47 protein-coding genes and 1 pseudogene (1 of these 48 running past the window's edge) are annotated in these 57,671 nt (G+C 37.6%); 25 read left to right on the top strand and 23 right to left on the bottom strand.

The genetic code is table 11. The features are described from left to right. A pseudogene (locus ACFIMC_RS05780) lies at positions 1–658 on the bottom strand (type ISP restriction/modification enzyme) (its annotated part extends 11 nt beyond the left edge of the window); the annotation flags it as partial. Positions 659–1,001: 343 nt separating this feature from the next. Here ACFIMC_RS05780 and ACFIMC_RS05775 point away from each other — a divergent pair. Then, positions 1,002–1,178: a hypothetical protein gene (locus ACFIMC_RS05775; protein WP_375668232.1), complete on the top strand. Its 177-nt coding sequence runs from the start codon at positions 1,002–1,004 to the stop codon at positions 1,176–1,178. A 163-nt stretch (positions 1,179–1,341) separates the two neighbouring features. Here ACFIMC_RS05775 and ACFIMC_RS05770 read toward each other — a convergent pair whose 3' ends face one another. The 3 genes from ACFIMC_RS05770 to ACFIMC_RS05760 are packed head-to-tail and all read right to left on the bottom strand — an operon-like array spanning position 1,342 to position 4,795. Continuing rightward, complete coding sequence (locus ACFIMC_RS05770) at positions 1,342–1,806, bottom strand: toxin-activating lysine-acyltransferase (protein ID WP_375634273.1); 465 nt, start codon at positions 1,804–1,806, stop codon at positions 1,342–1,344. A 6-nt stretch (positions 1,807–1,812) separates the two neighbouring features. After that, on the bottom strand, positions 1,813–3,138 hold the full coding sequence (locus tag ACFIMC_RS05765; protein ID WP_375668231.1) for an HlyD family type I secretion periplasmic adaptor subunit: 1,326 nt from the start codon (positions 3,136–3,138) through the stop codon (positions 1,813–1,815). After that, positions 3,128–4,795: a peptidase domain-containing ABC transporter gene (locus ACFIMC_RS05760; protein WP_375680893.1), complete on the bottom strand. Its 1,668-nt coding sequence runs from the start codon at positions 4,793–4,795 to the stop codon at positions 3,128–3,130. Before ACFIMC_RS05760 ends, ACFIMC_RS05765 begins: the two co-directional genes overlap by 11 nt. A gap of 254 nt (positions 4,796–5,049) precedes the next feature. Between ACFIMC_RS05760 and ACFIMC_RS05755 the strand changes: the two genes are divergently transcribed. Both ACFIMC_RS05755 and ACFIMC_RS05750 read left to right on the top strand, forming a co-directional pair. Beyond that, complete coding sequence (locus ACFIMC_RS05755; protein ID WP_375671845.1) at positions 5,050–5,862, top strand: hypothetical protein; 813 nt, start codon at positions 5,050–5,052, stop codon at positions 5,860–5,862. Positions 5,863–7,001: 1,139 nt separating this feature from the next. After that, positions 7,002–7,172, top strand: a complete 171-nt coding sequence (locus ACFIMC_RS05750) for a hypothetical protein (RefSeq protein ID WP_375671844.1) — start codon at positions 7,002–7,004, stop codon at positions 7,170–7,172. A 979-nt stretch (positions 7,173–8,151) separates the two neighbouring features. Here ACFIMC_RS05750 and ACFIMC_RS05745 read toward each other — a convergent pair. The 4 genes from ACFIMC_RS05745 to ACFIMC_RS05730 form a co-directional block, all read right to left on the bottom strand. Continuing rightward, on the bottom strand, positions 8,152–8,937 hold the full coding sequence (locus ACFIMC_RS05745) for a DUF1499 domain-containing protein (protein ID WP_375620675.1): 786 nt from the start codon (positions 8,935–8,937) through the stop codon (positions 8,152–8,154). A gap of 531 nt (positions 8,938–9,468) precedes the next feature. Continuing rightward, complete coding sequence (locus ACFIMC_RS05740; protein WP_375680892.1) at positions 9,469–10,008, bottom strand: hypothetical protein; 540 nt, start codon at positions 10,006–10,008, stop codon at positions 9,469–9,471. Then, positions 10,001–10,597: a DUF1214 domain-containing protein gene (locus ACFIMC_RS05735; protein ID WP_375680891.1), complete on the bottom strand. Its 597-nt coding sequence runs from the start codon at positions 10,595–10,597 to the stop codon at positions 10,001–10,003. The genes ACFIMC_RS05740 and ACFIMC_RS05735 overlap by 8 nt, the downstream gene beginning before the upstream one ends. 17 nt (positions 10,598–10,614) lie before the next feature. Beyond that, on the bottom strand, positions 10,615–12,765 hold the full coding sequence (locus ACFIMC_RS05730) for a transglycosylase domain-containing protein (RefSeq protein ID WP_375680890.1): 2,151 nt from the start codon (positions 12,763–12,765) through the stop codon (positions 10,615–10,617). A 346-nt stretch (positions 12,766–13,111) separates the two neighbouring features. On the opposite strand from ACFIMC_RS05730, the gene ACFIMC_RS05725 reads away from it, so the two are divergent. The 12 genes from ACFIMC_RS05725 to ACFIMC_RS05670 all read left to right on the top strand — a co-directional run bounded on the left by ACFIMC_RS05725 (position 13,112) and on the right by ACFIMC_RS05670 (position 27,573). Then, entirely contained in the window at positions 13,112–13,348 is a 237-nt protein-coding gene (locus ACFIMC_RS05725) for a hypothetical protein (RefSeq protein ID WP_375611157.1), read from the top strand. Between the two features lie 21 nt (positions 13,349–13,369). After that, on the top strand, positions 13,370–14,035 hold the full coding sequence (locus tag ACFIMC_RS05720; RefSeq protein ID WP_375612999.1) for a response regulator transcription factor: 666 nt from the start codon (positions 13,370–13,372) through the stop codon (positions 14,033–14,035). Then, positions 14,035–15,453, top strand: a complete 1,419-nt coding sequence (locus ACFIMC_RS05715; RefSeq protein WP_375612998.1) for an ATP-binding protein — start codon at positions 14,035–14,037, stop codon at positions 15,451–15,453. Before ACFIMC_RS05720 ends, ACFIMC_RS05715 begins: the two co-directional genes overlap by 1 nt. A gap of 234 nt (positions 15,454–15,687) precedes the next feature. After that, positions 15,688–16,458 carry a tetratricopeptide repeat protein gene (locus ACFIMC_RS05710; RefSeq protein ID WP_375640259.1) on the top strand — a complete coding sequence of 257 codons (771 nt, stop codon included), beginning with the start codon at positions 15,688–15,690 and terminating at the stop codon, positions 16,456–16,458. 77 nt (positions 16,459–16,535) lie between these two features. Continuing rightward, positions 16,536–17,015, top strand: coding sequence for a cytochrome c maturation protein CcmE (ccmE, locus tag ACFIMC_RS05705; protein ID WP_375611160.1), 480 nt, complete (start codon positions 16,536–16,538; stop codon positions 17,013–17,015). Positions 17,016–17,022: 7 nt separating this feature from the next. Continuing rightward, the gene (locus ACFIMC_RS05700; RefSeq protein WP_375640254.1) at positions 17,023–19,002 is read left to right on the top strand and encodes a heme lyase CcmF/NrfE family subunit; all 1,980 of its coding nucleotides are present in this window, start codon (positions 17,023–17,025) and stop codon (positions 19,000–19,002) included. A gap of 1 nt (position 19,003) precedes the next feature. Continuing rightward, positions 19,004–19,414, top strand: coding sequence for a cytochrome c-type biogenesis protein CcmH (locus tag ACFIMC_RS05695; RefSeq protein ID WP_375628209.1), 411 nt, complete (start codon positions 19,004–19,006; stop codon positions 19,412–19,414). A gap of 218 nt (positions 19,415–19,632) precedes the next feature. Then, the gene (locus ACFIMC_RS05690; RefSeq protein WP_375671842.1) at positions 19,633–21,144 is read left to right on the top strand and encodes a Do family serine endopeptidase; all 1,512 of its coding nucleotides are present in this window, start codon (positions 19,633–19,635) and stop codon (positions 21,142–21,144) included. 72 nt (positions 21,145–21,216) lie between these two features. After that, complete coding sequence (locus ACFIMC_RS05685) at positions 21,217–21,903, top strand: response regulator transcription factor (protein ID WP_273791552.1); 687 nt, start codon at positions 21,217–21,219, stop codon at positions 21,901–21,903. After that, on the top strand, positions 21,900–23,282 hold the full coding sequence (locus tag ACFIMC_RS05680) for an ATP-binding protein (RefSeq protein WP_375610111.1): 1,383 nt from the start codon (positions 21,900–21,902) through the stop codon (positions 23,280–23,282). Before ACFIMC_RS05685 ends, ACFIMC_RS05680 begins: the two co-directional genes overlap by 4 nt. A gap of 90 nt (positions 23,283–23,372) precedes the next feature. Continuing rightward, positions 23,373–26,297 (top strand): bifunctional [glutamine synthetase] adenylyltransferase/[glutamine synthetase]-adenylyl-L-tyrosine phosphorylase, encoded by a 2,925-nt coding sequence (locus tag ACFIMC_RS05675; protein ID WP_375671841.1) that lies wholly within the window; start codon positions 23,373–23,375, stop codon positions 26,295–26,297. A 451-nt stretch (positions 26,298–26,748) separates the two neighbouring features. Continuing rightward, complete coding sequence (locus ACFIMC_RS05670) at positions 26,749–27,573, top strand: outer membrane protein (RefSeq protein WP_375612993.1); 825 nt, start codon at positions 26,749–26,751, stop codon at positions 27,571–27,573. Between the two features lie 1,364 nt (positions 27,574–28,937). Here ACFIMC_RS05670 and ACFIMC_RS05665 read toward each other — a convergent pair. The 5 genes from ACFIMC_RS05665 to ACFIMC_RS05645 all read right to left on the bottom strand — a co-directional run bounded on the left by ACFIMC_RS05665 (position 28,938) and on the right by ACFIMC_RS05645 (position 37,251). Beyond that, positions 28,938–29,822, bottom strand: coding sequence for a metallophosphoesterase family protein (locus tag ACFIMC_RS05665; protein WP_375611167.1), 885 nt, complete (start codon positions 29,820–29,822; stop codon positions 28,938–28,940). Positions 29,823–30,419: 597 nt separating this feature from the next. Next, complete coding sequence (locus tag ACFIMC_RS05660; protein WP_375612991.1) at positions 30,420–32,516, bottom strand: glutamine amidotransferase; 2,097 nt, start codon at positions 32,514–32,516, stop codon at positions 30,420–30,422. Beyond that, positions 32,513–35,311: a DUF4159 domain-containing protein gene (locus ACFIMC_RS05655; RefSeq protein ID WP_375671840.1), complete on the bottom strand. Its 2,799-nt coding sequence runs from the start codon at positions 35,309–35,311 to the stop codon at positions 32,513–32,515. The genes ACFIMC_RS05660 and ACFIMC_RS05655 overlap by 4 nt, the downstream gene beginning before the upstream one ends. After that, complete coding sequence (locus tag ACFIMC_RS05650) at positions 35,308–36,219, bottom strand: DUF58 domain-containing protein (protein WP_375612989.1); 912 nt, start codon at positions 36,217–36,219, stop codon at positions 35,308–35,310. Before ACFIMC_RS05650 ends, ACFIMC_RS05655 begins: the two co-directional genes overlap by 4 nt. Next, the gene (locus ACFIMC_RS05645) at positions 36,220–37,251 is read right to left on the bottom strand and encodes an AAA family ATPase (protein ID WP_375612988.1); all 1,032 of its coding nucleotides are present in this window, start codon (positions 37,249–37,251) and stop codon (positions 36,220–36,222) included. It lies immediately after the preceding gene. A 245-nt stretch (positions 37,252–37,496) separates the two neighbouring features. Between ACFIMC_RS05645 and ACFIMC_RS05640 the strand changes: the two genes are divergently transcribed. Further along, positions 37,497–38,750 (top strand): CCA tRNA nucleotidyltransferase, encoded by a 1,254-nt coding sequence (locus ACFIMC_RS05640; protein WP_375612987.1) that lies wholly within the window; start codon positions 37,497–37,499, stop codon positions 38,748–38,750. 485 nt (positions 38,751–39,235) lie between these two features. On the opposite strand, the gene ACFIMC_RS05635 is transcribed toward ACFIMC_RS05640, so the two are convergent. After that, positions 39,236–39,712 carry a tRNA (cytidine(34)-2'-O)-methyltransferase gene (locus ACFIMC_RS05635; RefSeq protein WP_375612986.1) on the bottom strand — a complete coding sequence of 159 codons (477 nt, stop codon included), beginning with the start codon at positions 39,710–39,712 and terminating at the stop codon, positions 39,236–39,238. A gap of 726 nt (positions 39,713–40,438) precedes the next feature. Between ACFIMC_RS05635 and petA the strand changes: the two genes are divergently transcribed. From petA to ACFIMC_RS05615, 4 genes are all read left to right on the top strand, one after another. Then, positions 40,439–40,987: a ubiquinol-cytochrome c reductase iron-sulfur subunit gene (petA, locus tag ACFIMC_RS05630; RefSeq protein ID WP_375611173.1), complete on the top strand. Its 549-nt coding sequence runs from the start codon at positions 40,439–40,441 to the stop codon at positions 40,985–40,987. A 4-nt stretch (positions 40,988–40,991) separates the two neighbouring features. Next, the gene (locus ACFIMC_RS05625) at positions 40,992–42,248 is read left to right on the top strand and encodes a cytochrome bc complex cytochrome b subunit (RefSeq protein ID WP_375636225.1); all 1,257 of its coding nucleotides are present in this window, start codon (positions 40,992–40,994) and stop codon (positions 42,246–42,248) included. Continuing rightward, positions 42,242–43,138: a cytochrome c1 gene (locus ACFIMC_RS05620; RefSeq protein WP_375636227.1), complete on the top strand. Its 897-nt coding sequence runs from the start codon at positions 42,242–42,244 to the stop codon at positions 43,136–43,138. Before ACFIMC_RS05625 ends, ACFIMC_RS05620 begins: the two co-directional genes overlap by 7 nt. A gap of 110 nt (positions 43,139–43,248) precedes the next feature. After that, a complete protein-coding gene (locus ACFIMC_RS05615; protein ID WP_375611176.1) occupies positions 43,249–43,689 on the top strand; it encodes a PRC-barrel domain-containing protein in 441 nt (146 codons plus the stop codon). Between the two features lie 159 nt (positions 43,690–43,848). Here ACFIMC_RS05615 and ychF read toward each other — a convergent pair whose 3' ends face one another. After that, on the bottom strand, positions 43,849–44,952 hold the full coding sequence (gene ychF, locus ACFIMC_RS05610) for a redox-regulated ATPase YchF (protein WP_375636229.1): 1,104 nt from the start codon (positions 44,950–44,952) through the stop codon (positions 43,849–43,851). A gap of 265 nt (positions 44,953–45,217) precedes the next feature. On the opposite strand from ychF, the gene ACFIMC_RS05605 reads away from it, so the two are divergent. After that, positions 45,218–45,961 (top strand): L,D-transpeptidase, encoded by a 744-nt coding sequence (locus tag ACFIMC_RS05605; protein WP_375611178.1) that lies wholly within the window; start codon positions 45,218–45,220, stop codon positions 45,959–45,961. Positions 45,962–46,182: 221 nt separating this feature from the next. Here the strand turns inward: ACFIMC_RS05605 and pth are convergent, their stop codons facing one another. Then, positions 46,183–46,764 (bottom strand): aminoacyl-tRNA hydrolase, encoded by a 582-nt coding sequence (gene pth / locus ACFIMC_RS05600; protein ID WP_375680889.1) that lies wholly within the window; start codon positions 46,762–46,764, stop codon positions 46,183–46,185. A gap of 75 nt (positions 46,765–46,839) precedes the next feature. Next, positions 46,840–47,469, bottom strand: coding sequence for a 50S ribosomal protein L25/general stress protein Ctc (locus ACFIMC_RS05595; protein ID WP_375611180.1), 630 nt, complete (start codon positions 47,467–47,469; stop codon positions 46,840–46,842). A gap of 292 nt (positions 47,470–47,761) precedes the next feature. On the opposite strand from ACFIMC_RS05595, the gene ACFIMC_RS05590 reads away from it, so the two are divergent. Next, a complete protein-coding gene (locus ACFIMC_RS05590; RefSeq protein WP_375612981.1) occupies positions 47,762–49,261 on the top strand; it encodes a helicase HerA domain-containing protein in 1,500 nt (499 codons plus the stop codon). Here the strand turns inward: ACFIMC_RS05590 and ACFIMC_RS05585 are convergent. The 4 genes from ACFIMC_RS05585 to lgt form a co-directional block, all read right to left on the bottom strand. Next, entirely contained in the window at positions 49,258–50,190 is a 933-nt protein-coding gene (locus ACFIMC_RS05585; RefSeq protein WP_375606345.1) for a ribose-phosphate pyrophosphokinase, read from the bottom strand. The genes ACFIMC_RS05590 and ACFIMC_RS05585 overlap by 4 nt on opposite strands. 472 nt (positions 50,191–50,662) lie before the next feature. After that, positions 50,663–51,454 carry a peptidoglycan editing factor PgeF gene (pgeF, locus tag ACFIMC_RS05580; RefSeq protein WP_375612980.1) on the bottom strand — a complete coding sequence of 264 codons (792 nt, stop codon included), beginning with the start codon at positions 51,452–51,454 and terminating at the stop codon, positions 50,663–50,665. 102 nt (positions 51,455–51,556) lie between these two features. Further along, a complete protein-coding gene (locus tag ACFIMC_RS05575; RefSeq protein ID WP_375671838.1) occupies positions 51,557–52,636 on the bottom strand; it encodes a class I SAM-dependent methyltransferase in 1,080 nt (359 codons plus the stop codon). Next, entirely contained in the window at positions 52,611–53,489 is an 879-nt protein-coding gene (lgt, locus tag ACFIMC_RS05570) for a prolipoprotein diacylglyceryl transferase (RefSeq protein ID WP_375628181.1), read from the bottom strand. Before lgt ends, ACFIMC_RS05575 begins: the two co-directional genes overlap by 26 nt. A 305-nt stretch (positions 53,490–53,794) precedes the next feature. Between lgt and ACFIMC_RS05565 the strand changes: the two genes are divergently transcribed. Further along, entirely contained in the window at positions 53,795–54,040 is a 246-nt protein-coding gene (locus tag ACFIMC_RS05565) for an accessory factor UbiK family protein (protein WP_273791228.1), read from the top strand. A gap of 404 nt (positions 54,041–54,444) precedes the next feature. Continuing rightward, positions 54,445–54,945: a YbjN domain-containing protein gene (locus tag ACFIMC_RS05560; protein WP_273724125.1), complete on the top strand. Its 501-nt coding sequence runs from the start codon at positions 54,445–54,447 to the stop codon at positions 54,943–54,945. A gap of 45 nt (positions 54,946–54,990) precedes the next feature. Here ACFIMC_RS05560 and ACFIMC_RS05555 read toward each other — a convergent pair whose 3' ends face one another. Both ACFIMC_RS05555 and ACFIMC_RS05550 read right to left on the bottom strand, forming a co-directional pair. Then, positions 54,991–56,331, bottom strand: a complete 1,341-nt coding sequence (locus ACFIMC_RS05555) for an ATP-binding protein (protein ID WP_375617608.1) — start codon at positions 56,329–56,331, stop codon at positions 54,991–54,993. 8 nt (positions 56,332–56,339) lie between these two features. Beyond that, the gene (locus tag ACFIMC_RS05550) at positions 56,340–57,044 is read right to left on the bottom strand and encodes a response regulator (protein WP_375612976.1); all 705 of its coding nucleotides are present in this window, start codon (positions 57,042–57,044) and stop codon (positions 56,340–56,342) included. 144 nt (positions 57,045–57,188) lie between these two features. Between ACFIMC_RS05550 and ACFIMC_RS05545 the strand changes: the two genes are divergently transcribed. After that, positions 57,189–57,671: MBL fold metallo-hydrolase (locus tag ACFIMC_RS05545; protein WP_375680888.1), on the top strand; the 483-nt coding region annotated here is incomplete at its 3' end.

Genomic DNA, 57,671 nt, shown 5'->3' with positions numbered 1-57,671 from the left:
CTCTTAATACCAAATTTGGTAAGTTTTTTACGATTTTCATTGTCTCTAAACTTACGGTAATAACCCTCTGAAATAACTCTAGAGGGTAGGCAGGGTTGCCAACGGTTTCAACAGCATAGCGATTGGCATCATTAACAATGCCACTCTTTTTATCAGTCTTTACACATTGACGCCCCATAACCCATTCAAGAGCGGGTTTACCATTGACGATATACTCATAAGCTTCAAGAGGGATATCTGTTATTGTGATATTGCTATTGTAAATAACTGTTGATTTATCCTTTTCGGATTTTCCTTTCTCTTTAGCTGCTTTTGCGAATTTCATTTCAGTTACATAATAAAACTTTTCGGGATTAGAGATCTCTGTCTGTTTTGGATTACCCTTTTTAAAGGTCACTGGATAAGGCTCTACATCTTCATAATTTACGTGCAAATGACCGAGTTCACGTCCTGCTGTTACAAACTTCCAAAAATCATCGGCACTCTTTACACAAGGAATACGAGGCAATTCTTTGCATAAATTATGTGCATAACGTGTACGATAATCTTTTGAATGGAAAATCCCATAAACGTAATAGAATAAATCATCTTTCGTGATTTTTTCATTAGGATAAGCCGCTTTAAAATGTGCTAATCCTTCATCCGTAATGGTATAACGATAAAGCCATTGAGCACCCCCATCTTTACGCTTATGAAGTAACAAGCCGGCACCATCATTATATTTGCCAGCCCCCAATGTTGCGACAGCCCTTGCATTAAGACGATTCATAAGAGGCATTTTTACTCCTTTCTTTCCTCATTTGTACCCACACACCAGCCCCGCTTTTGACGTGCAAGCAAGTGGTTTTGATTGATTCAAGATAAACAGATTTGAAATGAGAGAATCCTACGTTATTCGGGGGTCTAATTCAATATGAACAGAGCTAGATTATCATTATAAATCAATACTTTGCCTTGTTGATACTTACGTTTATGAAGATAATCACAGCAAAGCAAAGCTTTTGCATACAGATCCTCTTGTTATTGAGAATCTTGAGGATGATTGTAGCCATGGCATGCCTACACGCTATGCTTATTTTGAACAAAAGCTTATCTTGTATCCAACACCAGAGCGAGTTTATTCTATCAGGCTTATTCTTGACTCTATAAGAATAAAAGATAAAGAACGAGTGGATTAAACCTCTTAACTATCTGTAGTCATTCATATTGAATTTGATAAGATGGGAAATACGCGTCTGTAGGGGGGCTCTTACTATAACATAGTTAAAATAGTTATTTTTAGAGGTTTTTCTTTATAAGAGGCGAGGGGTAAATGATTTATGCGCACTTGCTTTAGAAAAACTATTTGGCTGGATTTTGCGCTCTATAGCAACACCAGCGTGCAATTTTTCGTATTCCACCATCTTCATTACGTCGTACAGCATAACAATAACGCTGATCAGGAAATATATTTCGTTGCATATCGCGTACAATATGAGCAGTATGTCCATAAGGTGCTACACAATCAATAAACCATACGTATTTTCCATTCTGCCAATTGACATCGGGTAAAAATTCTCCCTTTTTAAGCATAGATTGATGATTTTTCTCATCTAAAAAAGCCCAAGTGATAAAGGCACAAAATTCTCCACGTTCATTTTTATAGAGTTTATATTGCCCAGTCTGTAAGGCGGGTCCTATGTTGCGTTCGATATCCCAAATTCGCCAGCGGCGGTATAAGGGAGATGTAAGCATTAAAACCATCATAGCTCCTAACGCTGTAAGAGGGTCTATGAATGATGATGAAGGATTTTCATGCACACACATTAATCTTTATCTTTCCTTTAGAGATTGTTCTAAAATTTTGGTGATAGGTTCAAAGAAATAAGAAATGAGACGTCGTTTTGAGGTAATGACATCCGTTGTCACAGTCATGCCAGGGATAAATTTAAGATATTTGTTATTCAAAGTGATATGATCTTGGTCAATTTTGATTAAAACAGCGTAGACACCATTAATTTCTTTATTATAGCGCGCTGTAGCGCCTACATTAACGACGGTACCGTGGATAACACCGAAACGTTCAGGTGGAAAGGCAGAAAACTTGATGTAAGCACGTTGGCCCTTTTCTAAAAAACCAATATCTCGATTATCAAAAAACGCTTCAACAATGAGACCGCCCGCATCAGGGACAATACGCATGAGCGTTTTACCAGCTTCTACAAAGCCGCCCAAAGTATGGATACTTAAATCATCGATACGTCCATCAACAGGTGCATAAAGTGATAAGTGGTCAAGATGGTATTGAGTGCTATCAAGCTTTGCTTTTAATCCTTGAAGATTCAGTTCTGTTTCACGCGAAAGTTGCCGATAGCGGGCAATTTCATCGGAAATGAGACTTTTCCGTTGTTGGCGTAGGGTGTTTATTTCGGCGGCATTTTCTTCCAAACGCCTTTGATTGGTTAAAATTTCATGCTCGACATTTTTAAAGTCATGTAAACGCTCTAAATAAACGGCTTGGCTAATGACTTTTGTTTCCATCAGGCTTTTTGCAGCTTTTAATTTTCCTTGGCTTAATTGACGATCATCTTCCAACCTATCTAATTGCGCATGTTGTGTTGCACCGCTGCGCTCGACGCGGTCCGCTTGTGCTTTTAGCGCTCTTAATTTATCTTGGAGAGATTGAAGGGTAGCGCTAATGAGTTTTTCCCCTTCTATTCTTGCAGTTTTATTGCCAGAAGGAGGAGCTGGCAGATAGGCAAGCCCTTTGGTTACAAAATCTTTATCCAAAGGATCACTTTCATGCAAAGCTGTTAAAATAGCTGTTGCGATTTGTGCTTGAAGGGTTTGTTGCGCGATATCTGCTTGAACACGTGCGCACTCATTGAGGGCTTCACGGGGATCTAATTGAATAAGGAGATCGCCTTGATGAACAAATTGCCCTTCTTTTACAAGAATCTTCTCAATGCGTCCTGTATTTTGCGCTTGGACCAGCTGAACGTAAGCGGTGGGAATAACACTTCCTTGCCCCCGTGCAACAATCTCTGTTTTTGCGATAAAGCTGCCGATCACAATAAAGAGAAATAAGGTGACCAAAACAGCAACCACCATATGAAGCGTTGGTGACAAAGGGCGCAAATAGGGAGCTTTATCTGCCATTTTTTGCCTCCAAATCAGTAAAGTTTAAGACGGTTGCATGCTGAGGAAAGAGGTCACTTTTGTGGGTAATAACAAGAACAATACGATCTTGTGAAAGTTTATATAAATGCTCAACAATTTGTGCACTGACAGTGTCATCCAATGCGGAAGTAGGTTCATCCAAAATAAGAAGGCTTGGATTTATCAGAAAGAAACAAGCCAAAGCCAAGCGTTGGCGCTGACCACCTGATAAAAAACCACCTTGCTCTCCTACTTGAGTATTGAGTCCTAAAGGCAACTGAGCAATCAAATCATGGCAAGCACTAACATATAGTGCAGCGTCGATTTCATCTTTAGTGGCATCTGGTTTAGCAAGAAGCATATTCTCAAGAATGGTTCCGGAAAAAAGGCAAGGATTTTGGGGAAAATACGCGATTGTGTCACGCACGCTACGGACATCAAAATTCTGTAAAGGTTGGGCGTTAATCAATATCTTTCCGCTTGTTGGGGGGTAGAGTCCACAAAGGAGCTTCGCCAAGGTTGTTTTTCCGCACCCTGAAGGACCAAGTAACATAATTGGTTGCCCAGGTTGTAAACAGACATCAAGATGATTGATAATGGATTTATCTCCATAAGAAAAACAGAGATCGTTGGCTTCAAGATGAGGAGGAGCGCTGAGTTGAAGAGGCGGCTTTTCTTCTTCCCATTCTGAAGGGGAGTTAAGAATATCGCCCAAACGAAGACGAGAGATTTTCAAATGCTGCCATTCTTCCCATAGGGATGCAAGGCTTAAGATAGGACCAGAAACATTTCCAGCGAGGAGATGAAAGGCAATAAGTTGCCCTAGCGTAATCTGGTTTTGAAGAACTGCCTGAGCACCAAAAAAGATAATAAAAATAGTGAAAAGATCACCAAAAATATGGCTCATGGCTCCATTGAGAAGATGCAATTTACTGGTTGTAAGGCTTTGATCTAAACTACGAGCTAAAGTTTCTTGCATGCGTATTGTATGAGCAGATTCTTTTACGTGTGCTTTAATGGCTTCAAGATTGGTAAAACTTTCAATAAGGCGCGATTTATGGACAGCTTGCAGAGTGAAAGCACGGCGTAATTGGCGGCGCAAGAAGGGACCGACCAACGCTAAAGACCCCATTTGTAAAGGTAAAATGATAAGGACAATGAAGGTAAGTTTCGGACTAATGGAAAAGAGTGCAACAATATAAATAATGGCAAACAGAACATTTAGCACAGTTGTGGCGATGGTTCCTGTTAAAAAACCGCGAATTGTATCAACTTCTCCAATACGTGAAAACAATTCTCCTACTTGCCAACGGCGTAAAGTGGGCAAGGAGAGACTTAAAAGATGGGTGTAAATGCGCCGTCCAAATTCTAGTGTAAGCCGATTGGCTAAATAAGCACCTAAGTAGCCTGATAGAGTGCTAAGAGCTGTGCTAAACAGCATGATAGCAACCATCAAGACAACGATAGCATAGAGACTTTCAATACGCTGAAAAGGGAGAATACGGTCGATAATCGCTTGAAAAATAAAAGGATTCACCAAGCCCAGCAAACGCAAAACAACAGCAACGCAACTGAGTTCGATGACATAATAGATATATTTCTTTGTTGTTCTTGTAAACCAAGAGAATGATACTGGTTTTTCTTGTGAATGACTCATTTGAATTTATGATTTTATTTAATAGAAAGAGCGATTGATGTCGCATATTTAAACAGTATTGTAAATAGTATTATATTTATACAAAATATACATTTTGTGTGAATATAATATAAACATAATGTATTTATTATTTATACAGTATTTTTATTGTTATTTATACAAATTATATTTGACATTTGCTAAAATGAACAATAATGAAATTCCCACTGTATCGTTGTGATACAGTTATTTTTAATAATAAAAGGAGGATTTAAATGGGTAGTTCAAGCTCATCAAATGATTCAAGTAGTAACTCACATCCAAAAAGTTGGCTTTTTCCAGAAGATGATTATAGTACAGACGCTTATGCCCAAGCAGCAGGTACAGGTGGCATTGTAGGAGCAATATTAGGAGGTGGTGCTGGTGCAGCTGGAGGTTCTATTGCTGGACCAGGAGGTGCAGTTGCTGGCTTACTCGGTGGAGCAGTAAGCGGCGGAATAGGAGGAGCTGGTGATTCAAGTAGTAACTCACATCCAAAAAGTTGGCTTTTTCCAGAAGAAGATGATTGTAGTGCAGGCGCTCATGCCCAAGCAGCAGGTGCAGGCGGCATCGTAGGAGAAATAATAGGAAGTGTTGCTGGTGCAGTCGGAGGTCTTTTTTCTGGACCGGGAGGTGTCGGTTCTGGCTTTGTCAGTGGAGCAGTAGGAGGCGGGCTAGCCGGAGCTGGTGATGCCTTGGCAGATAAATACAATCAATGCCATTCGGCACCAAGTTGTGAAACAAGCGATTATGTTGAAGCAGCTGCCATACACGGCGGTATAGGAGCAGCAGCTGGTTTAGTAACTGGTGCAGGTGTAGTAGTAAGCGGATTAGGAGGAGCTGCTAACGGTTTGATAAATAAGTACAATGAATGCCATCCGAATCCAAATCCAAGTTGTGAAACAAGCGATTATGTTGAAGCAGCTGTTATAAAGGGAGGCGTAGGAGCATTAATTGGTGTATTAAGGGGGCCAAGTGGAATAGCCGCAGGCGGATTAGGAGGAGTTGCTACAGGTTTAATAGATAAGTACAATGAATGCCATCCGTAAAGTGGAAGAACACTGTTTCTAATTTATTTAGAAAATAACAATAAAGATATTTCTGAGATCAGTGATATTATAAACATACTTTAAAGCTATGGCTAAACTGATTTCAGGGATATTTTTGTATATGATAATAGATATTTTATTTTGGATTTTTTTGTTATGAATACTTTTACTAGCTCCTTAATGGCAACGTTTATATACGAATTTTTAATGATTCTTTATAATATGCTTAAAGGTGGGAATTGGAGTATAAAAATGGAAATATTAGCAACAATTAGGTTTTTTATACTATATTATGCTGCAAATTTATTAATTGAATATACGGGAATTTTAAAATAATATAGAATTACGTTATTATCAGCATTTTATTATTTATCATAATTTATACATTTTACAAATTATATTTGATTTTTTTGCTAAATAGCATGCATCATCAGATGATTAAAGTAGTAACTCACATCCCAAAAGTTGGCTTTTTCCAGAATAAGATGGTTGTAGCGCAGGCTCTTATGCTCAAACAGTAGGCACAGGCGGTCTCGTGGGAGCCTTATTAGGAGGGGGGGCTGGGTGCAGTAGCTGGTCTACCTAGAGTAGTAGGAGGCGGATTATTAGGAGCTGCTACAGGTTTAATAGATAAGTACAATGAATGCCATCCGTAAAGTGGAAGAACACTGTTTCTAATTTATTTAGAAAATAACAATAAAGATATTTCTGAGATCAGTGATATTATAAACATACTTTAAAGCTATGGCTAAACTGATTTCAGGAATATTTTTGTTTAAGACAATAGATATTTTATTTTGGATTTTTTTGTTATGAATAATTTTACTGGCGCCTTATTGGTAACGTTTATATATGGATTTTCAATTTTTTTTTACAATAGATCTAAAGGTAAGAACTGGAGTATAAAAAGAAAAATATTATCAACAATTACGTTTTTTATATTATATTATTTTGGAATTTTATTAGTTAAATATATAGGAATTTTAAAATAATATAGAATTACGTTATTATCATTATTTTATTATTTATTATGAGTTATATATTTTTACAAATTATATTTGATTTTTTGCTAAATAGCATGCTTATCAAATGATTAAAGTAGTAACTCACATCCAAACAGTTGGCTTTTCCAGAAGAAGATGATTGTAGCGCAGGCTCTTATGCTCAACAGTAGGCACAGACGGTCTCGTGGGAGCCGTATTAGGAGGAGGGGCTGGTGTGCAGTAGCTGGTCTACCTAGAGCAGTAGGAGGCGGATTAGGAGGAACTGCTAACGGTTTGATAGATAAGTACAATCAATGCTATCCATAAAGTGGAAGAACACTGTTTCTAATTTATTTAGAAAATAATGATAAAGATATTTCTGAGATCAGTAATACCGTAAACACACTTTAAAGCTATGGTAATTGATTTCAGGGATATTTTTGTTTAAGACAATAGATATTTAATTTGGATTTTTTTGTTATGAATAATTTTACTGGCGCCTTATTGGTAACGTTTATATATGGATTTTCAATTTTTTTTACAATAGATCTAAAGGTAAGAACTGGAGTATAAAAAGGAAAATATTATCAACAATTATGTTTTTTATATTATATTATTTTGGAATTTTATTAGTTAAATATATGGGAATTTTATAAAGATTGTTTATATATAAAATTATATTTAATTAAGTTAAGTTTATTATTTGAATTATACTCTATTGCTCTCTCTCTTAAATCATTCATAAAGTAGATGAAATTTCAGTCTGGATTTTTTGTTATGCATACTTTTACTAGCTCCTTAATGACAGCAATTGGATTTGGACTTTGCATGTTTTTTTACAATAGATTTAAAGGTAAGAACTGGAGTATAAAAAGGACAATATTAACAACAATTAGGTTTTTTATATTATATTATGCTGCAAATTTATTAATTGAATATATGGGAATTTTAAAATAATATAAAATCAAGTTGTTATATTATTTTAAAAATATAATTATAAGGTGTTATTTGTAGAGTTATTTATAAAAAATAAGTTATTATTTTTATATAATATTAAACTTTAAAAAATATTTACTGATTACAGTTAGACAGAGACTTTAATATTATTATCAATATTTCTGTTTTTTATTTCCTATTTTTTTAATCTTTTTCATTATTTCAAGCATGGGTTGTTTTGAGATTATTATCTTTTGTATAAGGATTATCAATTTATAGTTTTTGAAAAGTGATTGTTTGCTTATGTATCATGATTTATTGAAAAATAGGCAACTTTTATGAAATAAAATGCCTTATTTCTCTTAGATTGTTATTCATCGTCTTGTGAGAGAGGAAGTGAGGCGATTTCTGTATCAAGGGCATCCATAAAATCGATAATAAAAGCAGCATTCGTTCCCAAATCTCTTAGCAAATAACGAGAAGCAGAACGCATATCAACAAAAGTTGTATCCCCTTCATTGGTTAAGCGTATCACAATGTCTGAAATAAAACCAAGGTAAAAAGTTTTTGCCATTGTTTCAATATAAAGCGCATTTTCTTCACCTTTAAACTCTCGTTGAGCCACAACAGGCCAATCATAGGCTGCTAAAACATTAAGAACGGATTCGCGAATACGGTCAGGTGAGCCATCATAACGGCGCCCCGATATTTCTGGCCATTGTGACATCTGTATTGCTGCTTGTTCAGTCAAAACACTTTTGAGTGGTAAAGCATCGCTGGGACGTATTGTGCGAAAAAAAGCCGGTGGTCTTTGTGTATCGGTAGAAACGTCGTAAAGAGCCGGTAAGGTAAACCAAAGTCCAAAAAAGAGCATCAATGGTGTGGCTGTTATCAACGAATAAATGATCCCTTTTAAAGCTTTCATTCCCCCTAGAGCACCATAGACCCACAAACTATGAAGTGCTTTAATAGCCAGAAAAAGAGAAATAATTACACAGCCAGTAGAGATTCCGATCAAAATTATGAAGTCAGTTACGTTAATGACGGAAAAACGTTGTAAAATGACTGAAAATAATAAAATAAAGAACGACAATCCACCAAATCGAGGGGACCATACTGCTGCTCTTGAAACGAACCGAACATATCTCTTCTTCATGAAGTTTTTCCCCTCGATTGTAAACTATAAGCCAAGTTTTTTCAGAGTGCTATCTTACAAAAAGCTTCTGCTCATAAACCAAAAATAAAGCACTTATTTTTGAGGTCAAGGATGCATAATGTCTTATAAGTTTCCAGTGGTTATTTTAGCACTTCATTGAAGGTAATCAGTATTTCTTCTATAGTTTATCATGTTATTGATGCGAATTTTATGGGAATGTTTGTAAATAAAAAGAAATAAACTCAAATAACAAGTTCTACGGTTGTTAGCAGCATATATTTTTAGAACTTTACTCTTGATTTTTCTCTTCTAATGGCGGGGAGTTTTTTCTGTCAGATAATGCGTATCAAATAGGATATGATGATGTGCAATAGAGATTTCATTCTATCTCAATAAAAAATTTAGGGATCTACAATCAGATAAATCTGAATTCGAATATTTGATTAATAGAGAAAAAAGATAACCATTTTGATAGGCTTCATGTATTTTATAGAAAGGAAGGTGTTGTACAAATGAGAGTTTAGTCCGTTTTTATTCATAAAATATGCGGCAGGTTGCAGATGAAAGAAAAGCTTCACTTTCTTTTTTTGCAAGGGAAGAAGGGACAAAAATACGTAAAATAACAAACCCTTCATTCAAATTTTTAGCAACCAAAACTGAATTGGCATTTTTTTTAGGTTTTGATTTTTTGAGTTCTATGATTTGTATTGGTTTTCCAATAATAAGATCGAGTGTCGCATCAGGGGCGGTTCGGTCATTAAGGCTATAGAAAATAATTCCGTTGTGTGTGTAGGCTGCTAGTGACCAAAATTGTCGTGTTTTCAAAGCTTTTAAATGAACAGGTCCATTTTCAAGATTAAATCTGCAGGCTTTAAGAAGAAAGAGTGGATCAGCAGATTGTTGAATAGGATTATCGGGAGTAAAAGCAACAAATTGATAAGGGGCTCCGGATTTTTTAAGTGTTGTCCATATATTATCTTGTGCCCAATAGGGGATCAGAAAGAGAACGCAAATATGAACAATAATAGCGCCAATGATTGCAAGAAGTGCGATATAAATAAATCTAGTCACAATTTATTTGTCCTGATGGGATTTGTTCTATTGATGGCATTGTGAGCTTTTGTAATGCCGTTGCAGAGATGATTGAGGTATCATATAAAGTAAGAATAAGCCCGAATTCTTTTTGACTAACTGTTGCAAGCCAATTGCCTGTTTGCGGTGTGGGTGAAATATTAATGCGCAATGAGCCATCATGCTCATAGATAATATTGTCAGTGTGGAGTTCAAAAGGTATTTCTTTGGATGAAGTATAGGGTTTTAGGGATTTGTCAGCTGTATAAAGGGTAAAAAGACGGGTTTCAGGGATGGTGCCTTTGAGCAAATAATGACAGTGATGATGAAGTGGACGCCCTTGGTTATCTTGCCAAATCTGGAATTGAATACCTTCAGTTCGTCCGAGTGAAACAATGCCTTGTTTAGCGGTGCGGGCGCGGGTATAAGGATCCATATTGGCTGTTCCCATTTGTGGATAAGCACTCCATTTTCCAATTCTAAAGAGTCCAAAATAAGGAAAGGAATTGAGCACATAATCGACACTCAGTGTTCCACATAAAATGGAAAAAGCGAAGATAAAAAAGAAAATGGTGATATTAAAAAACATCAGTGAATATCTTGAATTCAAAATGTTGAATCTCCAGTTGTTTTCATTTTCAAAGAAATTGCAGATGTTTTTTTCAGATCTTTGTTAATCAATCGCACGATATTTAATGTTTCAGGAGAAAGCGTAGAGGGTATTGGAGGAGGAACTTCAGAATCTGCATGGGAAGAAAGTACTGGGGGCTGATAAGGAAGGAGAGAATCTTTAACACCATAGAGCTGTTTGAGCATGATATTTTGATGTGCAGCAAGCATGATGCTATGCCATATCATGGCAGGAACGCCCCCCCCAAAAGCACGATTCATCGGTGAAAAGTTATCATTTCCCATCCATACCGCTCCTGTATAATTGCCTGTAAAGCCAACAAACCAAGCATCACGATAAGATTGTGATGTTCCAGTTTTCCCAGCGACGAGAGTCATGGGTAGAGCAGCACGCTTACCAGATCCTCGTGTCGTGACACCCACCATCATTTGGTTCATATAAGCTGTTGATTGTTCACTCAGAACTCGGTGTAGTTTTTTTCCGTTATGTTCGAAATCCCACACGACACGACCATCAATTGTTTTGATTTGCGTAAACCCATGACGATTACCAGCTATCCCGCCATTCGCAAAGACATTAAAGCCAGTTGCTTGATCCATGGGGGTCATGTTGGAAGTGCCCAGAACCATCGTTTTGTGTGATAAAATATGCGCATTAATCCCCATATTCTTGATGAGATCTATGATAGGTTGGGTATCGCGGTGAAGATATTGATAGGTGAGATACACAGGGACTGTATTAATAGAAAAAGCTAAAGCTGTTGCTAAATCAATTTTTCCCAAATAACGACCAGAATTATTTTTTGGTGTCCAACCTCCCCAATTGATAGGAGCATCTAAAACGATTGTCGAGGGAGACAGTCCGTGTTCCAGTGCGGTTGCGTAAACATAAGGTTTGAATGAAGAACCAGTTTGCCGTCCGCCTTGTGTTGCTCTGTTAAATTGGCTCTTTTTATAATCTTGTCCTCCAACAATTGCGCATACGGCACCGTTATTATCGAGTATAACGGTGGCAGCTTGGGTTACGCGATATTGTTGACCATATTGATGTAAATGATATGCGATTGATTCTTCTGCTGCTTTTTGAATATTCGGATCAAGGGTCGTTTGAATAATTAAACTATGGCTTGGAAGTTGATTACGCATTTTTTTGACTTCCTCGAATGCCCAATCAAGAAAATAATCTGGCTGATTATTTTCTCTTTGGGGAAGTGCCTTAGCAGGGTGGCGATGCGCATTGATAATTTGGCTCTTCGTCATAAAGCCACTATTAACAAGATTAGAAAGGACGATATTGGCACGTGTTTGAGCTGCAAAGAGATGACTATGAGGAGCATATTTTGTTGGAGCTTTAAAGAGTCCTGCTAACATAGCAGATTCACTTAAAGAGACATGACGTATGTTTTTTCCAAAATAAAATTTTGCCGCTGCGGCAATACCAAAATTGTTTCCTCCCATATAGGCTCGGTCAAGGTAAAGTTGTAAAATCTGCTTTTTGCTAAAATTTGCTTCTAGCCAAAGAGCAAGATAAGCTTCTTTGATTTTACGTGTTATGGTTCTTTCGTTTGTTAAAAATAAATTTTTAGCCAATTGTTGTGTGAGAGTTGAACCACCTTGCACCACACCTTTAGCTTGCATATTTTGTGAAATTGCCCGTGTAAGTCCTTGAAAATCAATACCCCAATGATCAAAAAAACGACGGTCTTCTGTAGCGAGAACCGCTTTAATGACAGTGTCAGGCATTTCTTCAACGGGGACAGAGATTGCCGGCAGTGCACCACGGTGCCCAATGGAATTTCCATAGCGATCTAGAAAAAGAATGGAAAAGTTTTTAGGAGAAGACCAATCTGTTTTGGTCAGTTCAAAAACAGAAATGCCCAAAATAGTGAAAAGAGTAAATCCCATCAACCCTAATGTCAGTATTTCATCGAGAACTTCAACGATAAAACGTTTCCATCCTTGAAGATGAAAATTTTGTGAGACGATTTTTGCCTTTTTCCAGAAAAAACTGTTAGCAGAACGAATGTGATAAAGCGCTGTGTCTAATCGTGCGTCTAATTCAATGAGAGCAGGACTATGAAATGGCTTACGGTGCTGCCCTTTCTTTTTTTTAAAAAAATCAAACATTTAAAGAGAGCCTATGGCAAAGCAATACAACCAAACAAATCTACAATAATTATATGGAGTAGAAGTATTTTTTTTCTATAGTTCTAACAGAGAAAGAATTTGTTTTAGAATTATTCATTTTTTGTAAGATAGTATATTAATATTTTATTATTTTATTGAATAAATTTTATTCTCATTATTAAAAATATTTTTTTGATTTTTTAAAAATTTGGAGTAATGTTAATATGTTCTTCTGTAAGATAGAGGATAGATTGTTTTCATTTGTGATTTTTTAATCGACCAAAAAAAACCATTATTTCTTTTATCCTTTATCAAGGAAGAGAAGAGATGGGTTATTGAAATATTTATGATGAAAAAAAAATTCTTGTTCGTAATAATAGCAGCTTTTTTAGGAGCAGATTCTGTTCTAGCTTCTGGGTGTGCTGAAGTAGGTAAGAAGGCTGCCGCACAAGAGAGCGGGGTTCTCGTCCGTTCAAAACCGGTTGTTCAGGATGGAAAGAACATGTGTGCAATTGTGGTTGTTGTACCAGCCCGTAATGGTGAAAAGTTACGTCGTGTTGAATTTTTTGTTCCTGCTGATTAGTTTTTGGCAGATGGTGTTGTGATGCGTATCTTAATCGTTGAAGATGATCGGAATCTTCACCATCAATTAGCAGAAGCTGTAAGACGTGCAGGATATGTTTCCGATAGTGCTTTCGATGGTGAAGAGGCTTATTTTTTAGGGAGCACAGAGTCTTACGACGCGGTGATACTTGATATAGGTTTACCGCAGATTGATGGTATTAGTGTTGTTGAAAAGTGGCGTCAAGAAGGGCTCTCCATGCCTGTTTTAATGCTAACGGCGCGAGACCGTTGGTCTGATAAGGTGCAAGGTATTGATGCTGGAGCTGACGATTATGTTGTGAAGCCATTTCATTTGGAGGAAGTGATGGCGCGCTTGCGAGCATTAATTCGTCGCACTACGGGACATGCGACAAGTGCATTATGTTGCGGAAATGTTTTGTTGGATACAAAGACGTCTCGTGTTTTTGTAGATGGTCAATTGATTAAACTAACATCTTATGAATTCAGACTGCTTTCGTATCTCATGCATCATTGTGACAGGGTCATTTCAAGAACAGAGCTTACAGAACATCTTTATGATCAGGATTTTGATAAGGACTCGAATACGGTGGAAGTCTTTGTAGGTCGGTTACGGAAAAAGCTTGGAGTGGATTTGATTGAAACTATTCGAGGAATGGGGTATCGCGTGAGAATGCTAGGTGATTAATGAATGTTTTTGAAGAGAATAATTGGTGTAGGAGGTTCTTTTTTGTAATTACTCGATCTCTCAGTTTACGTGTTATGATCTTATCAACATTATGGGTTGTTATTTCTCTTTTATCGATTTCTGCAGTAAGTATTTTATTTTATAAGCGTTCAACTGAACAAAGCCTAGAGCGTATCCTTTCTGCTCAACTCTACAGTCTTATTGCAACAGTGACGGTGTCATCGGAAGGTACTTTGATAGGAGGGGCTGGGATTGATGATATTCGTTATTCTGATCCAACAACAGGATGGTATTGGGAAGTTGTTGCGATATCCCATAATTTAAAAGGAAGATTGACATCTCCCTCATTGGGAACAGGCGAGATATTTACACCAAGTGATGTTGATATACCTTTTGACAATAAATTCTTTCGCTCTTATCGGATAACGGGGAACAATGGTCAAAAGCTACAAGTGATTGAGAGTGATGTTGTTCTTGATAATAAAAATCATATTGCACGTTTTCGGCTTGTTGGGAATATCGATGAAGCTCATGCCCAGGTAAAGGAATTTAAGCGAACTTTGCAAATTTTTCTTTGGAGTTTCGGTATCGGGAGTGTTCTTATTAATATTGCTATTATTTTCTTTAGTTTTCAACCGTTGAAGCTTATTCGATGTGCATTGAATGATATTCGCGAAGGAAGAGTTCATTATGTGAATACGGATTTAGTAAGCGAAGTGATGCCGCTTGTACAAGAGATGAATGCTCTCATTAATAATAATCAGCGTATTATCGAGCGATTTCGCACACAGGTTGGTAATCTCGCGCATTCATTGAAGACGCCTCTATCCGTGATTATGAATGAGACAGATAAGATGCGCGGAGAAAAGGCTAGTTTGTTGAGAGAGCAAACGCAAATAATGCAAGCTCAAATCAATCATTATCTTCAGCGTGCGCGGATTGCAGCACAATGCGATAGTGTTGTCTATCATACGTCTGTTCGCAGTGTGCTTGAACGCTTGGTGCGGGTTATGAAAAAGCTTAATCCTGAAAAACAAATTCAATTTATTATGGATGTTGATGATATTGTTTTTTCTGGAGAGAAGGAAGATTTAGAAGAAATTATAGGGAATTTGATTGAAAATGCTACTCAGTGGTCTCGCGCAAAGGTTTTGATCTCTTGTTGTTTAGAAGAAAATGCTGAAGAAACAGAATATTTTAGTATCTTTGTAGAAGATGATGGTCCTGGTTTAACAGAAGACAAAATTGATGAAGCATTAAAAAGAGGGCGGCGGTTTAATGAAAGTAAACTAGGGTCAGGCTTAGGGTTAGCAATTGTTTCAGATATGGTCAGTGAATATGGTGGCAATCTCTTTTTATCACGTTCTGATTTGGGTGGGTTGTATGCAAAAGTTTTATTACCTAAGATGGGAGAATAACATATTTTCTCCTTAAGCAAGAAATGTCTATAAAGTTTGTAAAGCAGTATTTTCAGATAATACATCAAAGAGTAGGGAAACATTGTTTTTAGTTTCTTTGTTTAATTGATATATATAATAGATTTTATAATATTCTCCATGAAAAAATGAATTTTTATTAATTCACATCACTTTTCTCATGAAGAGGATAAAATGTAAGCGAGTTATTCTCTGTTCGTATTGGAAAAAAACGATATGCTCTTATTGATTTTTGCAGCATTTTTTCTGATTTTTCTGGCAAGTGTTCTTTTTCTTTCACTACGTTTTGACGATGAGATAAAAAAAGAATGGAAAGTTCAAACCGTGGGTGGTTATAGAAGCCATAAGCGTATGATTGAGTTTAACAAGCTTTATATGCATTATAAAAAAAGAAATATTCTTAAGGCTTTAAGTATCTTGTTTGTTCTCCTTATGACATGGAATATTTATGGGCTGACAGGCAATCCAGAAGTGAAAAGTTATTTTTTTAGCGAATTAATGGATAAGGATCCTCAAACTCTTAGTAAGCAAGAAAAGCTTATTCGTTTACAAGTGCTTTTTTTCCGTGCACCTCATGATGGCAAGCTAGCAGATGCGTTAGCGGTAGGGTATCTCGAAGAAAGCCTTTTTCAAGAAGCAGTGAATACTTATTTAGATGCACTTCGTTTGAATGGAGAAACAGCTCCAAGGCTTGTAGGATACGGTTTAGCATTGGTTGGTTATGAAGGGGGAGTGATAACGCAAGAAGCGCAAAATGCTTTTCAAAAAGCAGCAGATTTAGCGCCAACAGATTTTTATCCACGTTTATTGTTAGCCGATGCATTGCATCAAGCAGGAAAAACTGCACAGGCAGTGCAATTTTTACAAAGCTTTCTTGATACAATGCCTGAAAATTTTTCAGGACAATCACGTGTTAAAAAAATGATGATTCAGTTACGTGATTTATCGAGTAAGCATACAAAGAAAAGAAATCTTGCACCTATGTAGAAGATGTGCAAAGCTCTTAAAAAATAAAATATTGATACTTAATTATAACGTATTTAAAATTTTTTCGCAGAGTGTCTATGAACAGTCAATCTTTAAAGAATTCTGCCTCATGGAAGGTTATTTTAGAGCAGCGAAAAAAAAAGCGCTTACTGATCATATTATTATGTTGTTTGGTTATGACAATTGCAGCAAGTCTCATAGTGTATGCAATGCGTCATGCGGTCAGTTTTTTTAGAATGCCCTCTGAAATTACAAGAGAAGATATTTTAACGGAGCGCCCTTTGCGTTTGGGTGGCTTTGTTGAAAAGGGAACTGTTCAATATGTTGGAGAGAGAGGCGTTGTTTTTTTTGTAACGGATAACAAAAAACATGAAAAAGTAGTTTTCAATGGTGCCTTACCGGATCTTTTTCGTGAAGGTCAGGGGGTGATCGTAGAAGGGCATTTCGATAAACAGGGCTTTTTTATAGGGATGCGTATTTTAGCAAAACATGATGAAACTTATATGCCTAAAGAAACAGCTGATCGTTTGAAAAAACATTACATTATGGAGAAATAATTCGATTGTGCTTGTCGAACTGGGTCATATTTTTTTAGCTGCAGCATTTTCAGTAAGCTTATTAGGGGCATTTTTACCTGCTTTAGGTTTTTGGTGGAGAGAGCGTTTGTTAATGCAAACAGTTGTTCCTCTAACATATATCACTTTTACATTACTGCTTTTATCTTTTTTAGTGATAATTTATGCTTATGTCGTATCTGATTTTTCTGTTTTGAACGTTGTTGAGAATTCTCATTCAGAAAAACCGATGCTCTATAAAATTACAGGTGTTTGGGGCAACCACGAAGGCTCTATGTTGTTATGGGTTTTAAGTCTTGCTTTTTTTAGCGCATTGATGGCTTTTTTTAGCCAACATTTGCCAGAAGATTTTAAGACGCTTGTTTTAATTTGCCAAAGTTGGATTACAACTGCTTTTCTTTTATTTATTCTTTTTGTATCCAATCCATTTTTACGCGTGAATCCACCAGCATTGCAGGGAAATGGTCTCAATCCTCTTTTACAAGATATCGCATTAGCAATTCATCCACCGCTACTTTATTTAGGTTATGTCGGTTTTTCACTTTGTTTTTCTTTTGCCGTTGCGGCATTGATTATGGGACAGGTTGATAGAATTTGGGCGCGTGGGATTCGTCCGTGGCTTTTACTTGCTTGGTGTTTTTTGACATTGGGTATTATGGTTGGCTCTTATTGGGCTTATTATGAGCTAGGATGGGGGGGGTATTGGTTTTGGGATCCTGTTGAAAATGTTTCGTTTATGCCGTGGCTTTCAGGAACGGCTCTTTTACATTCTGCTCTTGTTCTCGAAAAACGAGAAATATTGAAAAGTTGGACTCTGTTTTTAGCGCTGCTTACTTTTTCCCTTTCTCTGATGGGAACTTTTCTTGTGCGTTCTGGGCTTTTAGTTTCTGTTCATAGTTTTGCTGTTGATCCAGCACGCGGGCAAGCAATTCTTGCTCTTTTATTTTTTTTTACGGGAGCTGCTTTTCTTCTTTTTGCTTTGCGTACCCCTATTTTAAAAACAGAAAGATTTTTTCAACCAATTTCACGTGAAGGGTTTATTGTTTTAAATAACTTGTTACTGACAACAATAACAGCAACAGTATTGATTGGTACGCTTTATCCTTATTTTATTGAGATATTAACAGGGCAAAAAATTTCTGTAGGGGCTGCTTTTTTTAATCTTACCTGTGGACCGCTAATGGTTTTGCTGTTGTTGTTTGTTCCATTTGGGACAATGATGGCATGGAAACGCGGTGATTTTCTTGCAGTTTTTGAACGCTTGTGGTTTGTTTTTGTATTGGTTGGTATCGTCTGTTTTATAATATTCTATGCGACATCTGTGCGTGATATTTTTGCAGTTTTAGGGATTGGGCTTTCAGCGTTTGTTTTTTTAGGCAGTTTAGCGGATCTATGGGGAAAGAGTGGATATGGCAAGAGAGCTTTTTCAGTACGCGTTAAGAGATTTCTTGGATTGCCATGGTCTACTTTTGGTGCAGCAATAGCACATATGGGATTAGGCGTTACATTATTTGGTATTGTTTGCGTAGCAAGTTTTGGGCAAGAACGTATTTTAATCATGAACGTAGGGGATAGGGTGACGATAGCGGATAAAACGCTTCATTTTGATGCAGTGTATGATGGTGTTGGTTCGAATTATTCGACAATGGAGTTTTATTTTAAAATATATGAAAATAAAAACATTGTAGGTCATGTAACAGCCTCAAAGCGATTTTATTCAAGCCAAAATACATCAATAACAGAAGTTGGTCTTAAAAATCATGGCTTATCACAGCTATATATTGTACCGGGACATATTGATAATCGGGGTCTCGTTGTGCACGTATGGTGGAAGCCTTATGTAATATGTATTTGGTTAGGGGCATTCATGATGGCTATGGGGGGATGTCTTTCTCTTTTGGGGTATTGGTTTCGCATTGGCATGTACAATAGGGTAGTGCTTGCTTTAAATTTTTGGAAAAGACATTGAGATGAAAAAAATTCTTTGGATTGTATTTTTTTTAATTGCAACGTTTCCTTTTCGATTAGCAATAGCAGTAGAGCCGGATGAGATTTTAAAGAATAAGATTCTTGAAGCGCGAGCACGCCATATTTCATCGCATTTACGTTGTCCTGTTTGTCAAAATCAATCAATTGATGATTCAGATTCTGCTTTAGCACGTGATTTACGGCTTTTAATTCGGGAAAGGCTAAAAATGGGCTATAGTAATCAGCAAGTCACTGACTTTCTTGTTGAGCGATATGGTGAATTTATTCTCTTGAAACCACCATTGAATAAGATAACTTGGTTTTTATGGTTCTCGCCTTTGATCATTATTATCATTGGCGTAAGTATCATATTTTTCCACTTCAAACGAAATAATCATGAGTTATGTGAATGAAAAAGAACAGTCAAAAATGTCATTGCATTAAAAAAAATGTTACATAAAAGAAAAAAATCAGATCATCTGCAATGAGCAGACAATCTTATTGTAATTATATTAGGGAATACTGAAACCTTACAAAACTTTAATAATTTAGACAGAAAACGGTAAGGTCTGGTATTTTATAAGTGATCGGAATTGAAATAAAGGTATGATTGAATAGGAGCATAGAATAAATGGTTAAAAAGGCTTTCTTTAAAACATTTGTCGCAGTGAGTTTTTCTGCGATATTGGAAAGTGCACTGTTTTTTAGTGGATGTACATCAAGCTTGTGGATGACAAAGGCTCATGCAAGTTCTGTATTTACTTCGTTAATGCAACAACAGGGATTTGCCGATATTGTTGCTCAAGTGAAACCAGCCGTTGTAGCAGTACAAGTAAAGAGCAATAAAAAGAAAGAAGATAGGTTCTTTAGCAACTTTTTTAGTGGTCCAGGACTTGATCAATTACCAGATCAGCATCCTTTAAAAAGATTTTTTAAAGAGTTTTATGATTTTGATAAACCTAAAAATAAATTTTCGCACCAATCGCAGAGACTCCGTCCTGTTGCTTTTGGATCGGGTTTTTTTATTTCGTCTGATGGTTACATTGTGACCAATGATCATGTGATTTCTGACGGAACAAGTTATACTGTTGTTCTTGATGATGGTACAGAATTGAACGCAAAGCTCATTGGGAAAGACCCCAAAACCGACCTTGCCGTATTAAAAGTGAATGATAAAAGAAAATTTTCTTATGTTGATTTTGGTGATGATTCAAAGCTTCGTGTTGGGGATTGGGTTGTTGCCATTGGGAATCCATTTGGTCTTGGTGGAACTGTGACAGCAGGTATTGTTTCTGCACGTGGACGTGATATTGGCACTGGTGTGTACGATGATTTTATTCAGATTGATGCTGCTGTTAATAGAGGAAACTCTGGTGGTCCAACGTTTGATCTTAATGGAAAGGTTGTTGGGGTTAATACAGCAATTTTTTCTCCTTCTGGAGGAAATGTTGGGATTGCTTTTGCTATTCCAGCAGCGACTGTAAAACAGGTTGTACAACAACTTATTGAAAAAGGTTCAGTTCAACGTGGTTGGTTAGGTGTTCAGATTCAGCCGGTAACAAAGGAGATTTCCGATTCAATAGGATTGAAAGAAGCCAAAGGTGCTTTGGTTACTGATCCGTTAAAAGGACCGGCAGAAAAGGCTGGTATTAAAGCGGGTGATGTAATTATTTCAGTGAATAATGAAAAAGTTGCTGATGCGCGTGAGCTGGCGAAACGTATTGCAAATATTAAACCAGGAGAAATGGTAACCATAGGGATTTGGAGATCAGGTAAGGAGGAGAGTATAAAGGTTAAACTCGCTTCAATGTCTGAAGATGAAAGTAAGAAAGAGACTTCAAAATATTCAAATGGACAGAGTGATTTAGATGAAACATTGGAAGATTATGGTTTGATTGTTATGCCTTCTGATGATGGTGTAGGGGTTGTCGTAACGGATGTCGATACCGATTCAGATGCTGCAGATAAAGGGATACGCCCTGGTGATATCATTGTGACAGTAAATAATAAACCAGTTAAACGAGTCTCTGATATTATTAACACAATCAAAAATGCTCAGCAGTTAGGACGAAAGGCTATACTCTTACAAGTGCGAACAAATGATCAAAATCGTTTTGTTGCTCTTCCAATTTTCAAAAAATAAAGCTTTAGTTGTAGGACAAATATTTATTAAACATTTGTCCTACAACATAATAAAATAATGGAGATACGTTTTATGAAGATACTCGTTATTGAAGATGATCATGAGACGGGGCATTATCTCGAAAAAGCATTTTTGGAAGTAGGGCATTCTGTTGATGTTGCTTATGATGGAGATACGGGATACGCTTTAGCAACCACGGAAAATTATGACGTTATGGTTGTTGACCGAATGCTTTTGCATCGTGATGGTCTTTCTATTATTGCTGAATTGCGCGCTAAAGGCAATGAAACACCGGTTCTTATTCTGTCTGCTTTAGGGCAAGTTAATGATCGTGTAACGGGGCTGCGTGCAGGGGGAGATGATTATTTGACAAAGCCTTATGCTTTTTCTGAACTTCTTGCGCGTGTTGAAGTTTTACAACGGCGGAAAAATCCTAAAGAAGCAGAAACTGTTTACTGTGTAGGTAATCTTGAGCTTGATCGGTTAGCACATACGGTAAAACGAGGTGATAGAAACATTCTATTGCAACCACGAGAGTTTCGTTTACTTGAATATTTGATGCGTTATGCGGGGCAGGTTGTTACACGCACTATGCTTTTGGAAAACGTTTGGAATTACCATTTTGATCCACAAACGAATGTCATTGATGTCCATATCTCTCGTTTGAGAGCCAAAATTGAAAAAGATTTTGATGTTCCCCTTCTCCATACAGTGCGTGGAGCTGGATATATGCTGAAAGTACCAGATAACAAAGCATGAATCGTTTGATTAATATAATGCGCACGACGGCGCTAAGGCTTTCAGCACTTTACATTTTATTGTTTGGATTGGTGGCAACAGGACTTTCTATTTATATGACGGCATTTTCTGCTTCATTGTTAACAGAGCAAACTGAACAGGCTTTACATGAAGAATTAAAGTATATTGAAAATGCTTATAATTATGGGGGATTATCCTTATTAATGCGCACTATTGATTATCGTTCAAGACAACCAGGAGCATTTCTTTATCTTGTTACAGATTCTATGGGGCGTATTTTAGCAGGAAATGTAGCACGTATTGAATTAGGTCTTTTGAATCAGAGTGGTTTTATTTCTACCTCTTTTTTGTATTCCCGTTTTGGAGAACATGGCAAAACAAGTGAACATCGCGCTTTGGCGGTTATTGTTGATTTACCTAATGCTATGAAGATTCTTATAGGACGTGATTTGGATGAGCCAGAACGTTTTGCTGTTGTTATTCGCAAAGCTGTGATCATTGCACTTGCTGCAATGGTTGGAGGCGCTTTACTCATATGGTTTTTTGTTGGCAGGAGAGCTTTACAAAGGATTGATCATGTAACGGCTGCATCACAGCGCTTGATGGATGGTGATTTCAGTGGGCGTTTACCTGTTTCTGGAGTAGGGGATGAGTTTGATCGATTGTCAACCAATCTTAATGTTATGTTAGACCGCATTGAAGAGTTAAATATTGGTTTACGTCAAGTATCAGATAATATTGCTCATGATCTGAAAACGCCGTTAACGCGTCTTAGAAATCGCGCTGAAGAAGCGCTTTCAGGAAATAAGACAAAGCTTGAATATCGTCAGGTCCTTGATAGGGTTATTGCAGAATCAGATCAACTTATTTGTACGTTCAATGCGATTTTAATGATTTCACGTATTGAGGCCAGCAGTGCAATTGAACATCTTGAAATGATGAATATGAAACTGATTATTGAGGATGCTGTTGAGCTTTACGAACCTTTTGCTGAAGAGTCAGGTGTTTTACTTCAGTTGGGAGATATATTTGATAAAGAGCTAAAATTGAATCGTGAGCTTGTTGCACAATCAATTTTTAATCTTATAGATAATGCAATTAAATATGCGCCTAAAGGTGGAAGGCAAGCGAAGGTTTGCTTATCAATGGAATATCGTGATGAACATTTATTAGTTGTTGTGAGCGATAATGGACCAGGAATAGCAGAGGATAAACGTGAAAAAGTGACAGAACGATTTGTTCGTCTTGAAGAAAGCCGCACACAACCTGGGTTTGGGATTGGTTTAAGTATAGCAAAAGCGGTTATGAAGCTTCACGGGGGTGAATTGTTACTTGAAAATGCAAATCCAGGGCTTAGGGCTGTTTTGTTATTTCCTTAAAGATATTTTTCTTCACTTTCATACGTAACAACTATTTTAAAAGTATAAAGCAATAGAAAGGAAAGCAAAATGCTTTTCAAGGGAGCAGAGATGAAACAAGCTTTTTTAAAAACACAGCTTCTCCCTTTATGTCCTCTCGATAAAAGTGGTTCCCAATGGTTAAAAGACATGGAAGAACAAGCAAGGAAAGAAGGTTTAGAATCGCTTGTTTCCATCATTTCAGAGAGTGGAACGCAGATTGATTTTATCAGTTCGGTTATGACCTTATCTCCTTTTTTGCGTGAGGTTTTAATTGCCAACCCATCATATCTTAGTGCTTTATTAAATGTTGATATAGAAACAAGGCTGAGCGAAATTATAGATGATATTACAGCTATTGATAAAGATGAAGCTATAAATGAAACTTCATTGATGGCTGCTTTAAGGCGCAAAAAACGAGAAGCGCATGTTCTTATTGCTTTAGCTGATTTGGGTGGTGTTTTTACTTACGAAGTTTCATGTGCTTGGTTGACACGTTTGGGCGAAGCAGCATTAAGTGTAGCACTACGTTTTCTATTAAGAGAAGCGCATGATCATGGTAAGATCAATTTATTAAGCCGTGAGAATCCAGAAAAAGACTGTGGTTTAATTATTTTAGGGATGGGAAAGTTAGGAGCAGGGGAACTTAATTATTCTTCTGATATTGATCTTATTGTTTTCATTGATGAAACATCATCTCATATTGGTAATCTTTCTGAAAGTGTTAACGTATTTTCTAAAATGGTACGCCGATTAATCCGTATCATTCAAGAACGCACTGCGGAAGGATATGTTTTTCGTCTTGATTTTCGTCTTCGTCCAGATCCAGGTTCAACCCCTTTGGCCTTACCAGTAAGGACTGCATTGCGTTATTACGAAGGGCGTGGGCAAAATTGGGAACGAGCAGCCATGATTAAAGCACGTCCAGTTGCTGGTGATAAGAGGGCAGGTTTTAACTTTCTCAAAGAGCTTTTTCCCTATGTGTGGCGGAAATATTTAGATTATGCTGCTATTGCTGATATTCATTCGATCAAACGTCAAATTCATGCGCATAAAAATTACGGTCAAATTGCAGCTTATGGGCATAATATAAAGTTAGGTCGTGGTGGTATTCGTGAGATTGAGTTTTTTGTTCAGACACAGCAGCTCATTGCTGGTGGACGTTTTCCTCAATTACGTGGACGTCAGACAGTTGCAATGTTAGCAGAACTTCACACGCTTGGTTGGATCAGTGAGAAAACGAGAAATAGCCTTATAAAAAGTTATGCTTTTCTTCGAAATGTGGAACATCGTATTCAAATGCTTTTCGATGAACAAACACATCTTCTTCCAAATGATACTGCTCAATTCACGAGTGTTGCCTATTTAATGGGTTATCAAGACAGTAGCAGTTTTATCCGTGATTTATTAAAAACACTTCAGATTGTTGAAAAACATTATGCTGCACTGTTTGAGAATGAGCAAGAACTTGGTTTAGAAATTGGTAATTTAGTTTTTACCGGTGAAGAAGATGATCCGGAGACATTAATAACGTTAAGCCGTTTAGGCTTCGAAAGAGCAAGTGATATTTGTCGTATTATGCGCACGCTCCATTTTGGTCGTTATAAAGCAACGCAATCAGCCGAAGCACGCGAGAGATTAACGGAATTAACACCAGCTCTTTTGAAAGCTTTTGGTGGGACAAAACGAGCTGATGAGGCGATGTTGCGTTTTGATGGTTTTTTACAGGGCTTACCTTCAGGAATTCAGCTTTTTAGTCTTTTGCAGTCTAATCCTTCTCTTTTGGATATGCTTGTCCTTATTATGGGTGCTGCTCCACGTCTTGCAGAAATTATTACACGCAGATCCCATGTTTTTGATGGAATGTTAGATCCGAATATTCTTTCAGAATTACCGACCAAAACGTACTTAGAAAAACGGCTTGAATATTTTCTTGAAAATGTTCTTTCTTATGAGGAAATTCTTGACCATTTAAGGATTTTTGCAGATGAACAACGTTTTTTGATTGGTATTCGAATTTTAAACGGTACAATTACAGGAGAAAGAGCGGGTTTTGCTTTTACTGCGCTTGCTGATCTTATGATTACAAAAACATTTGCTACCGTTCAAGAGGAATTTTCTCGTCTTCATGGTCGTATTAAAGGAGGGCGTGTTGGCATATTGGGTATGGGGAAGCTTGGAAGTCGCGAATTAACAGCAGATTCCGATGTTGACCTCGTTTTGCTTTATGAACACGATGATGATGCAGAAATATCTGATGGAGAAAAGCCTCTTTATATCTCTCAATATTATACGCGTTTAGCACAGCGCCTCGTTTCTGCTTTATCCACTCTTACAAGCCAAGGTATTCTTTATGTCGTTGATTTAAGGTTACGGCCATTAGGCAATAAAGGACCTATTGCTGTTTCTTTTCCATTTTTTAAAAAGTATTATCGCCAAGAAGCATGGATATGGGAATATCTTGCTTTAACAAGGGCTCGAGGCATTGCAGGAGACCCTGATTTTTTACAAAAGCTAGAAAATGAAGTGTGTGCAATTATTGCTATTTCTCGTGATAAGAAGGAAGTTGCAAAAGAAGTATGTGAAATGCGTGCCTTGATTGCAAAAGAAAAGCCGCCAAAAAATCAATGGGATTTAAAAACGATGTCTGGTGGCATTATGGATTTGGAGTTTATTGCTCAATTTTCTCTTATTACGCATGTCATTGAGTTTCAAATTGGAGCGACGACAGCGGATATTTTAGATCACTTACCAAACAGTTTTCTTAATCAGTCATGTATTGCTGATTTACATTATGCCTATCGTCTTTATACAAATTTGAGTCAAATTATACGGCTTTGCTTAAATGATTCTCTTGATCCCAATGACATGCCACCTGGATTAAGTGACCTTTTGTTGAATAGTGTTGGGGAACCTGATTTGCTTCGTGTTGAAAAATTAATTGCAGAAACTGGGCAATTGGTCTGTTCAGTTTTTACAAAAATCATGAAATATTAAAATAATTCTATAAGAATAAATAAAAATTATTAATTCCATTTTTATATATTAATTTTTGTCTTTCATTTCATAGACGCTTGAGAGGGTTAGAGTGAAGTTCTCTACTGTTTTTTCAAGTGTGATGAAAAAATTCTCCATTCTAGGTATCATTCTTTATACAAAAAGCGGTGAGTGATTAATTTAGTGAATCATATTTTTTATGAGCGTTATCTCATTTTTTCAAAAAATTGACATTATAATTATTTATATAATTCCAAGTAATAATGATCAATATGAAGCTATAAAAGCTACTATAGATTAATAGCTTCTGGGAATTATAAATAATATTTAAGCTTTATTTAAAACTAATTTTAATTTTTTAACTGTGTCATTTTTGCTATAGATTTTTTCAAAAAATTGTGAAACGATTTATCATTATTTATGTATCACATTAGCTTTTAGGGGAGCAATTATGATTACAAAGTATTTAGCCTCAACATCTATATTTTCTTTAATTTCAATTTCTGTAGTACAGGCGTCGGATATCGTTATTCCTGAACAACCTGTTCCTGTTATTCCAGCACCTGCTTTGTCTTGGACAGGATTTTATCTTGGAGGACAGATTGGTAACTTTTCAGGTAAAACAACTGCAAGTTATTTAAAACATGAGACAGGGATATGGAATCCAATTGGAAAGGAGAATTTACCTAAACTTTCTGGTTTTATCGGGGGAGTTTATGCAGGTTCCAATATTGATATCGATAATAGTTTTATTATAGGTATTGATACAGATATTATGTGGTTTGGTAAAAAGGATTCTAAAGATGTCAATCTACCGAAAAAAAGTCCAACTGAAGAAACACCAAAACTTGTAGAAAAAACAAGTCTAACAAGAGATTTGCATGAGGAGGATTCGACAACACCTATTAAAGCTGTACGTCATACTTTAAAACAAAAATGGGCTGGTGCTACACGGGTGAGAGTTGGTTTTGCGATTGAGCGTATGATGCCTTATATTTCTGGAGGGATTGCTTATACGCAGCTTCAGAATATTTTTGCGGCAGTAGCTGATAGCAAAAATGGAGAAGTTGATTTTTCTGATTGGTTGCATGATGAAAAAAAGACCATGATTGGTTATACCCTTGGAGGTGGTATTGATTTTGCAATGACTGATAATATTATTGTACGTGCAGAATATCGTTATTCAGATTTTGGCAAAAAGAAGTTCATACAGGATAAATTTGAAATGGGCTACAAGACAAATGATTTTCGTGTGGGTGTAGCTTATAAATTTTAATTTTTTGCAGAATTAAACACTTCAAAAGTCTCATTTTCGAATGAGGCTTTTATTTTTCAGATATGTTCTAGTAAATATCCTTTACTCAAAAGAGCTACTATTTTATTCGAACAATACTTTGATTTGTAAACATAAATTACTTTTTGTCATGTTGAGTGAGAGACCCAAGTGTCATAAGATTTTCTCATTTTAATTGAACCGATCAAAACCATGTCTTTTGCACGTCAAAAAGAGGGGGCGTCGTGAGATAAAAACATTAAAGAAAGAATAAAAATGCTTCTTATGAACCATTTTAAGTGCTAAAGGCTGTCGCTACATTAGGGGGTGGCAAAGTGTGAGATTTTGATACTAGCTTGCTTTTCCATAAACGTGAAGATGGTGTTGCTAAATGGACTTAACATTACATCATTCATAGGTACCGTCGGGAAATGGGTTTGGGTGCTTTAAAAGATGCTTTTTTAAACCAACATGTGAATTGGCAAGCTAATGGCATTTTATTTTATTTGAAAGATTTTTCATACAATCAACTTTTCTGTTTTGCGGTATCGTAAAATATTTTATTTAATAACAAAAAGCTCGCAAAAAAACTCTAAAGAACGTAAAATTACATCCGCAATATAATTCAATAATAAAATAATTATAAAGAGTATTATAAAGTGATTTATAGGAAAAAATAGAGAGAAAATTAGGAATTTATTGAGACATAAAAAACATTATTACCTATGTCTGTTATCGAAATATAATCTATTATTTTCCTAATTTTTTAATGTACGATAATAAATTTCGAGTGAAATAGTAATGGATCATTTCAAATCTATTTACGATAAATCAATCAACATCATTTGTTTATGAATCACAAGTAGGTTGGGTTATTTAAATTATATACTTTAGTTATTATTTGGCTTTTTTAGCCATTGATTTTCAGGTATAGAAGCTGAATGAGCTTCTCTATTATTCTATAAAATATCATCATTGTAATATTATAAGGATTTTACGCATTAGATGCTTTTGGAGGAGTGGATGATGAAATTCAAAGCAGGGTTTATGTGTAGAGCTTTGTGAAGTAAATCACATGCGCAATTAGCAGCTGGAACCCGTGAGACAAGAATCTGAATTATTTATAAATCAGATGTGGTAGAATTTTCGTCCTTTAGAGCGGGAAGGAAGAAAACCGATAAGTTTGTAAAAAGCTCGTTACATAAGTGGGGCAGCAGATGGAATTCTCTGAGAAAAATTGATCTATTAACAGAGAAGGTGAAACTTTGTCTTTTAAGGAGAAAAAGGGAAATAAGAATTATGATTTCCAAAGGGATGTGAAATAAAAATATTTTCGTTTTTGGTTGTTTTGGCAACTATGAAGGTGTTTAAAGATTAATTGTTTCAGTACATGCAATCTCGTTTTTGGGGTTGATAATGCTATAACGTTGTAATTGGCAATGCCATTGATTTTGTAAGCGTTCAATGGAAAATAAATTAAAGCCTGCGGGTGGTTTTTTATCACCAAAAGCTTGTGATGCAGAAGGAACACCAACAATAGGAATTTTTTTAATTGGTCCTTCAATGTAATTCAATGTGGGTAAATGAGTATGTCCGTGAAGAATAAGCTCACAACCGTGGTATTTGATAATGTCTAGAAAACGTTTTATATCCCGTAGTTTTTTATGCCAAGACGTTGCCTTTGGAAAGGGGGGGTGGTGAATCATGACGACACGAAAAAGGTTGCGCTGTGCTGCTTCCTTTAAAAAGAGCGGTAAAGTTTGCGCTTGCATTTTACCAAAATAGCCAGAAGCTTGAAAAGGCAATGTCGCAATGGCTGAAGAAGCTGCTATGATGGCAACATCTTTGCGAATGCGCATATAAGGAAAGGCACTTTTTTGAGGGATGTCACCTGTAATCCAAGGTTTAAAGAGAGTGCATGCTTTTTGTAAAGCGCCGCGGACATAGGCATCGTGATTTCCAAATGTCAAAGAAATATCTTGAGGTTTTCCTAGGTTAAGTAGCCAACGATGAGCTTGTACAAATTCTTTATCGAGAGCAAGATTTACAAGATCACCAGAGATCACAAGGTGATCAGGTTTTGTTTTGTTCAAGGCATCTATTAAAGTTTCTAGGACATCTGTTGCCATCTGACTCTTACGTTTTTTTTGCCAGTTCAGATAACCGGTAAGACGTTTCCCAGAAAGTTCAAAAAGGGAAGGTTGCGGGAGAGGGGAAAGATGTACATCCGATATATGGGCAAGATAAAACATAAAAGCTCGTAAAGTATTAAAAACGATTTAAAGAATAAACATAAGATAAGTTAGTGCTTAAAGGCAAGAAAGATTGTAAAATGAAAATTAGCTTGCAAAAAAGAATGTCTCAAGCGGAATGTTCCAAATAGAATATCCCTAATAAAATATCATTGTGTTGTAGATTCACATATTTGTAAAAAAAAACACTTCTCAATGCGTTTGAGCTAATTTCACGATGGTACTCGATATTATAATTGAAAGCTTCTGTGAACTATATAGGGCTTACTGTACACTACCATCTCTACACTTATACAAGGTGCAAATAAAAAACATCATACTATTTTCCCCCAATTTTATGAAAATCCTTGCTTTGCTTTAAGAGGATTCATAAGAGGTATTTCACTCTTTTCTTCAATGGTTTCTATCCATACAGCATCCCTTCTAATAATACGCAAGAGAATGTTTTTTATTGTTTTAATATGAGGATATTGGAAATAAGGAGAATTCCACTGTATTTTGAGTTATAAATCAATACGTTATCTAATTACAAAAGACAAGTAAATACGTAAAAAGATAAGCTGAATTTTAAAACTATTATACGAAATCTCAGACTTTTTAACGGCCTTCATAATACCACATGCTGCTCAACAGTAAAAGGCAAGCAAGCAGTGCAAAAAAACCAGAAAATATCGAAAAATAAAAGGTATTGATTAAACGGGTTTCTGTTGCTTCTTTCAGAACAATTGAATGTGCTGGGGAAGAGGACGGACTTGTTTTTGATTGAATCAGCTTAAATGGAGGAAGATGAATGTTTTCTTTTCCTTCAGGGTGTAAACGTCCGATGTAGCCACCAGTGTGCTTAATAATGGGGGCTAGTTTTTCTTGTGTTGAAATCAAGTCAAACAACTCAAGATTATCGAGCATCCCTACAGAAGAAAGTATTGTTAAACCGCCATTTTTAATGTTAAAAATTCCTGTCTCATCAGTGGTCACAGTTGCAGTAAAAAGGCCTTCTTTCTCTTTGGTCAGAGTAATATTTTCTTTTTTTCCAGAGGGAAAGATTATTTCAGCGGGTTCTGGATGGTCTTTTAGAGTTTGGCGGCGAATTGTTAAATGATGATGGCTGCTGGTCGCACTTAATTTTTCTTCCTCAAGTTCTGGTTCTTTCATGAGCCAATGGGCAATACGACGATAAAGAGCAGCATAAGGACCACCGCCTTCGAAACCTCGTGCCCAAAGCCAACTTTCATCAGAAAGCAACATACCTACACGTCCTTTATCAACATGCGAGAGAAGTAAAAGTGGTTGTTCATCCGCTCCTTTCATGAGGGCGATTCCGTTATTTATGTTTTGAATAGCAATTTGTCGCAACCATTGCCCCCATTGAGAAGCGGGAAGGTTAAGTGTTGCAAGACCCCTTGTGACAGGATGGCGCTCACCTTCTTTGGTTAATGTGGGGCGAAAAGGTTTTTCAATAATAGTTCCATTGGGCAATGCCGGTAGAATGCTTATTAAAGGTGTTTTCGCAAGTGAGTTTTTTTGGGTAAATTCAGGTCCTGTTACCATCAACAATGCACCCCCCTTTTGTACATATTGGGCGATATAATCATAATAGATTAAGGGGAGAACAGTAGAGTGCTGGTAGCCATCAAGGATGATGAGATCAAAGTTATTAATTTCTTCAACAAAGAGTTTTCTTGTGGGAAAGACCACTAAGGATAATTGGCTTGAGGGCGTATTATCTGCTTTGGTGGGGGGACGCAAAATAGTAAAGTGAACAAGATCAATATTGGAGTCACCCTTCAAAAGGTCTCGCCATGTCCGTTCTCCATTATAAGGAGCACCTGAAATAAGAAGAACGCGTAAATTTTCTCTGATTCCTTCAATAATTGTTATGGCGCGGTTGTTTTCCAAGCTTAGTTCACCTTTGTGTGGATCAGTTATAACTTGGATAATATTTTTTTCAGCATGAGGAAGGGTAATTTCAGTTTGAAAAATCACGCCAGGAGTTACAGAATAATGGCCAATGTCTTGTCCATTGACGCTTAGTGTAATATTTACTTTCTGTGATATTGTTTTTTTGGCGGGGCCTTTATCTTCTACCAAAATGGAGAGCGTTTGTGGTTTGTTGACAAGGGCAAAGCGTGGAGGAGAAATAAACTTGATTTGGCGATCAAATTCATCTGAGTATCCTGTAATCAGGGCATTGAGAGGTGCTTCATGATGAAGATCTGATAGGTCAGGGATGTCATGCACTTGTCCATCGGTGATAAAAATGGTTCCTGCATAACGAGAGAACGGTACATCAGATAATGCTTGTGTTAAAGCTTCAAACAAATTCGTTGAGGGTGCATATTGATTATCAGCAAGTTTCCCAGCTTCAATAAAGCGTGGTTCAAATTGTGGATAATGCGCCAGTGTTTCGACTAATTGCCTGCGCGCTTCATCACTATCATTTGTACGTGTTCCAAATGATTGGCTTTTGCTGCGGTCAATGACAATGCCTACTGTGCTTTTCAGTGGTTCGCGCTGTTCTTTTATGATCATTGGATTGAGCAAAGCAAGGATAAGGGCGCTTAATGCCATCAGACGAAATAAAGAACCTTGCCGTTGCGTAACAAGACCAACAACGACAAAAAGAATCGATATTCCGCTTAAGAGCAGAATCCAAAAGAGTGGTAAAAAAGGCTGAAAAGTGAAAAATGATATCATTGCCTTCTTTCTCTTTTAAAGCGTTCCAAGAGTGCTGGAACATGCACTTGATCCGCTTTATAGTTTCCTGTAAGCACATAAAGGACAATATTTAAACCTGCACGAAATGCCCATAGACGTTGCATTGGATCATTGGGAACAAGGGGATATTTCCATGCCCCTTTTTCATCGAGTGCCCAAGCCCCAGCAAAGTTATTTGCGGTGATGAGAAGGGAGCTTACGTTATCGCCGTTGGCAAGAGAGTTTTTATTTTTTTTGTTTGTTGATGAGGATTCAACCCATAAAGGTGAACCACGGTAGAGACCAGGAAAATCTGGCATAATATAAAAAGAACGTGCAACAACATGATCTGTTGATGCTGGCTCAATGGATGGAATATTTAACTCTTTTAAGATATCTCGTAATCTTTGCGTTTCTGGAGTAGCGTCTCCTTCAAGATTAAGATTGCTCTTTATCTGATCGCGCGTGTCAAATAAAATTGTTCCCCCATGTTTCATAAAGTTATTTATTTTTTCAAGGCTTTTGGGGGTTGGTATAGGACTCTTAACATCAATTGGCCAGTAAATAAGAGGATAAAAAGAGAGTTCATCTTTATCGAGATCAAGTGCTGTAACAGAGCCAAGGGTAAGCATTGTGCGCTCTGCGATAAATTGACTTAACGCTTCTAGACCACTTTTACTCGTTGTATCAATTTCATGATTATTGGTTATAACATAGGCAAGATGTGTTGCGCCAGCAGCTTGTACACTATCATGATGATTTTCTTTCGTTTGTGCATGAAGAGTTGGATCATATGAAAACAAGGCAATAAGACTTATAAAGGGGACGAGAAACATATTACGCCGTTTCATGAAAGAAAAAATATCTCCCATCCATAAAATGAGAAAATTGTCAAAGGCGAATAATAAGATGGCTAATCCTAAAAGTGGACCGATAAGATTTTTTTCTTTTGTATCGTAAGATAAAGGGCTTTTATTAAGAGAAGTTGGCAATGATGATTGTTTCATCAAGTGCGACGAATGAGTTAAGAGATTGAGTGCATAAAAATTGTTTTTGGCACCATAAAGTCCTAGGGGAGTATGGTAGGAAGGATGGGGTGGATTTTGAGAGTCAAAGATCAAAGGAACAACATCAGAGGGTGGTACTTGTAATTGTCCGTCAACGGCTATAGTTCGCCAAGGGTTTTGTATCACTGTTCTTTTTTCTCTGTGTGTTAGGTTTGTGTTTTCGTTAGAACCTAATGTGATTAATTTTTGCAGCATTTGTGCAAAAAAGCCAGAAAGAGGAAGGTTAGACCATGTTGGGTCAGGAGCAACATGAATGAGAATGAGGGTTCCTTTACCACGTTTTGCTGCGGTAACAAGAGGAGTTCCATCCGAAAGGCTAAGCCACGTTTTTTCAAAAAGATCTGGGGTTGGTTCTGCGAGGATTTGGCGCGAGACAGTAACATCTCCTGGAAAGGGAAGACCAAAGAAAAAGCTATTTTTTGCAAAAGGGGCAAGCTTTTGTGGTTTTGTCCAAGACATAATACTTCCAAGGGAACGTTGACCTGGGCGCAGTGGTATCGGAAGAAGGTTATCGTAATGTTCTGCGCTACTGAGTTTTTCTCCTGCAAAGCGGATGAGTGTTCCCCCTTTATTCACAAAATCAGAAAGTTTTTTTTCTGCTTTTGGGGGTATGTTAACAATGTCACCCATAATCAAAACAGATGGATTTTGTTTAAGCAAATGATCAATATCCGTTGAAAGTTCTCTTCCACCGGCTGTTATAAGCTGTGTATGACCTTGTAAGGCTTTGATAATGTAATAAAATGGAGCAAGTAAAGGCTGTGCCATTTCATTGGTATCGGGTGAGAGAAGAGCAACACGGCTTATCCTGTTATGGCTATCTACCAAGAAGGTTGCAGCAGCATGGTTTTGATTGTTTATTTTTATCCAAGCGATATCATTGCGTAGTTCAAGTGGTACATTAAAAGGAACAAGTGCTGTTGTTTCTCCTTCAGAGAACTTGTTCGTAAATTGACCGAGAAGTTGATTATTTGAATCGTAAAGGCTGAGTATAGCGGGAGTATTACTGTGTGTTGTTGAGCGGATAATACGCGCGCCCATGTTTCCATTGTTATTTTCTATGGATGTTATGCCGGTTAAATCGGAAATATCAGTCAAATACCACAAGAAGTTTCTAGGTTTTAATTCTTCAAGAAGAGCAAAAGCTTGCTCATCTTCATTTGTTTGTAATCCATCACTTAAATAAGCAATATCAAGAGGTTTTCCTTTGGTTCTTTCGCTGAGTTTTTTGAAGGCATGCACACGGTTGACAGGCCAAGGACGCGGTTGCAAATGCATTAAATGCTGTTTTATAATCTTGGCTGGTTGGGGCTCTATATTGGAGATATTATTTTCAGCCGTTGCAACAAGATAAATATTTTTTTGCTGTTTTTCTGCCTGTGCAAGGAGCATTTCAGCGATAGAGATGCGCTGTTTCCATTCTTTTACAGAAACCCAACCATTATCAATAATGAGTGCAAGGGGTTGAGATCCGGAAAAGCTTATTGGTTTTTGATTCCAAGTGGGGCGTGCTAGAGCTATGATAACAAGTGCCGCTATGGTTAAACGCAACAAGAGCAACCACCAAGGTGTATGTTTTGCTGTTTCTTGTTGATGAGTTGGTTTGGGTAAGAAGCGAAAAGGGGGAAAAAGCTCTTTACGCGGAGATGGAGGAGTTATCCGCAACAGCCACCAAATGACCGGTAGGAACAAAAGCCCTAGTAACAGAAAGGGAGCAGCAAAACTCAAAGTGCCCTCCTTTTTTGCAATGGAGAGTCGCTCATTGTATTTGCAAGATGAAAGATGGTCTCTGTTAAAGGTTGATCTGTTGTACTAACGTGATAAGACCATCCTTGGCGTGCGCAAAAATTTACCAATTCTTGTCGCCTTGCGTGATATAGTTTACAATAGCTCTTACGAAGATCTTCTGCTTTAGTGGAAACATGTTTCTCTTTCGTTTCGGGATCCAAAAATTCTGTGTGACCTGTGTAGGGAAAGCTTTCTTCTGCGGGATCAGAAATTTCAATTAAATGCGCTGTCACTTGTTTTGTAGTTAAAACGGTTAAATATTGGATGATTTTTTCAGGATAGTCGAGAAAATCACTCATTATAATGACATGTGAAAAGCGTGTAATCGTTGAAAAATCCGGAAATAAATTTTCATCTGAATGATTTTCTAAAGCAAAGGCTATTCGTTCTACGACATTGGATGTCATTGTGGGGGACATTAAGTTAGGAATAGCAATATGTTCGCCACTGCGTGCAAGAAGGGATGCCAAGGTAAGGGTAAGAATAATGGCATGATTACCTTTAGAGATTTTAGAAAAGCGCGAACAGTAATGCATTGATGCGCTCTGATCAGGACAAAGCCAAACGGTTTGTGTCGTTTGCCATTCGTGTTCGCGCAGATACGTATTTTCATCACGCGCTGAGCGACGCCAATCAATGCGGGTAATGGATTCTCCTTCCATATAGGGACGAAATTGCCAAAAGTTTTCCCCATTACCGCTTTTACGTTGTCTGTGCCATCCGGTTATCAGTGTATTAGCGATATGACGCGCTTGTAAAAGGAAATATGGCATTTTGCCAGTATCCTTATGCAGTTCATTTGCCAGCGACAATGGAGGCTTTTGTAAAACTTTTTTGCCAAGTGCCATTCAAAGAGCATCTTTCACAAGGTTATTGATAATATCTTTTACGGTTATATCTTCAGCACGGGCAGAAAAATTAAGAGCCATGCGGTGTTGTAATACAGGATAGGCCAATGCTTCAACATCATCAAGTGAAGGGGCTAAGCGTCCATAATAAAGAGCACGGGCGCGAACACAAAGTGAAAGGGCTTGTGATGCCCGTGGACCAGGTCCCCAAGAAACATAAGTATTAGCAAGGCTATTGTCTTTATGAGGGCGAGATGAGCGGACAATTTTTAAAATAGCTTCGATCACACTTTCTGAAAGAGGCATTTTGCGAACGATATTTTGAATTTTTTGCAATTTTTTGCCGGATAAAATTGGTTTTGCATTTGATTTTTTTTCTTTTGTTGTTTCTAAAATAATCCGTCGCTCTGTTGTGAGGTCAGGATAGTCAATATCGATTTGCATCAAAAAGCGATCCAGTTGTGCTTCAGGAAGTGGATAGGTCCCTTCTTGTTCGAGAGGATTTTGCGTTGCAAGAACATGAAAAGGTTGTGGCAAATCATAACGGTTACCTGCAACAGTAACATGATATTCTTGCATAGCTTGTAAAAGGGCTGACTGTGTCCGTGGGGAAGCACGATTGATTTCATCGGCCATGAGAAGTTGCGTAAAAATAGGACCTTGAATGTATCGAAAAGAACGTTTACCGTCTTTATCGGAATCCATAATTTCAGAACCAATAATATCCGATGGCATTAAGTCAGGAGTGAATTGGATGCGTTTTTCATCAAGCCCTAAGACTGTTCCCAATGTTTCAACAAGACGTGTTTTTGCAAGTCCTGGAGCACCGACAAGAAGGGCGTGACCACCAGCAAAAATAGCGATTAAAGCATATTCGATTACCTGATTTTGCCCAAAAATAACTTTGTCAATTTCTTTTTGTAAAATATCCAATTCTTTGTGTGCCGTATCAATATCATCAATAATGACTTGAGCTTCATGATTGATATTGACCTTTTTTATAGAATTGGATGATGGATCATGTTGACTCATATTTCTTCCTTAAGGCGTTTGTCGCAAAAATGGTAATTTTCTCTGCATGATAATGGATATCTTATTGTTTGTAACAGAAAATGAGAAGAAATGAAGTATCATATGCCGTTTTTTTTCATATTCGTATAGAAGAGAAAAGTTTCTTTGGAAGAATAGACGTGCTTTATAAGGGATGTCTTAAAAAATTTGTTTTATGAAGAGAGTTTTTTAAAGCAATGAAGACAACTTTTTTGAAAGGTTAAAGGGTGAATATAAGACAGAACTTCAAACAGGTTGCGTGGTTACAACAAAGTGATATCCAAACACTTCTTCGTGTTTTGTCTGTGGAGGGGGAAGAGGCGCGTATTGTAGGGGGAGCAGTGCGCAATCAACTGCTAGGGCAGCCTATTAGTGATATTGATATTGCAACAACCTGTTTGCCGCAACAGGTTATTGCACGTGTAGAAGAAGCAGGATTTAAAGCTATTCCTACAGGGATTGCTTTTGGTACAATAACAGTAGTTGCTCATTCATGTTCTTATGAGGTTACAACGCTTCGCTGCGATATTGAAACAGATGGTCGTCATGCAAAAGTGGCATTTGGTCGTGATTGGAAAAAAGATGCTGAACGGCGAGATTTTACGATAAATGCGCTTTATTGTGATGCTGCTGGCAACCTTTATGATGATGTGGGAGGTTTGAGTGATATTGCTAGCCGAACAGTTCGTTTTATTGGGGTTGCAGAAGATCGTATTGGCGAAGATTATTTGCGTATTTTACGGTTTTTTCGCTTTTTTGCGTGGTATGGAGCAGGGCGACCTGATGTGCAAGGATTGAAGGCATGTGTTCGTTTAAAACACGGTTTAAAAAAACTTTCTTCTGAACGTATTTGGGCAGAAATGAAAAAGCTTCTTGCGGCGTTTGATCCAACGCGTGCTCTTTTATGGATGCGACAAAGCAGAATTTTGGCACTCATTTTTCCTGAAACAGAACGATGGGGTATTGATGCAATTCACGCATTGGTGAAGACAGAACAGGATCTTGGTTGGAAAGTTGATCCATTGTTACGGCTAGAAAGCCTTCTTCCTCCTGATCCCATGCGTCTTCATGAAATGGCACAGCGCTTGCGTTTTTCTCTTAAAGAAACAACGCGATTAAAAGAATGGGCAGAGTTAGAAATAATAAACCAAAACTGTTCTGATCATTTTGTGCAAAAACTGATTTATTTTCATGGACGACAGCCAGTTTTAGATCAATTATCGTTGTCTGTCGCTGCATCACATCTTGATCATCTGGAAAAAAGTGATGCTTTGCAAAAAGCAGAGGGTTATGTCAAGCTTTATCAATTTGCCCAAAAATGGCAAATTCCAACTTTTCCTATTAATGGTAACGATTTAATAAAGAAAGGTTTTACAAAAGGTGTACTTTTAGGAAAAAAGCTTAAAGAGCTAGAAATGATATGGATTGAAAGCGGATTTTTAATGGATCGTCATGCACTATTAGAAAAAATTGATTTATAATATTTCTGTTTATAAATTCACTGTTGTTTATATTTTTTAAGTCAACATATTAATTTATAATAATCATTATTTATGTGAAATAAGAGTTCACAATATTGTAAGGTTATTTCAAACCTGTTCATATTACATCAATCAAAGTTATTGCCTTACACGTCACAAGTGAGGAAAAATGATTACAGAGAGGAAAAATGTCTCTTATGAATCATCTCAAAGATAAGGATTCTCGAAAATGAGAACGAATAAAGAGAATAGTGGTAGCGGTTTGCACCTTGTATGACCATAAAGAGGGGGATGTTCACTGGATTTTTACTATGAGGAGTATTTAATCATTCATAGGTGGTGATATGAGGTGATATGAAATGGATGTGATGGGCACTAAGAAATGTTTATTTTACCAGCACTTAATTGTTGGAAAATGATAGGCATTATACGCTCTAACTGTTCTTTATATGTTGTATTATTGTTTTTCGTGATAATTTATGTTTTTATAGATTACAGTTTCTTTCATGATAACCAATTTGGCGTAATGCTTCTCCTGTTGTTATGGCTACGCTCATGGCGAGATTTAGAGAGCGTGCCTGTGGTTGCATGGGAATTTTTAATGTGTAATCGGCCGCTTCATGAACATAATCGGGAACGCCAGCTGTTTCACGACCAAAAAGTAAAACATCATTTCTTTGATAGCATATCTGCGTATAGCATGTTTTTGCTTTTGTACTTAAAAGCAACAGGCGGCGGTTAAAGTGTTTCATGGAGCTTATAAAATGTTGCCAATCAATGTGTCGTTCTAAGGAAGCATATTCGAGATAATCCAATCCTGCGCGTTTGAGATTACGATCCGACAGATTAAAGCCTGCAGGTTCAATAATGTGCACATGTAAACCAAAGCAAGCGCTAAGACGTAAAATCGTTCCAGTATTACCAGCAATATCAGGTTGGAAAAGAGCTATATGAAGTGTCATGTTCTCTATAATATGATTTTTCTTTCGACTTTGTAAAGAAGCACCACAATTTATTCGAAAAATATGCTTTGAGAAATACATGTTTTTTACGGTTCATTTTTATTCCCTTTAAATTTCAGGGAAAAAGTTATGTATACAGGTCTGTTTGGGATCAGAGAGAAGCTCCCTATTAGGGACTTCATTTTATTGAGCAATCCATGAAATGAATTGGCTCATTATGTTGAAAAGTGGGATATTTAATGAGGTTAGATCATCAATTTTAATTAAAATCAACAAAATATGCTTTTTATGCAAAAACAGAAGCGAAAAAAATACTCATGCAACCAGTTGGAATTGAGGGAGGGAGAGATGCTGTAAATGTGTTAAAGAAATAACCGATAAGCTCAACTTGTTTACTGAGATATGGTCATAACAAGACTATGTTTCTTTCTTTAGAAGTGTTTATTTACATGCTATCTCTGATTTTCACGGGCGGGGGAGTAATTTTGATTGATTAATATGAATAGGTTTGAAATGAAAAAACCTTACGGTGTTTAGGGATTTCATTCACTCTGTAAAACGATGAATTATCATTATAAAACAGTTTTTTGTATAAACCATACAAATGGCAGGAGTTTTTTACGGGGATGTTTTTATGGTTGAGGTAACTGAGTGATCAAGCATTGTACAATGGGAGAGGGTATGGTAAAAGAATGTTTTAGCAAAGTGTCTCTTTAAGTTAAGGCCATGGGTGAGCAAACGAGGCGGGATTTTCTGTTTTTGGTAACAGCTGTTGCAGGAGCAGTTGGAATGGGAGCGGTTGTGTGGCCTTTTATCCGTCAGTTGCGTCCAGATGAAGCTGTTTTGGCATCTTCCTCTGTTGAGGTTGATCTTTCTGGTATTGAAGAGGGGATGTCAGTAACGGTAAAGTGGCGAGGACAGCCTGTTGTTATTCGAAATCGTACGGCAAAAGAAATTGCTGATGCGCGCGCTACTGAATTGAGACTTCTAAAAGATCGTCAAGCGCGCAATCCTAATCTTGAAGGTGAAAAAGAAGCGACGGATTTTGCACGTTCAGCAGGTAAAGGACGTGAAAATTGGCTTATCGTCATTAATCTTTGTACGCATTTAGGCTGTATAACACTTGGGCAATCTGGGAAATTTGGAGGGTGGTTGTGTCCATGTCATGGGTCTGTTTATGATACAGCTGGAAGAGTGCGGTCGGGTCCAGCTAACTATAATTTGGCTATTCCTCCTTACCAATTTCTTTCTGATACTTTGCTCAAAATAGGATAAGGTTATGACAAGGTTTTCTCCTTATTGTCCTAAAAATGCACTTGCCCGTTGGTTTGATAAGCGTTTTCCTCTTCCTCGTTTTTTTTATAATGCATTTGTGATTTTTCCTGTTCCGCGTAATCTTAATTACTTTTATACATTTGGCGGTATTTTGACCATTATGCTTTTATCACAGCTTTTGACTGGTATTGTCTTGGCTATGCATTATGTTCCGGATATTCATTTGGCTTTTGAAACTAGTGAACGATTTTGGCGTGAAGGGCAGTTTGGTTGGCTTTTTCGTCCATGGCATTGTGTAGGCTCTTCGTTTTTTTTTATTGCTGTTTATATCCATTTAGCACGTGGACTTTATTATGGTTCTTATAAAAATATGCGAGAAATGGTATGGGTTACAGGTATTTTTATTTATATCATCATGATGGCAATAGCATTTTTTGGTTATGTGCTTGTTTGGGGGATGATGTCTATTTCAGCGGCTTCAGTGATTGCAGGGCTTTTAAAAACGATACCTTTGGTGGGGACATGGTTGCATGAGACACTTCTGGGTGGTTATGTCGTAGGACAACCAACGTTGAATCGTTTTTATGTTTTCCATTATGTTTTATCATTTATTTTGCTTCTTTTTGTGGGGCTGCATATTTGGGCAATTCATTGTGTTGGGCAAGGCAATCCAACGGGTCTTGCTATACAATCAGATAAGGAAACAGTTCCATTTTCGCCTTATGCGCTTATCAAAGATATTTTTGCTATTACTGTTTTTCTCATCTTCTTTGCCTGGTTTTTGTTTTATATGCCCGATTATATGGGGCAGGCTGAAAATTATAGTGTGGCAGATCCTTTAAAGGCACCTCTTCGTGTGGTTCCAGAATGGTATTTTTTGCCTTTTTATGCGATGCTTCGTGCTATAACTTTTGATATCGGTATTTTCTCTTCAAACTTTGTTGGCTTTGTTTTATTCGTCAGTTCGATTTGCATTTTAATTTTTGTGCCATGGTTAGACCGCTCTAAAATATGTTCAGCAAGATATCGACCTGTTTATAAAATTTTCTTTTGGGCGTTGGTTATTGATGTCGTTTTTCTTGGTTGGTTGGGGTCAAGAGAAATAAGTGACAAAATTCTTTTATGGACACAATTGGCTACGGTTTATTATTTTATATTTTTTTTGGTTATTTTGCCGATTTTGCCAGCGTTTGAAAAAAATTGTTCTCTTCCTTCTTCAATTATGCAAGATTTAAAACAGAAAAAAAAGAGACTATGGTAAATGTTTTTGTCGGGCTGGTTGTTATTGTTGCTATGAGTTTTTCTGCTCAGAGTTTAGCGAGTGATGCCTCTGATCAGGAAGAAGGATTTATTTCTTTTCCTTTACAGGTTCCTAAAAAACAAGAATGGAGTTTTTCAGGTCCATTTGGGCTTTATGATAAGGCGCAATTGAGGCGCGGATTAAAGGTTTATAGACAAGTTTGTTCCAGCTGCCATGGGCTAAAATATGTGGCTTTTCGCAATTTAAAAGATCTTGGGTATGATCAAGAACAGATCAAAGCTTTGGCGGGGCAATATGAAGTGCGCGATGGTCCTAATCGAGAAGGAAAATTTTTTAAACGTGCTGGGGTTGCAACGGATTGTTTTCCTTCTCCCTTTTCACATGAAGAAGAAGCAAGATTTATTTTGAATAGTGCTTATCCTCCAGATTTGACATTGATAGCACGTGCACGTGGGGTATCTTTGCCGTTTCCTGCTTTAATTACTGATGCATTGACTCATTATGATACAGCTGGTCCAGATTATATTACAGCTCTTTTAACAGGATATCAGAAGGCACCGAAGGAGATAAAAATTGCGAATGGTTATTGGTATAATCCTTATTTTATTGCCGGTAATTCTTTAACTATGGCTCCTCCTTTGAGTGATGGTATGGTTGCTTATGAAGATGGAACCCCAGAAATCATTGAACATTATGCGCGCGATGTTTCTGCTTTTTTGATGTGGGCTGCCGATCCTCATATGGAAATTCGTAAAAAAACCGGTTTTCGTGTTATTTTATTTTTAATCATTTTTGCAGGGTTTGTTTATATTTTAAAAAATCGTATTTGGTGTGGTTTAGAAGAAGAATTAGAGAAAGAAATAAAAGACGAAATAAAGAGAAAAGGGTAAAGCGATAAGGCTCAAAAGAGTATAGAGTATAAAGAGCATAAGGAACAAATCTTTTTATGATGCATTGAGGTTTTATAAAGTAAAAGCAAAGTAAAAATGGAGATGTTAAAATGAAAAAAATTGCATGTACTACTCTTATGTCAATTTTGATGGTTTCTAGTACTTATGCTCAGTCTTTTGAAGTGCCTTCAAAACCTGAAATGATCTCTTCGACGGGTATTGTACAGGTGGGGATAGATAAGTCTGTGCGTTATGTGACACCTTTAGCAACGGATTTTGTTGCTTCCAGTCTTATAGGCGCCAATGTATATAATATAGAAGATGAAAATATTGGTGAAGTAAAAGATATTATTTTACGTGAAAATAATATTGCAGGATTTGTTATTGCTGTTGGTGGTTTTCTTGGCATAGGCGAGAGTTATGTGGTCGTTTCTCCAGAAACAATCCAGATGACAAATGATTATGGTAAATGGAAACTTATTACAAATGCGACAAAAGATTCTTTAAAGAACGCTCCAACATTTAAATACGAAGGGCGTTGGACACGCTAATTTTATATTTCTATTCTTTAATGGACCAAGCTGTTGCTATCACAATCATATGCTAGCAACAGTTTTTTTGTTCTAAAAGCTCTTGAGAATTTTTGCGACAAGATTCCAAGGAGCTATTATCAAAGTTTTCAAGATAAACTATTAAGACAGAGTGAAGATTTAAGTATTATGTTTAAATAACATGATATCGCCATCTTGCACAATGTATTCCTTTCCTTCATCGCGGGCTTTTCCTGCTTCCTTTGCACCGCTTTCTCCACCCAGAGCAATATAGTCATTATAGCTGATGGTTTGGGCACGAATGAAACCGCGCTCAAAATCTGAATGAATAACACCAGCTGCTTGGGGAGCTTTTGTACCACGCGTAATTGTCCATGCTCGTGTTTCCTTAGGCCCACAGGTGAAGTAAGTAATGAGATCAAGTAAATGGTAACCAGCGCGAATGAGGCGATTGAGACTCGGTTCAAAGAGTCCTAGCGCATTGAGATATTCTGATGCTTCAGCATCACTCAGTTGTGTAATTTCCGCTTCGATAGAAGCAGAAATGATAATGCTTTGCGCATTTTGCTCTGTTGCCATTTTTTCAACTGTTTGGGTAAAGCTATTTCCACGAGCGGCGTCATTTTCGCTTACATTACAAACATAAAGTACAGGCTTGGAGGTTAAAAGATTCAAACTCTTAAGAATGTGGTGTTCATCGGAAGAAATATCTTTGAGTAATAACCGGACAGGGTTTCCCTGTTGCAGTATGTTTAATGCTTTTTCCATAATAGGTAAAATTGTGAGAGCTTCTTTGTCTTTTCCGGTTGCTCGTTTACGGATTTGTATGATTCGTCTCTCAAGACTTTCAAGATCCGCAAGCATGAGTTCGGTTTCAACCGTTGTCGCATCACAAAAAGGATCAATACGTCCCTCTACATGGGTAATATCTTCATTTTGAAAACAGCGTAAAACGTGGACAATGGCATCGACTTCGCGAATATTGGCTAAAAACTTGTTTCCTAAACCTTCGCCTTTTGAAGCTCCTCGCACAAGCCCCGCAATATCGACGAAGTTAATGCGTGTAGGAATCATTTCTTTTGAACCAGCGATTGATGCAATTTTTTCCATTCGTAAATCTGGAACAGCAACTTCTCCGGTATTGGGTTCAATGGTACAAAAAGGATAATTGGCAGCCTGTGCAGTGGCTGTTTTTGTTAATGCATTAAAAAGAGTTGATTTCCCGACATTAGGTAATCCGACAATACCGCATTTAAAGCCCATGAGAGTCTTTCTTTTCTATTAATTTTATGGTCAAGATAAAGCTTCCTTTTTATAGCATATTTTCAGAAGAGTTATAGTCCTGGTCTTGCGATAAGTGAGAAAAAAGTCTAAAGTAATAGGTATCTACTTTTTTACCTTAGTTCTTCTTACCTTATTGTTCTCCTTAGTTACAAGGATAAGAAAACTTCGAATTAATGTTAATATTGTGCTAAGTTTTTCATGGTATGCAAATCTGCATAAATAATTAATCGGAGAAAATAGAAGAGTGTTATCTCGTTGTGCCTTTTTAATTGCAGCACTTTTGGCTTTGGCTGGATGTGCTACACGTCAGTCAGATATGTCATCGGTACCTTTTCAACAAGTTCGATACATTCCACCAGAAATACAGGCTTTGTATGGTCCTGTAACGAATGAGACCTATTCGTTACCTGCTGTTGATCTTGCGACAATTGATCCAAAATATTGGCGACAAGAGGTGATTTATTATACATCTTATGCGCCTGGAACATTGGTTATAGATACGCAAGAGTGTTTTCTTTACCTTATTGGTGAAAATGGAAAAGCTTTGCGTTATGGGATTGGTGTCGGTAAAGAAGGCCTAGCATTTGAAGGTGAGGGGGTTATACAGCGCAAGCGTCGGTGGCCAAATTGGGCTCCTACTGCAGCTATGATGGCTCGAGAACCAGAACGTTATGGTCATCTTGGGAAAGGAATGCCACCAGGGCCCGATAATCCATTAGGTGCGCGGGCACTTTATTTGTTCAAAAATGGGAAAGATACACTTTTCCGTATTCATGGCTCACACGAATCGTGGTCAATTGGGCGTGCTATTTCAAGTGGGTGTATCCGTTTGCTTAATCAAGATATTATCGATCTTTATGATCGTGTTCCCATTGGTTCGCGTGTTGTGGTATTGCAAAACAATAGGAGTATTCCTACAGTTTATAGTCAACAATCAAATGGTTACGATCCGCTACAGTCGACCATTCAGCCAAATGATTTTTTTTAATTTAGGGGAGAATATTGGAGAGAGCTGTGTTTGCTGTTCAATCTTCTCTTTCTCTCAAAAGAGAATATAAGCCTTTCTTCTTCAAAGGTGTATACAAGCTTGTATTCTGTTCTATTTTCTAGCTTCTCACGTTGCCAACAGATTTTGCCTTTGAGAAAGTTTATAAGAGGATTTTTTTAAGAGTTCTTATTCATATTCTTCACGCGACAGGGGCACGCAAGCTAATGGTTCTGATTGTGTTTTATCGTTTGTGAAACTTCATTCATAAAGAGGGATTTATCATCTTTTATAAGGAGAGCGATATTTTTTGCAATTGTCTCTAAGAGAGGGGATAACCATTCTTGATCAGATTTGGTAAAATTCCCCAAGACATGTTGATGAACAAGTTCTTTGCTTCTAGGATGACCAATTCCTATGCGTATACGACAATAGTCAGTACCACAATGGGCATCAATAGACTTAATGCCATTATGCCCATTATGTCCTCCACCAATTTTTATACGAACTTTCCCCGGTGACAGGTCTAGTTCATCATAAATGATGATCAAATTCTTTAAATCTAATTTATAAAATCGCAAAGCTTCACCGATAGCTTGACCAGAAAGATTCATGAAAGTTTGTGGTTTTATAAGAAAAATTTTCTCATTATTTATGAAACCATTGGAGATTTCTGCTTGAAACTTCTTTGACCATGGAGAAAAAGAGAAGGACTGATAAATGGCATCAACAGCCATAAAACCGATATTATGGCGGTTATTTTGATATTGTAAACCAGGATTGCCAAGACCAGCAATAAGCCACATGTGTATCTTCAGTCAAAGTATGAGTAAGGGTAATGTCTCATAAATTAAGGCGGAAAAATTCCCGCCTTTTGAGTTTTATGAAGTTTGTGTGTCTTCTTCATCATTTTCTTGTTCAGAAGTTTCATCGCTGACATCCATGCCAGCAGGAGCTGCAATGGTTGCAATGGTAAAGTCTCGATCTTGGATGATGGGAGTCACATCTTTTGGCAGTTGCACTGCTGAAATGTGAATAGAATCACCAATAGAGTAGCTGGAGAGATCAATTTCAATAGCTTCAGGAATAGCACTTGCTGGAGCTGTACATTCAATTTCGTGCCGAACAATATTGAGGACACCACCCTTTTTAAGTCCAGGTGCCGTATCTTCATTGAGGAAGTGGACAGGAATATTCACTTCTACAACGGATTTTGCTGAAATGCGCAAAAAGTCTACATGGAGGGGAAAGTCACGCACGGGATCTAATTGATAATCTTTTGGCAAAACCATAATTTTTTGCTTGTCAAGAATAATCGTTGCAATGGTGGTGCGAAAGCCACCAGCATGAATTTTGTAGAAAATTTCTTTATAGGGAACTGTTATTGCCAAAGGTGGTTGTTTTTCACCATAAATGACAGCAGGAATAAGACCGTTGCGGCGAAGTTCACGGGAGGACCCCTTACCAACCCGCTCGCGTTTTTCGGCCTTAAGAGTGTAGCTTTTGCTCATAATTTAAGTCCTTTTTACATGATTGGAGATCCTTCAAAAACAGTAATAGTTTTTGCATGGATATGAAGATATGCGCTAACCAACAGCGATCACTCCATTCTACGTTGCCTCCAAGGGTGTCTACGCAGAAGTTTGTTCTATAGTTCAAACTATTCATAGATGCAAGAGTTGTGGGAAAAATCGATGATTTCTACCGTTAAAAAGGAGGAAATGTTACAAATTACGGTGTGGATGGAGAATCAACCAATATGTGCTGGCACTGATATGTTCAAAATCAAACACTGGAGATGTTATGAAGGTTGAGATTGCCTTGGGTGAGATGTCAGAAAGTCGTGCTTTGCATAAATCGATGCCAGCACTTCTTGATTTGGAAGAATTATTGGCGACACGTCTTCTTGTACAAGGTAATTCTGGTTCAGGGAAATCACATCTTTTACGCCGTCTTCTGGAGCAAAGTGCTCAGTGGGTGCAGCATTGTGTAATTGATCCAGAAGGCGATTTTGTAACTTTGGCAGATAAATTTGGTCATGTTATTGTAGAGGCTCAACGGAGCGAACTAGAATTGACACGTATTGCGCATCGCATTCGACAACATCGGGTTTCGGTGGTATTTAATCTTGAAGGTTTGGACACTGAACAACAGATGCGTGCTGTAGGGGCTTTCCTTGGGGCACTGTTTGATGTGGAACGTGATTATTGGTATCCTATGCTTGTCGTTGTCGATGAAGCACAATTGTTTGCTCCAACTGCAGCAGGAGAAGTTTCTGATGAAGCGCGTAAAATTTCTTTGAGCGCTATGACCAATCTGATGTGTCGAGGACGTAAACGTGGTCTTGCTGGTGTTATTGCGACACAACGTTTGGCTAAGCTTGCCAAAAATGTTGCGGCTGAAGCTTCAAACTTTTTAATAGGGCGGACTTTTTTAGATATTGATATGGTGCGCGCCGCTGATCTTTTGGGGATGGAGCGTCGCCAAGCGGAAATGTTTAGAGATCTTGAACGGGGAAATTTTATAGCTTTAGGCCCTGCTTTATCACGACGTCCCTTACCAATTATTATCGGTTCTGTTGAAACTTTGGCACGCTCTTCTAGCCCTAAATTAATGCCACTTCCAACAGAGCGGGATGATGTGCAAGAGCTCGTTTTTACTGCTTCACCAGAGGAAATTTTAACGCCATTTAAACAAACACGAGAGCCGATGAGGGAAAAGTCAATGCACGAGATGTTAGAGGAGGTCGTGCATAAAAAACAAGAGTTGTTAGAAGAAAACCCAAGTTTATTTCCTGAACTTTCTGATGTTGAGCGTGACGGGCAAGCAGAACATATTATTCGGGAAATTCTTGAGGATTCTGAAGCTTTTTATCGTTCAACAGCGGTGCTTTATCAAGATTTTTCAGTTCGTTGCCGTATCCATGGGATGTCAAAGGTTCCTTTTAATCTTTCACAATTTCGGCGTAAATTGGCTATTGCTCAGGCTTTTGTTGATGAACAAACGGCTGTCAGTGAACATTGGAAACATATTTTGCAGATATCAGAAAGTTTGGAAGAAGATGTTCAAGGAGTCTTCTTGAACGTGGCACAGGCCGCATTAGGGGGAAAGCCATGTCCATCTGATGCATTTTTAGCACGTCTTTATGGGACTCATTCTTTAAGCCGTGCACGCCGACTTTTAACCTACTTTGAAGAGCGTGGACTTATTGTTATTCACACGCATTTTAGTGGTCAACGTATTGTTGCCTTTCCTGATCTTGGTGTTGAAACAGCACCGGGAGACCCCAAGGAACCACTTTAACCAAATAAGCTGGAAACCGATTGTTCTGCTGCTGTCCTTGCTATTGCTTCTCCCATAAGGTCGGCAATGGGCAAAACACGAATATTATGGGTTTTCTCAATAGCTTGTGTTGGCATAATTGAATCTGTAATAACCAATTCTTTCATCTCTGAATTAGCAATTCGCTCGATTGCATTACCAGAAAGAACACCGTGCGTGATATAAGCTGTGACACTATTGGCACCATGTTTAAGCAGAGCACTTGCTGCATTGCATAAAGTTCCACCTGAATCAACAATATCATCAAGCAAAAGGCAATCTTTTCCCGATACATCTCCAATGATATTCATAACTTCTGATTCACCGGGGCTTTCGCGACGTTTATCCACAATAGCGAGCAAACTGTTCAAGCGCTTGGCAAGCGCGCGCGCGCGAACCACACCACCCACATCAGGTGAAACAACGATAACATTTTCAAGAGAATAATGCACTTTGACATCGCGAGAAATGACAGGAACAGCATAGAGATTATCCGTAGGGATATCAAAAAAACCTTGAATTTGTCCTGCATGAAGGTCTAGTGTTAAAACACGATGGGCCCCTGCTTCAGTAATGAGGTTGGCAACAAGTTTTGCAGAAATAGGAGTTCGTGGTCCTGGTTTTCTATCTTGGCGGGCATAGCCAAAATAGGGGATAACAGCTGTAATACGACGCGCAGAAGAACGACGAAGGGCATCAATCATGATGAGTAATTCCATCAAATGATCATTTGCGGGATAGGATGTAGATTGCAAAACAAAAACATCTTGTCCACGTACATTTTCATGCAGTTCTACGAAAATTTCTTGATCAGCAAAGCGCTTTACAGTTGCTTTGCCTAAGGGGATGTTCAAATAATTTGCAACATCTTCAGCTAGGCGTGGATTAGAATTTCCGCAGAAAAGTTTCATAGTAGAACCTCTGAATCATCATGGTGGGAATGCGACACGGTTTTTAATTTCTTTTTATTAAATTGCAAGAGAACAATTACAAAAGCCTTACAATTTTATCGATTATTATTAAAGAGCTATGCAGTATGTTTTCTCTTTTTCCAAAAGTTTATTACTTTTAGAGCAAAGTTTTTCTCCATGCGGCAAAGAAATACATATTGATTAAGCTTTTTGGTTATTACTTTATAAAAATACTTTCAATATGGGGAATGTTTCATATTTAAGATGAATGAAGGGGAGTAATAAAAAGAAGTATCATCTTGCCTTCAATCATTATAACTAAACATTGAAAATGATCATAGCGAAGGCTATCATATTTTATGGGCTGGTAGATAATTTCGTGAAAAAAGCAAAGTACAATGGGATTTATTTTTACATTTGGGTAAAAAGTTTAGTTTTGCAGTTTTGGTATTGTTCTCAAGCATAAAGGGGCTCATCTTTTGTTTTTCAGCATAATAGCAGAAATCTGCCGTCCGTAATCGGGTTCGTTGCGGTGTATTGCACGGCGATAGGAGAAAAAACGCTGTTCATCTTGATAGGTACAAAGCTCTACACAAGAAGCATTAACACCTGCTTCTTTGAGTTGGTTTATAATAAATGCCCATAGATTAAAATAAAAGCGATTTATTTTGTCTGTTTTTAAAAAATATTTTTGGTATTTGCTGTGGTAATCAATAAATTGGTCGTAAAATTCATTTGTTACTTCATAGTGATAGGGGCCAATACAAGGTCCAAGGACTGCTGTTATTGATTGTCTTTTGGCTCCTTGTTTTTCCATAACAGCAATTGTTTTCTCGATAATTCCATTTAAGCTTCCACGCCAGCCAGCATGAGTTGCAGCGATGACTCTAGCTTGTGGATCAGCAAACAGAATGGGTCCGCAATCTGCTGTAAGAACCCCAATAACGAGTTCTGGGGTGGTTGTAACCAGAGCATCAGCTTGAGGAGGTGCACCGATAGTTGCTTGATGAGCTACGACAACGTTACAGGAGTGTATTTGATTAACTGTGACTAAATTTTGCGCTTCAATAGAAAAATAATTGGCAATCAAAAGACGATTCTGTACAATATATTCAAGTTGATCATTTGAACCTTTCCCAACATTAAGACTATGATAAAGATTTTTTGAAACACCACCTTGACGTGTAAAAAATCCATGTTTTATTCCATGGGGGTGTAAAGTAGAAAGATTTTTTGCAAGAATGGGATGAGGGATAGATTTCATAAAAGTTCCTTATGGAGATTATTTAAAGTGAGGATGGAGATGTTCATATTTGTCAATGAATATTTCAGATAATGATGTGCTTATTGACAAAAGCGCCGATCATTAAAATTGGGGAGGTATGGAGATATTTTTATCACTGAAATGTAAAACTTTAAATAATTTTCCCATCTGATCTGGACTAGCGAGCCGTTCGATGTCTTGGCGGATTTTGTCTTGCAAAGGAGCACTTTTGCCAACTCCAAGCTGGTTTGCGCGCTCCAGTAGCCCCATTTTAAAAAGAAATTCTCCTTGCTCTAAGATTTCAGCAAAACAGCCTTGTTCAAGAGCTATGTTTTTTAAAAAAGAAAAATCAACATGGGATGTTAAATCATGTTCACCAGGGGCATCAAAAACATCACGAAATCTATGTTTTGAGAGTGCTTGCAGGGTATCGCCAAAGGCAAGCTCACAAGCACCATAGTCGATAAGTAAAGCAGAACCTGTCACTTGCACTAAATGGTGGCTGATTTGTTGCATGAATTGATGCCGTAAGGGGGCATGTTCAAAAATTGTTCCGTCAGGCACTTTAGAACAACAGGTTTGTAGACAAGAAGAGGGAAGTTTATGCGGGGCAGCAATAAAGATGAAATCTCCATTTTGATTGACTGTAATGCGGCGCTCTTTCCATTCTCCATTGACTTTAATATATTGGTTGATAGGGAGTGTATCGAGAAATTCATTAGCAATGAGGAAGAGAGGATTTGAAGGAATTTGATTAAAATTTTCAATGCTATGGATTTGTTTTTGATAAGAGAAAAGGCGTTTTTTTTGTTCTTTTGCAAGTTTTTTGCTTATTTCGATCAGAAAAATTTCAGCAGCATTAAATGCCGTTTGAGAGAGCTTTTGGATAGTTCGCAAAATGTCATCCATCAAAGTTCCTCGTCCTGGACCTATTTCAGCGAGAATAAAAGGGTGAGGGCACCCTTGAGCTTTCCAGCTTGCAAGAGTCCAAATGCCAATCATCTCTCCAAATAATTGGCTTATTTCAGGTGCTGTAATGAAATCACCAGCATGTCCAAAAGGGGTTTGTGTGTGATAATAACCAAATTGGGGATCGGTGAGTGCCAACGTCATATATTGGCTAACAGTGATTGGTCCATTAAGGACAATAATTTCTTTAATTTTTTCTTTGAGATTGGCCATTTTCTGTCGGTTTATATTTAAAGGCGTGGAGAAGAAGATAAAACCCTACAAGAAGCATGGGAAGAGATAAAGCCATGCCATAGGTAAAACCAGTAGAATGGAAAAGAGTCGAAAACCATTCTGGATCTTCTTGAGGCGCACGGTAAATTTCAGAAATGCTGCGTGTTACTGCGTAGCCTATAATAAATGTTCCTGATACAGTACCGGGACGTTTTAATGCTTTGAACCCAAAAATAAGAAGACACAGGATGATGAAGAGAAGAAATCCTTCCATAAATGCTTCGTAAAGCTGGCTTGGATGGCGCGGTAAATAGTAAGGATCGAGAGGAAAACAAACAGCCCAAGGACGTGTAGTAATATTACCCCATAATTCTTGGTTAATGAAGTTGCAGATTCGTACAATGCCGATACCAATAGGAGCACCTGCAGCAATGATATCAAACATGGCTCGTATGTTAATACGATTTTTACGGGCAAACCAGATCATAGCAATGATAATACCAATAAGTCCGCCATGAAAGGACATTCCCCCATCCCATACGGCAATAATAGCACTTGGATGGTTAAAATAGTAAATGGGATCCCATACAAGAACTTGTCCTAAACGCCCTCCGACAACAACACTTATGGCAGACCAGACAACAAAATCTCCGATTTTTTCTTTATCCATAGGAGGATAGTTTCTATACCATAGAGATGTTTTTTTTAATAATTTTTGCGCATACCACCAAGCAAAAAGAATACCCAGCACGTAACCAAGTCCATACCAATGAAGTGTTATGGGACCTAGCTGGATAATAACAGGATCAAGAAAAGACGGAAAAGCAATGGTTGGACAAGACAAATTGTTCATGAGTTAAGCATCTTACATTATACGAGATGAATATGAAGTGACTCTGATGGTCAGAAATGACAGATGAATACACAATGGTCAAGTCAGTAGGGAGGCTAGTCAGAAAGGGAGATAGATTTCCACTGATTTATCGCGGTAAAAAATATGGTGATAAAAGGAATATTAAAAAATCTTAAACAAAATCATTATGAAAAATCTGCACAGTATGTAAAATATAGAGTAAAAGGAACAAATTACAGTATCTAAATGTTATGAGAATACGCTATAATGCGTGCGTCAATAATTAAAATTTAAGGAAAAAGGTTATGCGTAATGGATCAAATCGTATTCTTGATGAATTAGCAAAATTAGCAACGGATGCTGCTGACGTTGCGCAAGGCATACGACGTGAAGCTGGAACAGCTTTTCGTGTGCAGGCTGAAAAGATAGCAAACAAACTTGATCTTGTTTCTCGCGAAGAGTTTGAGACTTTTAAGGAGATGGTGCTGAAAATCCATGCTGATAACGCTGATTTGAAAAGACGCCTTGATGATTTAAAAAAAGATGATTAAAAAAAAACGCAGACACAAAAAAGTAAAATAGTTTTAAAAAAGAATCTTCAAAAAAATATCCCCAATTTTTCAATATGATGCGTGAAACTAAAAAATGCTTAATCTTGAGTCTGTTAGAGCGGAGCATTTGTTTATTTTTGATTTTTTTTGGGGGTAAAGTACATTTTTTTGAATCAGGGGGGCTGGCGCTATGAAATTGTATCAATACACTGAAAAGACTTGATGATTCGTTTTATGACTATCAGGTTGCCCTAAACAGCGCGATTGTGTTCTGGGTGTTTGTGTACTGTCGATGTTTTTATGTGTATTTGTTTGGTGTAAAGGTTCTGATTGTAGCAAAATATTGTTACAGTTTAGACGGTTTATATTCTGTTGACAATGTTTTAAGATGATTGAGGATTGTGATGAGGCTTGCATTTTGCGCCACAGAAAGAAAAGAGCACCCTGTTGACTTTATCGAACAGATTGCCTGTGAATATGATTGGTCGTTTGAGCGGGATGCACAAGATGAAATTAGCGTTTGTGTGGAAGGAAAACGCGCAAACTATCGTCTTGCTTTTTCATGGATGGAAGAGCATGAAGCACTTCATTTAGCTTGTTCGTTTGATCTCTCTATTAAAAATGCTCGAACAGCTGAAATACAGCGCTTATTGCTAGCAATTAATGAAAAGTTGTTGTTGGGACATTTTGATTACTGGCAAAGGAATAATTCAGTTATTTATCGACAAGGTCTTCTTTTGGCTGGTGGGATGCATCCATCTCATATACAGGTTGAAACATTGTTGATACATGCACTTAAAGCCTGTGAAAGCCATTATGTTGCATTTCAGATGGTTGCTTTGTCGGGAGAAAGTGCTTACAAGGCACTACAGTACACTTTGTTTGAAACTGTAGGGAATGCCTAAAATATACAGTCTGTTATTTTTACAGACGGTTTGCTGAAATATTGCTCATAGGGGGATATCAAGAATAGCGCGCAATCCCCCGAGTGGGCTCTCATCTAATTGTATATTGCCACCATGGCTGCGTGCTATGTCTTGAGCAATAGAAAGACCAAGGCCTGTTCCACTTGCATCTTGATTTCGCGCTTTATCAAGTCGAAAGAATGGCTTAAAAACTTCTGTGCGCATATTTTTATGAATTCCAGGTCCATTATCATCGATTATCAATATAAAAGATTCTTGTTGAGAGTTAGCGGTTAGTTTAACAGTCGTGCCGTAACAAAATGCATTTGATACAAGATTGCTGACCAAGCGTGTAAAAGCACGGGGACGTACTTGGATTTCTGTAGGACCTTCAATAGTGTAAGAAAATTGACGTTTGTGAAGATGAGCATCGGCGGAGAATTTTTTCATAAGAGCATTTAAATCAAAAGTCTTGACACTTTCACTTCCTTCACCACGAGCAAAAGCAAGATAATCTTCTAACATATTTTGCATGTCACTTACATCTTGCTCAAGCGGTTTAATATCAAAGCCAGTATTTGCTAATGCTAGCTGAAGTTTAAAACGTGTAAGAATGGTTCTTAAATCATGACTTACTCCTGAGAGCATCATGGTGCGTTGTTCGATTTGGCGTTCAATACGTTCTCGCATACGTAAAAAAGCGATGCCTGCACGACGGACTTCATCAGCTCCTTGTGGTTGAAATCCTTTTGGTAAAGGACGACCGCGTCCAAAGCTTTCTGCTGCTTCAGCCAATTGTTGAATCGGTTTGATTTGATTGCGTAAAAAGTAAATTGCTATCAGCAATAAAACAAGAGCTGTTCCTACCATCCAGCTTAAAAAAATAGCAGTATTGGAAGCATAGGCTTGGCTGCGTGGAGCAAAGACGCGTAAGATGTTGTGACCAAGGTGGATACGGATTTCAACAAGATCAGAATCTCCTACGGTATCGATCCAGAAGGGACGGTTAATTTGGCGGGTGATTTCTTCACTTAAAAAATAGTCAAGAATTGCAAAAAATGGCTTAGGTCCTGGAGGGGGTAAGGAGGTAGGAGATAGAATAGAAATATTTAATCCCATACGTTGTTGTGCAATACGCTTGATATCTTCATAGTTATCTTGTTGGGGATATGTTTCAAGAATATCAATAATGGCTGAAATATCATGCACGACAGCCGTTGAAAGACGCTCGGTTACCATTTGCCAATGGCGTTCCATAAAGACATAAGCAATGACCGTTTGCAGAAGCACCATGGGAGCAATGATAATGATCAAAGAGCGAGCATAAAGCCGTTTAGGCATTTTTTTCGTTAACCATCGAAGAAAAAATCTTAAAGGTTTGATCATTCTTGTGCCTATTCAATAGAGAGTTTATACCCTATTCCTCGCACGGTTTGGAGCCATATAGGCAGTGCTGGGTTTTTTTCGATCTTACGACGAAGGCGGTTGATCTGCACATCAATGGCACGTTCACTTATATTGCTGTCATCGGTCGCGAATTTATGGCGCGGAATTGTATCGCCTGCATTTTCGGCAAACATGACCATCATTTCTTGTTCTTTATCTGTTAATTTAATAATTTCTCCTCCTTTTTTGAGTTCGCGTCGTGAAATTGAAAATATATAAGGACCAAAAACTATTTGCTCAATTTTAGGTTGGTGAGGGGGAAAACCACGTCGTAAAATGGCGTTGATGCGAAGGAGAAGTTCACGAGGGTCAAACGGCTTAGCCAGATAATCATCTGCCCCTGCTTCTAATCCACGGATACGATTGTCTATTTCTGATAAAGCTGTTAACATAAAGATAGGGACATCTTTTGTTTGGCGGAGTGAATGAGTGAGATCAATACCGTTTTCGCCAGGCATCATGACATCAACAATAAGAAGATCAAAATCTAAACTTGCTAACAGTCGTCTTGCTTCATTCGCATTAGCTGAAACTGAAACACGAAATCCATTTTTAATGAGAAACTGAAATAAAAGATTGCGAATACGTGTATCGTCATCAATCACAAGAAGGTGAGGGGCATCGTCACACAAAACTTGAACGTGATTGCTCATTCTTAAAAAAACCTTGATAAAAATTTAGTTTACACAAAATGCAAGTTTACATAAGTTGTATAAAGCTGTCGAGCAGCACCTTTACCTTAAAGGAAAGAAAGTTTTATTTATAAATTTAAAAAAGTTATTTTTGAAAAGGATATTATGGGTAGTCTTAATATACATATTATTCCAGTTACGACATTCCAACAAAATTGCACTTTGCTTTTTGATAGTGAAAGTAAAACGGGGGTTCTCGTTGATCCTGGTGGTGATTGGCCACGAATTCAAGACGTAATCGAAAAGAATGGTGTTATCGTTGAGGCTATTTGGATAACACATGGTCATTTTGATCATGTAGGAGCAGCAATGCAAGTGAAAGAAGCGCTTAATGTAAAAATTATCGGTTCACATCGCGATGATAAGCCTGTGATGGATGCCGTGAGCGAAAGCGCAAAAAATTATGGCATCACTGATGCTTGCATCTGTATTCCTGACCAATGGTTAGAAGATGGTGAGTGCGTTCATTTTGCTGGACATGTGTTTAAGGTTTTTCACACCCCAGGACATTCCCCTGGTCATGTTATTTATTTCAATGAAAAAGAGCGCTTAGCCCTCTTGGGTGATGTTCTCTTTCGTGGTTCTATT

The organism is Bartonella sp. AP21QHHD (genome assembly GCF_042196205.1).
Lineage (GTDB): Bacteria > Pseudomonadota > Alphaproteobacteria > Rhizobiales > Rhizobiaceae > Bartonella.
The sequence above is the reverse complement of the archived record's forward strand: the minus strand, read 5'-3'. Positions and strand labels throughout refer to the sequence as shown.

Coding starts and splice junctions, on each gene's coding strand:
- ACFIMC_RS05770 (WP_375634273.1), bottom strand. CDS start 1,806: ATGTGTGTGCATGAAAATCCTTCATCATCATTCATAGACCCTCTTACA.
- ACFIMC_RS05765 (WP_375668231.1), bottom strand. CDS start 3,138: ATGGCAGATAAAGCTCCCTATTTGCGCCCTTTGTCACCAACGCTTCAT.
- ACFIMC_RS05760 (WP_375680893.1), bottom strand. CDS start 4,795: ATGAGTCATTCACAAGAAAAACCAGTATCATTCTCTTGGTTTACAAGA.
- ACFIMC_RS05755 (WP_375671845.1), top strand. CDS start 5,050: ATGGGTAGTTCAAGCTCATCAAATGATTCAAGTAGTAACTCACATCCA.
- ACFIMC_RS05750 (WP_375671844.1), top strand. CDS start 7,002: ATGATTGTAGCGCAGGCTCTTATGCTCAACAGTAGGCACAGACGGTCT.
- ACFIMC_RS05745 (WP_375620675.1), bottom strand. CDS start 8,937: ATGAAGAAGAGATATGTTCGGTTCGTTTCAAGAGCAGCAGTATGGTCC.
- ACFIMC_RS05735 (WP_375680891.1), bottom strand. CDS start 10,597: ATGTTTTTTAATATCACCATTTTCTTTTTTATCTTCGCTTTTTCCATT.
- ACFIMC_RS05730 (WP_375680890.1), bottom strand. CDS start 12,765: ATGTTTGATTTTTTTAAAAAAAAGAAAGGGCAGCACCGTAAGCCATTT.
- ACFIMC_RS05725 (WP_375611157.1), top strand. CDS start 13,112: ATGATGAAAAAAAAATTCTTGTTCGTAATAATAGCAGCTTTTTTAGGA.
- ACFIMC_RS05720 (WP_375612999.1), top strand. CDS start 13,370: ATGCGTATCTTAATCGTTGAAGATGATCGGAATCTTCACCATCAATTA.
- ACFIMC_RS05715 (WP_375612998.1), top strand. CDS start 14,035: ATGAATGTTTTTGAAGAGAATAATTGGTGTAGGAGGTTCTTTTTTGTA.
- ACFIMC_RS05710 (WP_375640259.1), top strand. CDS start 15,688: ATGCTCTTATTGATTTTTGCAGCATTTTTTCTGATTTTTCTGGCAAGT.
- ccmE (WP_375611160.1), top strand. CDS start 16,536: ATGAACAGTCAATCTTTAAAGAATTCTGCCTCATGGAAGGTTATTTTA.
- ACFIMC_RS05695 (WP_375628209.1), top strand. CDS start 19,004: ATGAAAAAAATTCTTTGGATTGTATTTTTTTTAATTGCAACGTTTCCT.
- ACFIMC_RS05690 (WP_375671842.1), top strand. CDS start 19,633: ATGGTTAAAAAGGCTTTCTTTAAAACATTTGTCGCAGTGAGTTTTTCT.
- ACFIMC_RS05685 (WP_273791552.1), top strand. CDS start 21,217: ATGAAGATACTCGTTATTGAAGATGATCATGAGACGGGGCATTATCTC.
- ACFIMC_RS05680 (WP_375610111.1), top strand. CDS start 21,900: ATGAATCGTTTGATTAATATAATGCGCACGACGGCGCTAAGGCTTTCA.
- ACFIMC_RS05675 (WP_375671841.1), top strand. CDS start 23,373: ATGAAACAAGCTTTTTTAAAAACACAGCTTCTCCCTTTATGTCCTCTC.
- ACFIMC_RS05670 (WP_375612993.1), top strand. CDS start 26,749: ATGATTACAAAGTATTTAGCCTCAACATCTATATTTTCTTTAATTTCA.
- ACFIMC_RS05665 (WP_375611167.1), bottom strand. CDS start 29,822: ATGTTTTATCTTGCCCATATATCGGATGTACATCTTTCCCCTCTCCCG.
- ACFIMC_RS05660 (WP_375612991.1), bottom strand. CDS start 32,516: ATGATATCATTTTTCACTTTTCAGCCTTTTTTACCACTCTTTTGGATT.
- ACFIMC_RS05650 (WP_375612989.1), bottom strand. CDS start 36,219: ATGGCACTTGGCAAAAAAGTTTTACAAAAGCCTCCATTGTCGCTGGCA.
- ACFIMC_RS05645 (WP_375612988.1), bottom strand. CDS start 37,251: ATGAGTCAACATGATCCATCATCCAATTCTATAAAAAAGGTCAATATC.
- ACFIMC_RS05635 (WP_375612986.1), bottom strand. CDS start 39,712: ATGACACTTCATATAGCTCTTTTCCAACCTGATATTGCTGGTAATACT.
- petA (WP_375611173.1), top strand. CDS start 40,439: ATGGGTGAGCAAACGAGGCGGGATTTTCTGTTTTTGGTAACAGCTGTT.
- ACFIMC_RS05625 (WP_375636225.1), top strand. CDS start 40,992: ATGACAAGGTTTTCTCCTTATTGTCCTAAAAATGCACTTGCCCGTTGG.
- ACFIMC_RS05620 (WP_375636227.1), top strand. CDS start 42,242: ATGGTAAATGTTTTTGTCGGGCTGGTTGTTATTGTTGCTATGAGTTTT.
- ACFIMC_RS05615 (WP_375611176.1), top strand. CDS start 43,249: ATGAAAAAAATTGCATGTACTACTCTTATGTCAATTTTGATGGTTTCT.
- ychF (WP_375636229.1), bottom strand. CDS start 44,952: ATGGGCTTTAAATGCGGTATTGTCGGATTACCTAATGTCGGGAAATCA.
- pth (WP_375680889.1), bottom strand. CDS start 46,764: ATGTGGCTTATTGCTGGTCTTGGCAATCCTGGTTTACAATATCAAAAT.
- ACFIMC_RS05595 (WP_375611180.1), bottom strand. CDS start 47,469: ATGAGCAAAAGCTACACTCTTAAGGCCGAAAAACGCGAGCGGGTTGGT.
- ACFIMC_RS05590 (WP_375612981.1), top strand. CDS start 47,762: ATGAAGGTTGAGATTGCCTTGGGTGAGATGTCAGAAAGTCGTGCTTTG.
- ACFIMC_RS05585 (WP_375606345.1), bottom strand. CDS start 50,190: ATGAAACTTTTCTGCGGAAATTCTAATCCACGCCTAGCTGAAGATGTT.
- pgeF (WP_375612980.1), bottom strand. CDS start 51,454: ATGAAATCTATCCCTCATCCCATTCTTGCAAAAAATCTTTCTACTTTA.
- ACFIMC_RS05575 (WP_375671838.1), bottom strand. CDS start 52,636: ATGGCCAATCTCAAAGAAAAAATTAAAGAAATTATTGTCCTTAATGGA.
- lgt (WP_375628181.1), bottom strand. CDS start 53,489: ATGAACAATTTGTCTTGTCCAACCATTGCTTTTCCGTCTTTTCTTGAT.
- ACFIMC_RS05565 (WP_273791228.1), top strand. CDS start 53,795: ATGCGTAATGGATCAAATCGTATTCTTGATGAATTAGCAAAATTAGCA.
- ACFIMC_RS05560 (WP_273724125.1), top strand. CDS start 54,445: ATGAGGCTTGCATTTTGCGCCACAGAAAGAAAAGAGCACCCTGTTGAC.
- ACFIMC_RS05555 (WP_375617608.1), bottom strand. CDS start 56,331: ATGATCAAACCTTTAAGATTTTTTCTTCGATGGTTAACGAAAAAAATG.
- ACFIMC_RS05550 (WP_375612976.1), bottom strand. CDS start 57,044: ATGAGCAATCACGTTCAAGTTTTGTGTGACGATGCCCCTCACCTTCTT.